Source organism: Paenibacillus sp. sgz302191 (assembly GCF_057749925.1).
Genome location: NZ_JBYLHY010000014.1, coordinates 57,672 through 115,342 on the forward strand (window position 1 = coordinate 57,672; position 57,671 = coordinate 115,342).

Consider the following 57,671-nt stretch of genomic DNA (forward strand, 5'->3'; position numbering starts at 1 on the left):
ATATGCCTAACTGCGCGAAGAAAGCCTGCAAAAGTGCAGGTTTTTTGCCCGTTGATACGCCGCAACGGAAAATTCCTGCAATTGTGCAGGCTTTTAGCCGGGCACACAGGCTCAGGTTCATTTTCTTCGAAAATTCCTGCACTTTCGCAGGCTTTTCGCCCAAATGAACCTTTTCCCCGGAAAAAACCTGCACTTTTGCAGGTTTTCCCTCGCCTCGCCTAGCCGGCCTGGCCCACCAAACCGCCTCATGATCCCCCGGCGGCATCGACGCAACGCGCCCCCCCCCGGAGGATGCGCGTCACATCGATGCACGCCGGGAGAGACGCGCGTCGGAAAAGTGCGGCCGCCACCGCCTTCGGAGCACCTCGCTCCACCTCCACCTCCACGGCAAGCGAGCGGGCGGATGCCTGCAGCGCTCCTCCCAAAGCTATTGGCGCCCGCCTCCGCCCGGTGCGACGAAGCGGAACAGGAACGCCTGCTCATAGGCGAACTGCAAATGATCAGCCGTATGCAGGTACCACTTTTTATCCGGCGATAAATCGACGAACCCCGCGGGAATCATGCGGCGGACGCCTACCTGGAAGCCTGCTCTGAAAAAGGCGTCGGCCACCGTATCGAGCGTATGCTCCTGCATCGGAATGGACGCATTGCCGTTGATTTTGTCCCGGATCGCCGGCAGGCTCGGATTTCCCGTATAGTCGGTAAAGGTCGCGTAATAGACGCCGCCGGGCTTTAGCGACTTGCGAATCTTTTGCGCGTGCTCATCCAAATCCGGAATCAAATAGAGAACGGCCAGGCTAAACGCATAATCGAAGCGGTGGGCGAACTGCTCCGGCTGCGAGGTTGCCAAATACCGGATGGGCAAATCCCCTTTGCGGCTGTTCGCCACCTCGATGGATTTTCGCGCCAGATCCGTGCCTATGGCTTCTTTGAAAGGTCGCAGCTCATAAAGCAGCCGCAAAAAACCGCCCTGATTGCAGCCAAAATCGAGAATGCTGCTTTCGCGCAAATCCTCCTCGGGGATAAAACCGAGCACCCGCCGCCAATGGGCCTGATGATCGTCCTCCATCCCCTGGTCCCCTTCGTTTTGATGACGCCACCACATGTCGTACAGCATTTCTTTTTCCAATGTCATGCCTCCTCATTAGTTACACATTCAATCGTCCTTGCTGCGGCTGCCCGGTTTGGATAAAACGGCACAGCCCGCCAAAATCATCACGCCGCCCGCCGCCGTTATCGGATCAGGCGCCAAGCCCCACAGCAGGAAATCAAACAACGCGCTGACCGCGATGCCCGAATAGCCGACGGCCTGGACGACAATCGCATTTTCATGCGTAAAGGCTTTCGTCAAGAAAACTTGTCCGAGCAAAATGGATTTCAATCCGTTCCCGTATCTGACGATGATTCGCGCATCGGGCTGGACGACAGACTTGAGCTCTTCGAGAATCTCCAGTTTGTTGCCGACAAGGGACGCAACCATGACATGAGTCGCCTCCTGCACAAAGGGCAAATTGCGCAGCCGGTCTCCCGAAAATCGAATCTTGGATTGCAGCCCTGCCGATTCGGCGACCCTTCCGCCCAGATAAACGGCCTCGTCGTCAATGTCCAGGCATACTACGTCTGCGCCAGTTTCCTTGACAATCGTTAAAGCCGATAGCGGAAAAGCGCCCGAACCGATAAACAGCACTTTGGAGCGATGGTCGATTGCAAAATACTTGACCTCCTCGCTAATGGAATTCGCAAGCGCAGCCATGTACTCGCTGATATTCAAATTCTTTTCCAGCGCGCAAAGCGACTGATATTTCTCGACATCGCACAGCGCTTGAATCGAAGTTTGACGCAATTGTTCGCCATGCAGCCTTATTTCTTCATAACGCTCCAACTGTCTCCAAAGCCGTTCGTTCTCGTCGCTGACCATAAACTGGCAGAGGTCATCCAATTTCGTCCGGAGAAGTTCAAAGCAATCCGAACACTCCTTTGAATAATCGTTCAACAGCCTGATTTCGTATTCAAGCGTTTGCAGGGATAACAAATATGCATATTTATTTACCACTTAACTCCCTTCTTCCTGGAAAAAAGTCCCGTTTCGGCTTCTATTATATATAATGGATCGCAAAGCAAAATGACCCATAAGAGTCATGAAGTCACAGAAATTATGAACTTTTTGTGGTAAATACTTGAAGTAATCCCTAAATGAAGGAAACCTCCCCTTTAAGCAGGCTGCTTATGAGCAAACCTTTAGAAGACCTGTGGAAGTCAGGTTACGCACTAATCTGCCCGACTTCACACTAATCGCCGACCACATACCAATCTGCCGACCGCACACTAATCTACCCGACCACACACTAATCTGCTCAACCGCACACTAATCTGCCAACCACACACTAATCTTCCGACCGCATACTAATCTACCCGACCACACACTAATCTACTCAACCGCACACTAATCTGCCGACTGCACACTAATCTACTCAACCACACACTAATCCACTCAACTACACACTAATCTGCCGACCACACACTGTTCTGCTCGACCGCACACCTAATCTACCCGACCACACACTAATCTGCTCAACTACACACTGATCTGCCAACCGCACACTAATCTGCCTGACTGTACATTGGCTGCACTCAAAAAACCCGCAAAAATGCAGGTTTTTGCTCCATCTTGCGCGTGCCTCGGACAATTCCTGCAATTGTGCAGGCTTTTTGCCAGAAACGTGGGCTCGGCTTCACTTTCAGCGGAAATTCCTGCACTTTCGCAGGCTTTTCACCAAAATGGGCCATTGTCGCGGAAAAAGCCTGCACTTTTGCAGGTTTTCTCCCGCTCGGCCTGCCAAGCCGCCTCGCACCCTCCGCCGTGCAGCCGTGCTGCCAAGCCGCCCCGCAGCCAGCGCTGCGCTGCGCGGGAGCATGCGGCGCGCGCCGGGTAGAGCGGCTGCGCCAAACCAAAGGGGAACCACTCGAACATGGTTCCCCCACTCATAACAAAACCGGGAAGACAAGCCCCCCGGTTTTGTTTGCTTCTATGAATTCGGCCGCACGAAGTCGGCCATCGAACGAACCGCGATGCGGCCGGGCGATGCCGGCACGAACGGCTTCCCGCCTGCATCGCGGGCATAAAACTCGACCGTGCGCGGCTCATTGGGCAGCAGGTCGAAGAAATTGTCGCTGAAGATGCCTTCGACTTCCGCAGAGATCCAGACCTGCTTCGCCAGCACATCCGTGCGCAGCACGTATTTGCCGTCGGCGGCTTCCGTCACTTCAATCGCCGGCATGCTCAGACGCAAATCCTTGACAGGCGTCAAGTAATGCTCTTTGCTGTCGATGACGCGCCCGTCCCGCCCGAGCAATCTGGCGTACACCAGCACCGCCGAGGCGTTGCGCCCTTCCAGAAGCGATTCGGCGTCCAGCGACGCCGTTTTCGTGCTGCCATTCGCCTCCACGCGGACAGGATACTGCGCCTGCTCCAGCACTTCGCCGTAAAAGGTCAGCAGTTGAATATCGACTTGCCCGGTAACCGGCTCCATAAGATCGGAAACGACATAAAAGTCGAGCCGCCCTCCGGCCGATCCGTCGATGGACAGCAGCACGTCCCGGAAGCTGCGCTTCGCGTAATATTGCAGCGCCTTCCAGCGGCCGTAGTAATCCATCCCTGCCCATGAAGCGACTGGCCAGCAATCGTTCATTTGCCAATACAGCGAGCCCATGCAAAACGGTTTTTGGCGGCGGTGCGCTTCGATCGCCGTTTTCATCGCTTCCGCCTGCAGCACCTGGCTTACATACAAAAACGACGGGAAATCGTTCGGCTCGCTGAAATACAGCTCCATATATTGCCGGATAAGCTGGTTGCCCCGGGCATTTTTCTGGTGGGCGAGCATCACTTCCGATTCCAGCGCCAGATCCGCTTCCGCCGCATAAGTCCTCACCGATTTCAGCTCGGGAAACGATTGGAACCCGTATTCGCTCATAAACCGGCCGACATGAACGTTATATTTGTCAAAAGGCTCCAGCTGATGCCATACGCCCCAATAATGGATATCGCCGCTCGTCGATTTGTTGAAAGCATGCTGGCTGCCGTCTCCGGTAAGCCCGCGCATCGGCGAAGAAGGCCAGTAGGACGCGCCGGGATGCCACGCATTTACAGCCTCGGGCAAAATACGGTGAAAAATATGCTCGTAATCTTCCCATATGCGCTCGCGCTGCTCGGCCGTATAATCCTTTTTCCAACCCCATCCCGCATGCTCGTCGTAATGCGACCACGCCGTATCGATTTCGTTGTTGCCGCACCACAGCGCAATACACGGATGATTGCGAAGCCGCTTGACGTTCTCTTCGGCCTCCTGCCTCACATTGTCCAAAAACGCCGCATCGCCCGGGTACATGCTGCAAGCGAACATAAAATCCTGCCAGACCAAAATACCGTACTCATCGCACAGCGAATAAAAAGCGTCCGCTTCATAAATGCCGCCGCCCCACACGCGCAGCATGTTCATGTTCGACTCGGCTGCGGTCGCAACCTCGTGCCGGTAATTGTCATAAGTGATTTCGCTCAAAAAGCTGTCGTTCGGAATATGGTTGGCACCTTTGGCAAATACAGCCACTCCGTTTAGTTGTATATAAAACGAAGTGCCTCCGCCCTGCGCGTCCCGCTCCGTAACCAGCTTCACCGTTCTGAGGCCGGTGACCGTTGTCCGTTCGCAAACCGCTTGACCTTGGCGAACAAGCTCCGTTCGGAACGTATACATGTCCTGGCTGCCAAGCCCTCTGCACCACCAAAGCCTCGGCTCGGCGATTTGCGCGTCAAGCTCGACCAACTGCCGGCCGGGCTGCAGCCTGACCTCCCTGCTCCAGGACATGGAGTCCGCCGAAAGCTTCAACACGCCTTCCCAGGCGGCGTCGCTTTCGATTTCGGCGACCGCCGTCAGCAGGGCCTCTTCTCCGGAAACCGCGCGCTGCCGGATGAACACGTCCGCCAGCCGGACGCCGGACCAACCCTCCAGGCGGGCTTCCCGCCAAATGCCGCTCGTCACAAAGCGCGGTCCCCAGTCCCAACCGTAATGATACGGCGCCTTGCGGGCGAACACGCTTATTTTGCGATCGCCCAATCCCCCGGCTTCGGATTGGTCGTTCGTGGCCGGCAGCGGATAGCCCAGTTGCTCAAGCTTGGGCAAATCTTCGCGAACCGGCGAACGAAACCGAATCCGCACCTTGTTGGCCCCCTCCCGCACGATGTGCCGAACGTCCGCTTTCCAGGTGCGGAACATGTTGTCCGCCGACAGAACGCGGCGTTCGTTCACATAAACGTCCGCATACGTATCCAGCCCATCGAATACAAGATGCAGATTCGTATGCCGGAGCGCTTCATCGGAAATATGCAGCTGTGTCTCATATTCCCAGTCCTGCTTGTCGATCCACTGCAGATCGCGTTCATTCGTCCCGTAGAACGGCTGCGCAATCATGCCATTCCGCAGCAAATCGGTATGCACGCAGCCCGGCACCTTGGCCGGAAGCCACCGCTCCCCGTCGCACGCTTTAAATACCCATTCGCTCAAAAGCAGGTTTACCGGTCTTGCCGGGTTTGCTCGGTTTACTTGGTTCATTTCCGCCTCCACTGTGACTCCATCCATTTGATTTTCTCTCTTCCGCGGACCGGCGTTTCCGGCCGAATGCGGCTAAGGCTCCTTCTCGAATTGCGAGCCACTCCGATCCGCGTAGGACTGAAGTGGCTCCGTTGCCTGCATGTATAGTAGTCGGATTTTTACTTGCTCAGCTTCGCTTCCGCCGCTTTGCCTTTTTCCACGAGTGTATTATAGGCTTGATCCAGCGTCGATTTGTTGAACATGACCGCTTCCATCTCGGATTTGTACGTTTTCACGAAATCTTCCGCGCCCGCAGGAGCCGGATAGAACGGCAGCGCCTTTTCCTTGGCGGCGCCCAGCAGCTCTTTGCCGAACAAATCGCTTTTGCTTAATGTAGGCTGCAGCTCTTTGAACACCGCTTCATCGATCGGAATACCGCGCGTCGTGCCCAAAATTTTGCCGTTCTCCTTATCGGAAATAAACCATTTGATGAATTGCTTCGCCTGCTCTTTGCTTTGGGAATTCGCCGATACGGAGAGGAAGATCGTCGACTGCGCCCAGCCGCCGCCTTTCACGCCTGTCGGGACGCTGGTAACGGCCAATTTGCCCGGAAGCATCGCTTCGACAACGCCTACGGAACCGACGGACGCCGATCTCAGCATAACGGTGCCGTTGCCGAGAGAGTCGAGCTTCGGATCGTTTTCTTTAAAGGATAATTGCTGGTCCGCGGAAGGCACAACGCCGTCTTTGCGGAATTGGGCGTAAATATTTTGGAACTCGTACCATGTGTCTTTATCCAGATTGAACTTGGAACCGTCCTGGAAAATCGGGCCTTTGCCTTTGGACGTTTGATAGTATTGATACCATTCCCAAATGTTCGTCATATCGTCGATCGGGTACTTGTCCTTGGGCAGCTTCGAACGGGACTCTTTGGCATAGGCGAAAAAGTCCTCCCACGTCCAGTTGCTCGCCGGCAGCTTGATGCCTGCTGCAGCCAGCGCCTCTTTGTTGTATACGACGCCTTGACCGTTAAGGCTGAGCGGGACGCCGTACATCTTGCCGTTGATTTTGACGTTTTCCAGCACTTTCGGATCGACGATGCCCGTCAAATCAATGTCCGACAGATCGGCCAGCAGCCCTCTTTTTACGTAGCCCTGAATGTAAGCCGCGTCCATTTGCAGCACATCGGGCATCGAATTCGACGCAGCCAAAGTTGGCATTTTTTCCCAATATCCGTCCCAAGCCGTATATTCCGGCGTGAAGGTGACCTGCGGAACGTTTTTCGTATATAAATCAAGAGCTTTCAGCGTGGCGTCATGGCGGGCCTGCGAGCCCCACCACATCATTTTCAGCTTGGCCGCCTTCCCCGGTTGGGACGTTTGTGCCGCCTTGCCCGCCGCCGGGCTTCCCTGGGCAGTATCCGCCTGTTTGGAGCCGCAGCCCGTCAAAGCTACCATCGAGGCGAGCATTGCAACGGAAACGCCTTTTACCCACGGTTGTTTCATTTTCATCTGAAAAACACTCCCTTTTTATTTAAATTTAAGTGTAACCGTCGTCAGAACTTGCTTTACCCTTTGATGCCCGTAGTCGCGATCCCTTCGACAAAATGCTTTTGAGCCGTGAAAAATACGATGGCCGAAGGCAAAACCGACAGCAGCGACATGGCGAGCAGTTGGCCCCATTGAATTTCGAACTGGTCGATAAACATGCGCAGCGCCAAGCCGACCGTAAATTTCTCAATGGAGCTTAAATACAACAGCTGTGCGAAAAAGTCGTCCCAGCTCCAGAGGAAGGTGAAGATGCCTACCGTAACCAGGGCCGGCTTGATCAATGGCGCGATGACCCGGAAAAAGATGCCGTACACGGAAGCCCCGTCGATTTGCGCCGCTTCGTCCAGCTCCTTCGGTATGCCGCGAATAAACTGCACGACGAGGAATACGAAGAACGCCCCGCCGCCGAAAAAATGCGGCAATATGAGCGGAATATAGCTGTTCACAAGGCCAAGCTTGTTGTACAAAATATATTGCGGCACGACCGTCACCTGCGTCGGAAGCATCATCGTCAGCAGCAGGATGGAAAACCAGAACCCGCGCAGCTTGAACTGCAGCCGGCCAAAGCCGTAGCCTACCAACGCCGCCGTTGTCACACCGCCCAGGACGTTCCAAAACTCCATAAGCAGCGTATTGGCAAAAAACTTGGCGAACGTGAACTCTTTCGAATAGGTCCAGCCTTTCGTGTAATTTTCCCATATAAACTGATGCGGCCAAATGGTCGGCAGCCCGAACTCCGTCGAATCCTTGAAAGAAGCCCCGATCCACCAAAACACGGGATACATCATCAGAATCGCGAAAGGGAGCAAAATCAGATGAACCTTGAGTCCTGAAAGACGTTCTCTGCTTGTCATTTCGATTTCCCCCCTTCAGCTTCGTAAAAGACCCAGTACTTCGAAGCCAGGAAGTTGATCGCCGTAAACAGCGCGATAATCAGCAGCAAAATCCAGGCCAGCGCCGAGGCGTAACCCATTTCATACTGTTTGAACGCTTTCTCGTACAGAAACAGCACGTACATATACGTTGAGTTGGCAGGTCCGCCGGGCCCGCCGGGCGGAATGACGAAAGCGGATGTAAACATCTGGAAGGAATTGATAATACCGAGCACGAGATTGAAAAACATGACGGGCGAAAGCATCGGCAGCGTAATATGGAAAAACTTGCGAATGCCGCCCGCTCCGTCCACGGAAGCGGATTCATAAAGATCTTTCGGAATTTGCTTCAAGCCGGCCAAAAAAATGACCATCGTGGAGCCGAACTGCCACGCATTCAAAATAATAAGCGTTCCCAGCGCAGTGGCAGGATTGGACACCCAGCCGATCCCCTCGATGCCGAACCAGCCAAGAACGTGATTGATGTAGCCGTCCAGGCCGAACATATTTCTCCACAATGCGGATACCGCGATACTTCCGCCGATCAGGGAAGGAAAGTAAATCGCCGTCCGGTACCAGCTCATGCCGCGAATGTTTTTGTTCAGCAAAATCGCCACCATCAAGGAAAAAAACAGCTTGACAGGAACCGCGATCAAGACGAATGTGAACGTCACGGAAAGCGATTTCAAAAATAACCGGTCCTTGAGGAAAATGTTGCTGTAGTTCTCCGTTCCGATCCATGACGGAGAATCGAGCAGCGAATACTCCGTAAACGATAAATAGAACGACTGTACCGTGGGCCAAAGCGTGAGCAGCAAAAACCCGAGCAGCCACGGAGCGATAAATACATAACCTGCAACATTATGCTCGCCCGAGTTGCGCAATTTGCGTTTTTTTGTCGTCATGGCATTACCTCTTTCAGTGTGGGATCCGAATAGCTCCTTTTAATCCTATGAAACTAATAGTAGTGCTTAATCAACTATTAGTCAACTAAAATTTTAGTTTTATTATGTTTACAAAATGAAATTTAAATTTACTTAAAGCGCTTTAATTAATAACTTTAAAAAATCTGAAGCGGCCGTTCACGACAAACAAAAAAACTTTTCGAAAACGATTCCTCTTAAATCGTCTGCGAAAAGTTTTTGCTCTGCGTTGCATGATGATAGCTGTCAGGCGCGCCCGCCGGGCGGCGTATCGACGCTTTCCCGGGCCATTAAACCGCTTTGCAGCAATATTTTTTCATAGGGCATAAGCGGATTGTCGAGCCTCCATTGCAGGATGTCCACGGCTTTCATGCCCAGCGCCTCTTTCTCGACGTCAATCGTAGTCAGCCCGGGAAAATCTCTCAGTATATCGCTGTTGTTATCAAAGCCTGCAAGAGAGCAGTCCTCCGGCACCCGCAGTCCCATCTTCGTTAAAGCCCGCAGCGCCAGCAGCGCGATCTGATCGTTGGCGCAAACGAAGGCAGTCGGAAAGCTTTTGCGCGGAATCGATTGTAAACCTAACAAAAGCCTATCGATATTTTCATCGTCAAACGTCGGCTTTACGCTCAGCAGTTCCTTGTTCGGCACATAGGGCAGCTCATTTTCGTCCATAACGGAACGAAACCCGCTCCAGCGGTCAAAAAAGCTTCTCGAATAGTGTATCTCGCCGATAAACTGAATATGGGCGTGCCCTTTGCCTAACATAAACTTCGTCATTTTGCGCATGAGATCGAAGTTGTTGACGAACACGCTGTCGGATTCGATCAAATCGTCTTCATGATCGATCAGAACGGTAGGAATCGCTTTGTTTCTCAGCTCCATCAGCATCGGGGTCGATATGTAGCCGACGCCGATCACGCCGAGCAGCCCTTCCGGCTTCATCACCAGATTGAAATTGCGCGGCGAATCGTCGGAAATCAAAATAGCGCCGATGCCTCGCGCTTCCAAAAATTTGTAAACGCCGTCAAGCACTTTGCCCCAATACCCGGATTCCCTGTTCTGGATTCGGATATTGGAGAACAGAACACCTGCAATTTTATGATCGTTTTCCTCCTGCACGCTGCTCTGAAGCTTCTTGATGCTCTTTTGGTTCAAGTAGCCCAAATTCGAGGCAAGCTCGAAAATTTTTTCCCTGGTGACCGCACTGATGCCCGGCTTGCCGGACAGCGCCTTGGACACCGCATATTTGGAAACTCCGATTCGGTCAGCGATTTCCTGCATGGTCACCTTCTTGTTTCTCACCAAATCGTATCACTCCAAGTCGTTAAAATCCGAACCGTTTGTCACCTTTGTAAACCAAACGTTATCCTGCTCATCATAACAAATTCGTTCAAAAATGTACACAACGTTATCGTCCGGTACCCCACGGGCGGCCAGATCCGCATACGAAAGCGCTGCCTCGAAAGGCAGCGCTTTGACTTTCAGCCGGTTGCTTTTCCTTGCGGGAATGTGCGGCTGCGGCAAAATGAGGTTGCTGCGTTTGTAAGCTACCTCGCGCAGCTCCTAGAGTCTGTCCGATGAACCACGTAGAAGGTATATATGCAAAAAATGACAGTCATTATGCAGCGTGAGCGGCAATATATACAGTCATGATTCACCCGGTATGCACAAAAGTAACTCCGTCGGACAGACTCCCATCGCGCGGCGTGTGCTGCATGACTGCGGCCGGTCGAACAGATAACGCGGTTCGCTGTACGCAAAACCTGCAAAAGTGCTCAAAAGTGAAAGTGCCGGGCTTTTTCGATGGAGGTGATTCGTTTTTGGGAAAAACCTGCAAAAGTGCAGGAATTTTCGACGGAAGCGGTTCATTTTTGGAAAAGCCTGCAATTGTGCAGGAATTTTCGGCCATTGAGGCTCCAAACGCGAGTTTAGGGGATAATTCCTGCAGTTTTGCAGGAATTTATCGAGGGACGCGTATCTGCGGGCAAAAAACTGTACTTTCGCAGGTTTTCCGCTCGCTCCCCAATGATGGGCCTGCCAACAATCTCCTATTCGCAGGTATTCTGCATGTGAGATGCTGCTGCAGTGAAGCGCCGGACGCCGGGAATCGAGCGTAAAAGAAAAAACAGACAGCCCCGTTGTGCCGAGTCTGTCTGTCGTTGTTCTCTACCAGCGGAACAAGACGCCGTGGTAATCGTCCTTTCGATTGCGGAGCCCTTCATAAGCGGCAGGCGCATCCTCCGGTACCAGTATATGGCTGATCAACGGCTGGATGTGCAGTTTGTTCGTCTGCATCAGGCGAAATACGATTTGCGAATTACGCACGAGCGAATGCTTGACGAACGGGTCGGGCCTCAGCGGGAACCGCCATTCGTGCGCCCCTTTGTACGTAATGCAGCCATGCCCGTTCAAATGGATGTGATTCAGCAAATCCGTCGCATTCGTCTGATATTCGCCGCGCGGACTGCCGAGCAAAACAACTTCGCCGTATTGCCCCACCCAGGAAGCGCTGTCGACAGCCACCTTCGGTACCCCTGTCGCTTCGATCAGCGTCGATACGCCTTTCCCGTCCGTCAGTTCCCTGATTCGCATCCCTGTGTCCGAACCTGACGGCAGGGCAAACTCCACCCGGCATTCGCGCGCAAGCTGCAGCCGGTTAGGGGAAAGGTCAACGCCGATCACCGACGCGCCCTGCAATCCGGCCAATTGCGAGGCCATATTTCCGATCAGGCCAAGCCCGGTCACGGCGACGTAATCGCCCAGTTCGATTTGCGAGACGCGAATGCTCGTCATGGCCACAGTCGCCATCCGGGTAAAAGGCACCCAGGACAGCTCCAAATCGGCCGGAACTTTCAGCATGACCCCGTCTGCGCTGTCCACTTCGTACAGGGCGTGCTTGCCGTAGTGAAACACGATATCCCCGACCTCGAACTCCGCTGCCTCCGGGCCTTTGTCCACAATTTCGCTGACGGCCGCATATCCCGGCACGGCGGGCATCGGGAACCAGCTCTCCCCGCCCGACAAGCAGGCGAGCTCCGTTCCGGGGCTGATCAGCGTGTACGCCTTCTTGAGCAAAACCTGCTTGCCCGTCAGCTTCGGGAAATTGTCCGTTTTTTGCTGAAGCTCAACCTTCCATGGCGCGGTAAAGACGATTTGTTTATTTTCCATGGCGCTTTCTTCTCCTCTGTTGTTCAAATTTTGTACCCGTCGTGCCCTGGATACGAGCGAATCCCGGGCGTGCATTGCAGCGCCGCCAGCCCTCTGCCGGGCTGCGCGAAGAAAACCTGCAAAAATACATCTTTTTTGCCGCTAATACACCGGCCGCGAAACAATTCCTGCAATTGTGCAGGTTTTTCGCCGGGCGCAAAGGCTCAGGTTCATTTCCATCGAAAATTCCTGCACAATCGCAGGCTTTTCGCCAAAATGAACCTTTTTCCCGGACAAAGCCTGCACTTTTGCAGGTTTTGTCCCCGGCCTGGCCTGCCAAGCCGCCTCACGGCCCTCCGTCGTGCAGCGCCCCGCTGCGTGCTATACCCTTCGCCGTGCATCACCCCGCTCCGCGCAGTGCAGTGCCCCCCGCCATGCAGCAGCCCGCTGCGCGCAGTACCCTCCGCCGTGCAGCGCCCCGCTCCGTGCTGTACCCCCGTCGTACGACGCCGCAACCCGCTCCGAGACTTGTTGGGAGAGGCAGGCGTTCTCTCCGGCCCTTCCACGCAGGCTGATTTTGCAAGTTTGCGCGTCTCTCTCAGCCCGCTAACGTACGGCTTGTCCGCCGGCGAAAAACGCTCCATCGAGCTCTTTTCGAAAATGAGCGTTCGCCAATCAGAATGCTGCCAGCCACGCGTTTTATCACTGTAATGTGGTAAAAAAGAGCAATTTCGCAGAACAACCCTGCAAAAATCGCTCTTTTCATAGCGGATCGTTTATAGGCCCGCTGCGGAAAACACCTTATCGAATCCCGCTTTGGATCGCTGGACAAGGCTTTCGGGCGTGCCCGCAGGCGGTTCCGCGGATAATATCTCCTGGGCGACGACGCCCCGGTATCCGATTTTGTGCAGCCCTTGCAAAAAGCCGGCCAAATCGATGACGCCCTCGCCGGGGTAAATGCGTCCGTTGTCGAGCGCTTCCTCAACCGGGACGTCCGGCGCGTCGTTGATGTGGACATGGACGATTTGCTCGGCGCGCAGACGCTCGATGTCACCGACCGTCGAACCGTTCGTATACCAGTGGAACGAATCGAACAGCAAGCCCACACTGCGCTCCCCGATCGCATCGATCCAATCAAGCGTTTCATCGATCGTCCAGATGAACGGGTTCGCCCAGCAGGTCCGCAAATGGTGCGGCCCGACGAATTCCAGCGCGAGGCGGATGCCGTACGCGCCGAGAATTTGCGCGCAGGTGCGCAGCCGCCGCGTTGCCAGCGCCATGAAGTGCGCCGCTTTCAGGTCGGTCGACGGCAATATGTAGGTGCAGCAGCTCGCGCACCCCAACGCGGCCGCGGCGGCAGCCGACTGCGCCAGCTTGCCGACGCCGTCAAGGAACGCTTCCTCGCTCGTCCGCCATTCGACCGGAAGTCCGAATGCGCCGACGACGACGCCATGCTTTTGCAGCAACGCCTTCGCTCCTTCAACACCGTGACGCTCCACAAGCGCCAGGGCATCCAAATCGACCGATTGAAAACCGTATTCGGCCGCCAATTCGATGAACCGCTCGTCGCTCTCTATTTGTCCCAGCCCAGACCGGGTTAATCCTCTCAGCATTTGCTATGCCCCCTCCGATTCGTCCAAATTCCAGTTCAGCTTCACTTCATTGCCGGTACGGGACGATTCGTAAATCGCATCCAGCACCAGATTGTTCGTGAGTCCGCTCAAAGCCGAAGCAATCGGCTCCTTGCCTTCACGGATGCACGCCAAAAAATGGCGGCTCAGGCGCAGACGCTCACCCTCGTCGTTCTCCGGCCTGCGCAGCTCGGTTTCGATCGCCCGGTCGAACTTTTCGGTCAGCAGCTTGCCCTGCGCACCGCGATAGCTGGCTCCGCCTTCCGAGCCCATCAAATGCACGAACGGTGTGTTGTCGGTATCCATGTGCACGGCCCAGCTTACTTCCAGCGACAGCGTGCTGCCGTTGTCCATTTTGATCAGCGCCGTCGCCAAATCTTCCACATCGTAGATGCCGTTCCAATCCGGTTTCCCCCAGGTGCCGATCCCTTTGCGGCGGGGGCCGAACTCCGCGTAAGTCGCGCCGTAGACGGAGACGGGCTTCGGATTGCCCATCAGGTACAGCGCGAGATCCAGCATATGCACGCCGATGTCGATCAGCGGACCGCCGCCGGATTGGTCCATCCGCGTGAACCATGTCCCCCAGCCGGGAATCCCCTTGCGCCGGAACCAGCCGGCTTTGGCCGTATAAATATGGCCGAGCTCACCCCGCTGCGCCTGCTCCTTGATTTGCATCGGAACGGCTTCCCAGCGCATTTGGTGGCCGATCATGACGACCTTGTCGGCAGCCCGGCTAGCCTTCCAAATTTGCCGCGCCGCAGCTGAATTGATGCCCATCGGCTTTTCCAGCAGCACATGCTTGCCGGCTTCGATCGCCTGCACCGCAAGCGGCGCATGGAACTGGTTCGGCACGCCGATAATGACCGCATCCACATCGGGGCTTTGAATCAGCGCCTCGGGGGACGCCGCAACGTTGGCGATGCCGTGTTCTTTCGCCCTGGCTTCCGCAAGCGGCAAATAGGCATCGGTTATCGCAGTAATTTCGCACTCATCGGCCAGTTTGGAAAATTGCTCGATATGTACGCCCCCGATATTCCCGGCGCCTATAATTCCGATCCTCACTTTATTGCTCACTGCCATTTCTGTTCCTCCTTAACGCATAAGCTGAGTATGTATCCTGTTCCTCTGCCATTTATGGTAAGATAAAAACAAAAAGAAAGCGTACCGTATTTTTCGAAAAACGTCCCAATTTTTCGGAGGACCACAAACATGACTTACTTTCCCGCTTATTTGAAAACGTATCCAAATATGCATTCGGCGTTCCCGTTTCATCTCAGCCTGCACCGACTTGAGCACGGCTTTCGCGCTCACCGCCACGATTTTCTGGAGTTTTCCTACGTTGTGGAAGGCGGCGGGTCCGAGGCGATCAACGGAATGCGCCATCCGATGCTGCCCGGAACATTCACGTTCGTCTTGCCGTACCAGGTACACGAGCTGTTCACCGATCCCGGAAGCACTCTGGTGCTGTACAACTGCGAGTTCAGCATGGATCTGCTGATGGAAGCAAGCGCCGAGGAAGGATTGTCCGGCCTCATCAACGACGCCGACCCGCTTCCCGCCTACGTACAGCTGGGCGAGCAAGAGCAGGCGCGGATGCGGCTCTTATTGGAAGACATGTTCCGGGAATACCAAGGGGATGAGCGCTGGCGGCGCACGCTTTTGCAGGCGAAGCTTAAGGAAATTTTGATCCGCTTCGACCGCTGCCGAAGGTCAGACGGCCAGCCCTCATCGGCGGCAGCGCCCGCATCCAAAGCCAGCCTGTCGGTATGGCCGATCATTCACTACATCCACAGCAGCTACCAGGAGGAGCTGTCGCTGTCCGATCTGTCCGCGCGGTTCTCGATGAGCGTGTCCCGAATCAGCGAAGTCATCAAGCAAACGACCGGGCAAACGTTCGTTCATTTTTTGCACGATTTGCGCCTCCGCCACGCCTGCAGCCTGCTTGTGTCCACCGACATGAGCGTTGCGGAAATCGCCCACGAAGTCGGGTACGGCTCGTACAAGACGTTCTCCCGCATTTTCCGGGAAAGCAAAGGCGTCGTGCCGAAAGATTACCGCAAATTGAAAATGGCCGGAGGCGCCAAAACGCTTTAGGCGGTCAGTCCGCCACCGCCACCGAATGCCGGACAGTCAGTGCCGCGGGGACGCCCCACTTCAAAAACGGCTGCTCCTTCGGCTCCATCAGCAGCCACGCCACGGCGGCATCGCACATGCCGGCTTTATCCACTTGCATCGTCGTCAGCGGCGGGTCCGACGTCTCCGAAAGAGCCAGCCCGTCAAATCCGATGACGGACATGTCCTCGGGAACCCGGATGCCGCGCTCGCGCAGCGCCGTGATCAGCAGCAGCGCGATCCTGTCATTCCCGCAAAAGAACGCCGTCGGCCGCTCGGCCAGCCCGTCCAAAAAAGCGTCCAGTTCCTCCGCAGTAAAGGAAAAACCCGCAGACTCCAGCAAACAAAAATCCGCGCGCTCCGCGGCTCCGCTCTCCCGCATCGCCTTCCAATAACCGAACCACCGCTCCTCATGGCTCGTCGTCAAGTTCGTCGGGCCGATAAACCCGATGCGCGTATGGCCGCAGCCGAGCAAATAGCGGACCGCTTCATATGCCCCCTCGATATTGGCCGAAGTCACGACCGGACCGGGGAGGCCGCGATGATAGGAATCGAACATCAGAACCGGACCGCAGCGCTGCCGGACCATCTCGGCGTATTCCCGATCCACAATCCCGAACAAAATCATTCCCCGCGAAGGAAGCGTAAGCACCAGCTCGGGCAGCTTCAGCCGCTTTTCCATCTCATCGCTGATTCTCAAAATAACGGCGTTGAACCCTTTTTCCCCGAGCCGTTTTTCCAGCCCCCAGATCAGATCGTGGTAAAACAAAAAATGATCGTTATCCTCATAGCTCATAATTCGATCCGGGACAAGCACCGGCACAGCCGCATGCTCCTGCCGCTGCGGACCTCCGGCTTCCGCCACCATGCCGTAGCCCAGATCCCGGGCGGCCTGCAGCACCTCCTGCCTGAGCTGCTCGCTGACGCCCTTTTTGCCGGACAGCGCCAAAGAAACGGCATTTTTGGAGACGGCAAGCTTATCCGCAATATCCTGCATCGAAACTTTTTTCGGCCTTGGCATGATGTTCATTTCCTCCCGCTTATGATACAATCAACATAGCTTGACAATAATCAATTTCGTCAAGTTTTGTCAAGTTAAAAGCCCATATTTTTGGAGGGAAGACCTTTGAGTTTAGCTATTGGAATCGACATAGGCGGAACGAAAACCGCCATCGGCATCGTGGATGCCCACGGCAGCATCATTGCCAAAAACGCATTGAAAACCGACCTCGCCGTTCCACCGGCGCAAATGGTGGAGCGAATCGCGGCCGACGTGCAAAAGCTGATCGCGGACAGCGGTGCAGACGCCGCCGCCATTCGCGGGATCGGCATCGGCGCTCCCGGACCGCTGGACCCTGCCGGCGGTAAAATTACTTGCCCGCCCAACTTGCCGGGCTGGCAGGATTTCCCGCTGGTGCAAGAGCTGGAGCGCTATCTTCGCTACCCGATCCGCATGGAGAACGATGCGACCGCCGCTACGCTCGCGGAAAAATGGGTCGGCGCCGCCAAGGACAGCGACCATTTCGTTTTCATCACGATCAGCACCGGAATCGGCTCCGGCATTTATTTGCACGGCAAGCTTTTGACCGGTTCCAGCGGCAATGCCGGCGATGCCGGGCATATGGTCGTTGACCCGTCCGCCGGGCGCTGCGTCTGCGGGCAGTACGGCTGCTGGGAATGGGTCGCTTCCGGAACCGCGATAGCGAGACAAGCCTCGGAACGGTTAGGAAGAACGGTTACTTCCAAAGAAGTATTCGAGCTTGCCGCCGGCGGAAACGCGGAAATGACCGAGCTGACGGCCAAAATGTACCATAACATCGGCGTCGGCTGCGTATCGCTCATCAACATTTTGGACCCGGACAAAATCGTCATCGGCGGCGGCGTGTCCCAAGTCGGCGAGCCGCTTTTTCAGGCTGTCAAAGCCTATGTATCCGCTCATGCATTGAACCCGACCGGACGCAGGGCGGACATCGTCCCGGCCTCGCTGCACACCGATGCAGGGCTGGTCGGCGCCGCGGCGCTCGTCCATCTTGCTTATTAAGCGTTCAAAAACTGAGAGGAGCTTGACAAACATGGAACCGATTTTTCTCGAACCGGTATTCAAAGACCGCATCTGGGGAGGCACGAAGCTGAAGGAGCTGTTCGGCTACGACATTCCTTCCGCGCTGACGGGGGAATGCTGGGCGGTCTCCGCCCATCCGAACGGCCAAAGCACGGCCAAAGGCGGGGCATTCTCCGACACGACGCTCGGCGAGCTTTGGGAGAAGCGGCCCGAGCTGTTCGGATCGAAGGCGGGCAAATTTCCGCTGCTTACAAAAATTCTCGACGCGTCGGACGATCTCTCCGTACAGGTTCATCCGGATGACGCTTACGCCATGGAGCACGAAAACGGCGAGCTCGGCAAAACCGAGTGCTGGTACATCGTCGACTGCGAGCCTGGGGCGGAAATCATTTTCGGCCACAGAGCGCAGTCCAAAACGCAGCTTGCAGCCATGATCCAGGCCGGCGAGTGGGACGAGCTGCTGTGCCGCGTCACCGTGAAGCCGGGAGACTTCTTTTACGTCCCCAGCGGAACGATTCACGCTCTCGGCAAAGGGATCGTCGTGCTGGAAACCCAGCAAAGCTCCGACACCACGTACCGGGTGTACGATTACGACCGCAAAGACGCGGCAGGCAACCTGCGCGAGCTTCATTTGGAAAAAGCGGTCGAGGTCACGACCGTCCCTCATCAATCGAGCGCAGCGGAATACCGCGTGGAGACCAGCGGCGGCGCCCGGATTACGACGTTCGTCTCCAATTCCTTTTTTACCGTGCAAAAATGGGACGTAAACGGCTCCTCCTCCTTCGCGGCTCCGGCCAAATACACGATCTTCAGCGTATTGTCCGGCGAAGGCGCGCTGCAAACGGAAACCGGCAGCTTCAGCCTGCGAAAAGGCGACCATTTCATTCTGCCGCTAGGATTCGGCAGCTACCGGTTGGACGGGCAGCTGGAACTCATCGTTTCCAGCGAGTAAGGCCAGCGGCCGGGCAGCAGCGCTCGGCAGTGCCGCGTGCTTGGGCGCTCGGCAGCGCCGCAGAGCTGGGGTCAAAAGCCTGCAATTGTGCAGGCTTTTTTGGCGAAAACGGCCCGTTTGGAGGAAAAGCCTGCGATTGTGCAGGCTTTTTCCTGTTCTGACGGGGCGGAGCCCCAAATGTTAGCGAAAAACCTGCAGTTTTGCAGGAATTTCGCCAAGGCGGCACATCCTGCGGTAAAAAGATGCACTTTTGCAGTTTTTTTGCTCAGCGCCACACCAAATGCAGATCACAGCGCGCGGTGTGCGTGGTGCGTTTGTGAAATGTGTGGTATGTTTTTTTTTGGGCTTGTGTGGTGTATGTCGTGTATCATGCGTGGTACGTTTGGGATATGCTGGTATGCGTGTTTTTGGTTTGTGTGGTGTGTACCGTATGACGTGTATCGTGGGTGGGTGTGCGCATGCATGGTAGGTGGCGTGTTGTATGTACGTGTGGTATGTACGTGTGGTATGTACGTGTGGTATGTACGTGTATCGTTTGTGGTGTGTACGCGTGGTTTATGTACCGTGTATCGTGTTATGTGTACGTGTGGTATGTGTCATGTATCGTTTGTGGTGTGTGCGTGTGGTATGTTCGCGTATCGTTTGTGGTGTATGCATATGGTATGTGTGCCGTGCATCGTGTTGTATGTGCGTGTGGTCTGTGCGTATAGTATGTCGTGTATCGTCTGTGATGTGTTGTGTTGTGTGCGTGTGAGGCGGGTGGTATATGGCACTGCATAGACGGCGGCCGACATGCGGCGGCCTGTTTCGCAGCAGTCCGGAGCGCCGCGCGGCACCGGCGGACTGCTGCTGCGCGGTTTCGCCCGCGGCGGCGGGGACGCGCATCAAAAAAAGGAGGGCCGGCGGCCCCCCTTTTTAAATTACACCTTGAATTTCCCGACAAGTGTTTGTAAATCTTCCGCCATGGATGCCAGCGAAGCTGCCGAGGAAGAGATTTCTTCCATGGAAGCCAACTGCTCTTCCGAGGCTGCGGACACGCTCTCCGTTCCTGCCGCCGCTTCTTCCGACAATGCCGCCACGACCTTGATCGAGCCCACGACCATATCTGCGCTTGCGGCCATTTGCTGGACGGCGGCGGACACTTCTTGAACTTGTCCGGCAACGTCGCCGACGGATTGCTGAATGTTTTCGAACGAGTGGCCGGCTTGCCGGATAATCTCGGTTCCTTCCTGCACTTCTTTGGTGCTCGCTTCCATAAATTGCACGGCTTTGACCGTATCGCTTTGAATATGGCGAATCAATGCGGTAATTTCGCTCGCGGACGAGCCGGATTGCGCGGCAAGCTTTTTCACTTCGCCTGCGACGACGGCAAAGCCCCGGCCGTGTTCACCCGCCCGCGCCGCTTCGATCGCGGCATTCAGGGCAAGCAAATTCGTTTGCGCGGCAATTTCCGTAATGGCCGAAACGATTTGCTCGACCTCTTGCGAACGGGTCGCAAAGCCTTTGATAACTTCCGATAACGATTGAATCGAGCGTTCGATGGACGCCATCTGTCCGACAGCGGTTTGCAGCGACCGGTTTCCTTCAATTGATGCTTCCGATGAATGGGCCGACGATTGCGAAATTTCTTGAATGCTGGAAGCGATTTGCCCGATTCCCATAGATATTTCATCGATGACGACTACGTTATGCCGCAAATCGGCAACCTGCTTTTGCGAACCGGAGGTGACGTCCTGCATCGTCAGAGCGATATGTTCCGTCGCTTGGCTCGTTTGTTGCGCGCTGGCCGTCAACTGCTCCGACGAGGATGCGACCTGGACGGAAGCGAATCCGACCTGCTGCATGATCGAACGCAAATTGCCGAGCATTTGGTTAAAATAACGCGCCAGATCGCCGATTTCATCTTTGGAGGCAACGGAAAGCTGCTTCGTTAAATCGCCTTCGCCCTCGGCTATTTCTTTAATTTGCAATGTTACCTGGCGCACAGGCTTCGTAATTTTATTGGCCAAAAAAAGCGCGATAAGCATCCCCGCTACGATGGCGGTAACCGTTACCGCTACATTGACCTGAAAAGACAGCTTTTGCCTGGAGTCGACCTCCCGTCTTTGCTCCACCACTTCTTTGGCAAGCTTGTCTTTGTAGGCGATCAGCGTATTGATGACAGGTTCAAAAGTAACTTCCGTATAGGCTTGCTGCGCCTTTTGAACGGCATTTTGTTGAAAAAGTATAAATGTAGCTTCGTTTCCTTTTTGGTACTTTTCCCACTCGGTGCTAAAAGATTTAAGCGCCTGCATCTCCGTTTCGTCATGCTGCTCAGCCATAACCTCCTGAAACTTGCTTGTGGCATCCTGCACATATTGCCGGTATTGGGCCAAAAACTTCTTTTTGTTCTCATCCGTAGCGCTCATCAGATACGATGCCCCGCTGTCGTCAGCAGTGCGGCCCAAATAAGTCAGATTTTGCAGCTCGGTCAATTCGGATGAAGCTTTGTTCATATCTCTCACAAGCAGATCGACTTGATACTGGGTCACGATGTTGCCTACGATCGCCGCCGTGAATAATACCATCACTACAATAAACCCCAAAATTAATTTGACACGAATGGACATCCGTAATCCTCCTCTAGTTGAACTTACTGATTTAGATTATCGGCATATTGAAGCTTTTCTTTTAGGCTATATGAATTCTCATGTTGATTTTAGATAAAAATAAACCACCTTCTTCCTAAAAGGCGGTTTATTGGAACAAAATCCCCGACACATACACGGCGGCAGCGACGGTTACGCTGCTGAGCAGCGTGGACAGCAGCACGGCCTGTGCGGCAAAATCGGGCTCGTTCCCGTATTCCAGGGCAAACACGGCGCTGTTTCGCGAGGTCGGGTATGAGCTTGCGATGAATAAAGCTTGCGCGGTCGTGCCTTCCAGCTGCAGGGCCGCAATGAGGCCAAACGCAATGGCCGGCGACAGCAGCAGCCTTGAGATCACGCTTGCCGCAAGAGGGAAGCTCAAGTGATTGAAGCGCAAATATGCGCTTTGCGCGCCAAGCGTGACCAGCGCGATCGCCAGAAAAGCGCCGGAAACATTTTGCACGGGATTCCACAAAAAAGACGGGATCGGAATGTCCGACAATTTGAGCAAAAAGCCGAGCGCAAACGCGTACATCATCGGATTTTTCAAAAGCTCCTTAACCAGCTTGCTTCCCTGGCTGCGAACGGAAACGGCGTTCATAAACCCGAACGTGTTGGTCAGGAAGTTCTGATAAATCATGACGATCACCTGCACGGAAAGCCCGACGGGATTATGTTGAAACACAAGCTGGCTAACCGGCAAGCCGAAATTGCCCGAATTGCTGAGGACGATGCTGTTGGTAAAGCTGGAAGCGAGCCCCCTGCCAAACTTTGATGCCTTTGCGACGGCTTTGCCGACCGCGATCAAGACCGCCGTTTGCAGCAGCAGAAAACCGGCAATTTGCAAAAGCGTGCCGCCGGCAAGGTTGCTCTGGTAAATATTCGTGAAGCTCACGCACGGCAGCAGGAAATACGCATTGATTTTGGAAAGCGTGTTCATATCGAAACGGAATATGCGATGCATCAGCGCACCGGCGGCGATCAGCAAAAATACAGGGAAAATCACATTCAGCAAAATCAGCGAAAATACGCTCATAACCCTTTCTCCTCGTCATCATGCATTTCTGCGCCATCGTTATCCTTCCTCGTTCACCAGCACGTTTCTGCCTCTCATTTTCAGAAACAGCGGAACCGTGATCCATAGCAGCCCGACGAACAGGAACGCGAGAGAAACCGGCTTTTGCACAAAGATCATGAAATCGCCGTTGGAAATCGTCAGCGCCCGGCGCATGTTGTTTTCCATCATCGGACCGAGAATGAGCCCGAGCACGAGCGGAGCAAGCGGGTAATCGTTTTTCGCCAAAAAATAGCCGACAATGCCGCAGCCCATAATGAGCAGCAAATCGAAGGTCGAATATTGCACCGCGTACACGCCGAATACGGAGAACACAATGATCAGCGGAATCAAATATTGGGTCGGAGTTTCGATCACTTTGGCAAACACTTTGACCAGCGGCATATTGAGAATGAGCAGCATCAGGTTGCCGACGAACATGCTCGCAATCACTCCCCAGGCAAGCTGCGGGTGGTCCTGGAACAGCAGCGGGCCCGGCTGGACATTGTACATAATGAAGGCCCCCATCAAAATGGCCGTCGTGCCCGAAGAAGGAATGCCCAAGCTGAGCAGCGGAATCATGGCGCCGCCCGAAGCCGCGTTGTTGGCCGACTCGGGCGAAGCTACGCCTTCGATTGCGCCCTTGCCGAAGCGCTCCGGGGTTTTGCTCAGCTTTTTCTCCACGATATAGGCGAAAAATGAAGCGAGAATCGCTCCCGCGCCGGGCAGCAAGCCGATAAAAAAGCCGAGAATGGAACCGCGGGCGATAGGAGCGGCGCTGTCTTTCAAATCTTTTTTGGTCGGGAGAATCCGGTTGATTTTGGCCAGTTCTCCGTCATTACTTTCCCGCTGCAAAATCGTTTTAAACACTTCGCCTACGGCAAAGGTGCCGACCGCCACGGTCAAAAATTCCAGTCCCTGATACAGCTCGGGAATGTTGAACGTAAACCGCTCGACGCCGGATACGCTGTCGATGCCGATCGTGGCCAGCAACAGGCCGAGCGCTGTCATCATCAGCGCCTTGACCATCGATTTGCCGGCCAGCCCGCTGATCGCGAGCAGACCGAGCACCATCAGCGAAAAATATTCGGCAGGGCCGAATTTGATGGCGACCTCGGACAGAGGCCGCGCCATGAAAATCAGGCCGATCAGCGAGATGATGCCTGCGGCGAAAGAGCCGATGGCCGAGATGGCCAGCGCCGCGCCCGCCCTGCCCTGTTTGGCCATCTGGTAGCCGTCCAGCGTCGTCACGACGGAGGAAGACTCGCCGGGGGTGTTCAGCAGAATCGAAGTCGTCGAACCCCCATACATGGCGCCGTAGTACACCCCGGCTAACAAAATGATCGAGCTTGTCGCCGCTTCCTCGGGGCTCAATCCGTTCGTCATCGTCGCCGTAATCGGAATCAGCAGCGCGACTCCGCTCATCGGGCCGATTCCGGGCAAGACGCCGACTACGGTCCCGATCAGCACGCCCATGAAAACAAACGCCAGATTGTGCCACTGCATCGCTGTACCCAGACCGTGAAGCAAGTATTCAACCGTGCTCACAACTATAACCTCCTAAAAGTTTTCCGCAAAAAACTTGGCTTCTGGCAGGAATATGCTAGGAAAAACCTAACCAAGCCGGGAAACCGGGCAGGGAACCGTCCAGCACATGGACGTAAAGATAATAAACGCCATAGGAAAAAGCTATGGAGATGAGCAGAGAAATCCATATCCTGCCCTTTTCCATCGTCTGGAAGCCGATCATCAAAAAGAGAAACGTCGAAATGACAAACCCGACATCCTCCAGAAAATAGGCGTACAAGACAGCCGACGCAAAAATGATGCCGAACCGCTTGTAGTCCAAATTTTCCTTGCGCTTCTCCGCCTGCTGATGGCGAAATGTTTCATAAACGAGCCTGACGCTCAGCAGCGCCAGGATAATGCCCAGCACCATCGGGAATATGTTCGCCCCGACATTGCTGCCGTAGGCGCTGGCCGAAATGCTGTTGCTGCCGACGACAAACAGCGTGCCTACGGCAAAAAATACGATTCCGGCATAACGGTCGAACGTTTTGTTCATTTTCAGCCATCTCCTGTTTAAAGACGCTCTTATTTTTGCATGCCCAGCGCCGTTAAAATATCTTTGACCTGCGTTTCCTGCTGCGCCAGATAAGCTTTGAAATCATCCGCTTTCTTGTACTCGGTCTGCCAGTTGTTGGCCTGTACCTCTTTTTTCCATGCGTCCGACTCCACCATTTTGCCCAGCGTGTCCTCCCAAAACTTTTTCGCGCTCTCGCTCATCTCTTTCGGTCCGAAAATACCGCGCCAAATCAAAAATTCCGCATCGATGCCCTGCTCTTTCATCGTCGGCACATCTTTCATGCTGCCGCCCAGCCGCTCGGGCGCCGCTAACGCCAGCACTTTGATTTTGCCGGCTTTCAAATACTGGTCCAGGGAGGAAGCGTCCGTCCCAAGAATGTCGGCATTGCCGCCGAGCAGCGCCGTTATCGCTTCGCCGCCGCCGTCATAGGAGACGTACTTCACTTTTTTCGGATCGATGCCGAATTTGAACGCCGGAAGAATCGAAACTACATGATCCATCGAGCCCGGAGCCGATCCGCCCGCTACCGTGAATTTGGCCGGGTCCGCTTTCAAATCGGTCAGCAGCGACTTCAGGTCGTTATATTTGGAGCTTGCGGATACCGCAACCGCGCCGTAGTCCTTGGTCAACTGCGCCAGCGGGGTCGTGTCCTTGTAGCCGTAAGGAGAGTTGCCCTCCTTTTTCAAATTGTTAATAAGGATCGGCGGCGAGTTGACGAATAGTTTATAGTTGTCCTTCACATCTTTGGTAGCGTATTCCGCCATGAAAACAGCGCCGCCTCCGCCCGGTTTGTTTTCCACTGTAATCGGTTTGTTCAGCGTTTTGGTGTCCGCCAATACTTTGACGATCGTGCGCGCGGTCATATCCCAGCCGCCGCCGGCGCCCGACGGAGCGATCAGGCTGAGCGCCTTTTCCGGATACTTGGAGGCCCCTGCTTGAGCAGTTGCGGCTGTCGTCGCCGCCGGAGCCTTCGCTGCCTCCTTGCCCGAGCCGCCGCTCGTTGAAGCCTGCTGGGCACCGCCGCCGCACGCAGCCAAGCTGAGCGCCAGCAAGCCGGCCGAAGCCGCTTTCCATGAAGCCGCAAAAATTCGTGTCATTCCAATACCCCTCCATGATAAATTGTATGTGTAAATGAATGCGCTTTCTTATAAACGTTTTCAGAATAACATGAGGCTTATGAATTGAATAGTTTAACGCGATTAACGATAAAAAAAGCGTTTTGCGCATTTTGTTCATATTGTTCACGGCGGGCTGCGGACTATTTTTAACTGAAATGATAGCGCTTTATGTTACAATAACAGCAAAAAAAGTGTGGTGCTTTGAGGACGATGCGTCTGCAAACGAAGCTTATTTTGATCATCTGTTCCCTGCTTGCATTTGTCATCCTTAGCCTTGGAGGCACTCTATATTATGTCATTTCCTCCGTACTGGAGGATCAGATCGGCACGCGTGCGCTGAAGGTAGCGGAAACTTTGGCTTCCATGCCCGATATCCGGGAAGCCTTCCATCAGCAAAACCCTTCCGCGATCATTCAGCCGATCGCCGAAAACATCAGGTTGAAAACCGATGCGGAATATATCGTGATCGGAAACCGGGAAGGCATCCGCTATTCGCATCCTCTGCCGGAGCGGATCGGCCTGGAAATGGTCGGCGGAGACAACGGCCCCGTCCTGGAAGGCCGGTCGATCATCTCGAAGGCGGTCGGCTCGATGGGCCCTTCCCTGCGCGGCAAAGCGCCTGTGCTGGATGCGGACGGCTCGGTTATCGGCATCGTGTCCGTCGGCTTTTTGACTGAGGATGTCGATCATATTACCGATGTTTATCAGGATCAAGTGTACCTGATTTCTTTTATCGTACTGACCGTCGGCCTCAGCGGCGCGGTGCTGATCGCCCGCAGTGTCCGCCGCTCCATCCACGGGCTGGAACCGCAAGAAATCGGCGCGCTTTATACCCAGAAGCAGGCCATTCTGGAATCGATCCGCGAAGGAATCATCGCCGTCGACCGGAAAGGCACCATTACGATGGCGAACCGCTACGCGCTGCAACTCCTGCGCATGCCGGAACATGCCGACATCGTGGGCCGGCAGGTGGAAGAAATGATACCGAACACCCGGCTTCATGAGGTCGTTCGGACAGGCGTCGCCGAATTCGACCGGGAAATGCTGATGGGCGATCATGAAGTTATCGTCAACAGGGTGCCGATGACCGATTTGCAGCACCGCGTGATCGGCGCCGTATCGAGCTTTCGCAGCAAATCCGAGCTGTACCGGTTAGCGGAGGAATTGTCCCAGGTAAAGCGGTTTGCCGACGCGCTGCGGGCGCAAACCCACGAGTTTTCCAACAAATTGTATGTCATCTCCGGCCTGATCCAGCTTGAATCGTACCAGGAAGCCGTCGAGCTGATTTCCCGGGAATCGAATGTGCATCAAAATCTGGTGCAATTTATTATGAAGGAAGTGCCTGATCCCATGATCGGAGGGCTCCTCATCGGCAAGTACAATCATGCGACAGAGCTTAAGCTGACGTTCGAGATCGACCCGGAAAGCACGTTCAAAGACATCCCTGATCAAGTCGACCGCAACTTGCTTGTTACGATCATCGGCAATCTGGTGGACAATGCGATGGAAGCTGTGCTTGCCGGGGCCAACAGGCATAACGGCCATGTCAAACTATTTTTGACCGATCTGGGAGAAGATTTGATTATCGAATGCGAAGACAACGGAATCGGCATTCCGGGCGAAACGGGCAGCGCCGTTTTTGAAAAAGGATTTTCGACAAAAGCGGGAGAAAACCGCGGCATCGGGCTTTCGCTCGTCCAGCATGCGGCAAGCAAGTTGAACGGATACGTCACCTACGGTAAAAATCCGGCAGGGGGCACGAACTTCACCGCCGCCATTCCCAAAAATAGCGAAGTCGCCGCAAGGAGGAATTTCAATGGACATTCGGCTCCATAAACCAAGCGTTGAAGTGCTGATTGTCGAAGATGACGTGAAAATCGCCGAAATCAACCGGAGATTCATCGAAAAAGTGCCCGGCTTTAAAGTCGTCGGCATCGCCACCGATGACATTCAGGCAAAAGAACAGCTGGAAGTTCTCGTTCCCCATCTGGTGTTCCTCGACATCTACCTGCCGAATGCGAGCGGCCTGGATATTTTGCAGTACATCCGGCAGCATTACCGCGAGACCGATGCCATTATGATTACCGCCGCCAAAGAAGTCGACGCGGTGCGCGAAGCCGTCCGCAGCGGGGCGTTCGATTACATCATAAAGCCGCTCGTCTTTAACCGGCTCCAGGAAACGCTCGTCCGTTACCTCGATTTTCGCCGCGAACTGAGCCGGTTGAACGAGAGCGCCAGCATCAGCCAAAGCGATGTCGACCGGCTGCTCTCGGGAACGGCCAAAAAAGAACCCGGCCCCGACGCAGCGCCATTGCCCAAAGGCATCGACAAATTGACGCTGGTCAAAGTTGTCCAGGCCATATCAGGCGCGCCGGCGGGATTGACGGCCGACCAGATCGCCAAGCTGATCGGCGTGAGCCGTTCGACAGGCCGGCGCTACCTGGAGCATCTGGTCGGGTCCGGCGACCTTTACGCCGATCTGTCCTACGGCGTCGTCGGCCGCCCCGAACGGGTATACCGCAGCAGGAAGTAGCCAACCAAGCGGCGGGGCGTGCGGGGGCGGCCCATTGCCCGGGCGACGAACTTCTGCGCCACCCCGACACGAGACGATGCAAAACATCGTCCGAGCATCAGGGGGGGGTTGGCGGGGCGACGTTTGGATGAAGACGCGTATACCTGTTTGTGAAGCAGCACAGAAGGCCGCAAACCTGCTAATGTGCAGGCTGTTGAGAAAAATGCACATTGACGAGGTGTGGTGCATCTCTATTAACGTGTTGAAAACCTGCGAAAGTCAGATTGTTGATAAAGTCTTGGGTTAGAGGAACCAGAGGGGCCACAGTCGTTCTTCCCCAACCTCCCCGAGTTGCGGTGCTGAAGTAAGCCGCACCTCTCCTGCATGGGTGGCAGAGCTGAAATAAGCCACTCCGCTCCTCCACGGGTAGCAGAGTTGAAGTATCCCATGCCTCTCCTCCGCGGGTTGCAGAATTGAAGTAAGCCATGCCTCTCCTCCACGGGTTGCGGGGCTGGATAAGCCACGCCTCCCCTCCGCGGGTTGCGGGGCTGGAATAAGCCACGCCTCCCCTCCGCGGGTTGCGGGGCTGGAATAAGCCACGCCTCCCCTCCGCGGGTTGCGGGGCTGGAATAAGCCACGCCTCCCCTCCGCGGGTTGCGGGGCTGAAGTGGGAGAGCAAAGCGGTCTGACAGGGAAAAAGCCTGCGAAAGTGCAGGTTTTTTTCACAAAAATGGCCCATTTTGGCGAAAAGCCTGCAATTGTGCAGGAATTTTCGGTTAAAACGGGGCTGAGGCCATGTTCGCGGCAAAAAGCCTGCACATTTGCAGGAATTTTTCACGGCCGGCGTATCTACCGAGCAAAAACTGTACTTTTGCAGGTTTTCTTTACGCAATCGGGCGGATAGTGCGACCGACTCTGGCTTGTGGGCGTGTGGGTTTCTGGGCAGCCTGGACGTAAAAGGATGTACTTTCTCCACAGCAAGTTTTCTGCGCATGACGACCAGGGGGTGCTGCCAACACGTCGCCGTCTAAAGAAAAAACGCCTCCCCGCGTACATAGGGGGAAGCGTTTGAGACACACCGGTTATTGCGATAAAACTTTTCTGGCTACGATCGTGAGGTCCATGATGTCGACTTTGCCGTCGTGATTGACATCCGCAGCCGGCAGCCAGTTCGGGCTTGCCGAAGTTTCGCCGTAGTGCGCCGCCACCATTGCCAAATCGCCGATGCTGAAGCGGTCGTCCCCGTTCACATCCCCTGGAGCGGCTACGTTCACCGAGGCCAGGAACGTCTGAATCGCGGCGTTCAGCTGAGTGACCGCCTGATTGATTTGCGCCTGCGTCGATGACGGGTTGTCGGCAACCGCCTTGGCCTGATCAATGGCAGCTTGCAGGGCGTCGATTGCAGCCCGCGGATATTGACCGGCTTTCGTGCCTTCCACTGCCGTATCATGCTTCGACTGTGCGTCTGCGATCAGCGAACGCAGCGCAGCCGTATCCGTAACGATCAATTGCAGGCTGTGGGAAGCCCCGGCTAATTGCCGTTCTTCGCCGTTTCTGTCGGCCACCACGACATCCGACATATACACGGTACTTGTCACCGACTGCGCCAGCGGGTTCACCTTGAAGTTCAGCTTCAATATTTGCCCGCTGTTCGCTGCAGTTATCGCATGCTCCGCGCCCTGGCTGGCCGCAATGATACGAATATGTCCCGGCGTCTCGGTCTGGCCTACGACCGCTACGCCGTCGAGCAGCGGTTCGGCGGAAACAAATTGCAGCTGGCCCGGATGATAAGTGACGGTCAAATCCTGGGCGTAAATGCTGCCATACACCGAATCGGTGACGGCGTTTCTAAGGCCGTAGGTCAAATCGAAAGACTGGCCGGCCTGAACGCTGTCCGTTCCCGTTAAAGTGGCTGACGCATTTTCGTCGACGATGATGATCCAACTGATCTGCGGGTCGGAGTTGGTTGCAGGCGCAGAAGCGGACCTGTGAACCGTTACCTCCAGGTGCCCGTCGGTTACTTTCACTTTGTCGTATCCGAGCGAATCGTAAGCATCGGTAAACACGTATCCGCTCGTTTTCGTTTCTCCGTTGATGCGGATATCCGCTTTACGGTTCCCTTTGGAATATTGGTACCAAGGATCGTAAAGACCGACGTACACCGTATAGGCGCCATTGCCGAGATCGAACTTATACGTCAGATCGTCCCCGGCATTGCTGGCGAGATAGCGCAGAGATGCGTACAGATTGCCCGAAGCGTCGCCGGAAGTTTTGGTGCTGTTGCCGACGTAGCCCCATGTTTTGCCGTTCACCGGATCGTACTGCTGGTCGATGACGGACTTGTTGATCAGCGTATTTTGCATGTATGAGCTCCAGATGCCGTAATCGCTCGTCGCCGCCCCGCCTGCATGCACAAAATACAGCACGTGGTCGGGCACAACGACAATCTGGATCTTGATGACCCGGCCGGCCAAAGCGGTCAGCGTGCCGTTCACGGAAACCGTACCCGGCTTGGCGAAATCGGCTGCGTTCAGCGACCAGACGACCGGCGTATCCTTGATCGTACCGTCCGTGTCGGTCACATTCAACACAGCGGGCAAAACGGGAGGCTGGCCGACAGCGGCTTTTTGCGGCAGTGCAGTATTCACCGCAATTTTTCCCATGCTGTCAAGCAGGCTCAAATTCCACTGATCGTACCATTTCAGCGCAATTTCGTCGTTTTGCCCGAATTCGACCGGCAGCCAAATGTATCTCGAATCTTTCAAATTGCTTTCATTCCAACGGTCGGCCATGAAAATGAACTTCCCTTTGGCAGGGTCGACGGGCAGCACATACGTGCTTTGCGAATCGAACGTCGTCGAAGCTTTCGCTCCCACGGAAGGATCGCGCATCGCTTTCCACTCACCGAAAATCCGGTCGGCCACCGTATACATCGCGCGGTTCGGCGCCCATCCTGTAGCGCCTGAAGTGATCAAGTAGTATTTGCCGCCATATTTGAACATTGCGGGCGCCTCGCGCTGCGCGCCGGGAAAGACGCGGATGTAATCGACGCCGTACTGGGCTTTGTAGGTCGTATCGCGGGTTTCCAGACCATCCTTATGCCAGCCGACGATATCCGTATACGAGTCATTGAGCTTTGAAATATAAATCGTCATATTTTCTTCGCTGGAATAAATCAGATAGGCCGTGCCGTCATCATCCTTGAACAAGTTCATATCGCGCGCCATGCCGGGCTGGTTCGGCTGGCCGTCATACGTGGCCCCGGGCGGCACGCGATCCATGCGGTTGCTCACCTGATAGACGAAAGGCCCCGTCGGCGAATCGCTAAGCGCATAACCGGCTTCGGCTTTTGCATAATTCGCGGTGGAAGTGGCGCTTGGCCCGTCCGTATGCATCCACATAACATATTTATGCGTTTTTTCGTTATAAATCACCTTCGGCCTTTCGATGATCCGCTGGGTACCGATGTCGTTGAAAATATCCGCACGGTCCGTTCGGCCGGCATAAATCCGGGAAATAAGCGGATCGGTGTCAAATTGCTCCAACGACCCGATTGCGGTTAAGGCAAGACCTTTGTCTTCCCAATTATAAAGATCCTTGGAAGCATACACTCGCACTCCTCTGGCGGGAAGGTAGCCGTTCGTTTTGTCTTCGCCGTACCAATAATACGTTTGGCTCGGCTCATCGTAGAGCATGCCGCCGCCATGCGCCTGAATGGGCGCCCCGTTCGTGTCTCTCCAGACAGCTCCCGGCGTAAAAGAGTTATAGACCATGTCCGGCGCCAATCCGGCTACCGCCTGGGCCAGATTTTCCATGGCTGCGCGAATTTCATTTTGCTTCGCAGCCACGTCCGCAGCGCCGCCGGCAATGCTCGTTGCCAGAGCGTTGGCGTCAGCGATCACGGCATTCAGCAGCTGCACCGTGTATTTGCTGTAGCCCGGCTTTGCGGCTTCCGCCTGTGCCGCCGCGATTTTGGCCTGCAAGTCGGAGAGCGGGATGAGCGTATTTTTGCGAACAATAATGTAGTTGACCAAGGGGTCATTGTAATTGCTCAAAGCCGCCGTAGACGGCCCTTGAATATCGACGTTCAGTTCGCCGTCGCCGACGTGCGTCTTCGTATAAGTCACTTCCTTCTCGGCGCCGTAGCTGCCGATATCGTAATCGCCGCCCGACACATTAGTGCCTTCGAGCACAATGTTGACGCTTCGGCCGCTCCACGGATTTTTAAAACCCAAAGTTACATCGTAATCGCCTTCCGGCAGCTCGAACTTGTAGCTCAACGCTTTGCTTCGCACTTGCGTTCCATTATAATAGCGGAGCGATCCGTATTTATTGGCGGCATTGGTGACGTTTGTTGCGCTCGTTGTGGTGGTCAGCCCCCATTTTTTTCCGGTGACCGGATCTTTGCCGTAGATCTGCTCCGTGCTGCTGGCGTACAAGCCCATTTTATCCGTACCTTCGACCGTAGCGGGCATAGGGTCTCCGGCGTTGACGAAGTAAAGAATATAATCGTTATCTTTCAACTGCTGCTCCGTTAGACCCGTATCCGCCGCTGCGGCAGGCGCCGCGTAAGCGAACGACAAACTGCCGAATAAGGTCAAAGCGAGCGATAACGCCTGAATTCTGCTTTTGCGCAATGAAGATCCCTCCTATAAATGTTTGTTTAAAATCTTTTCCGATACATTTTGTATCAAGACGAGCACGACAATGCCTTTCAAGACAAGCCGTCGCATTCGGCCAAAACCTTTCCCTAAGCTCCTTTCGCCAAATTTGTATTCGCTTTCATTTTGCCGGTGCAATTCAACATTATAAACGCCTTCCTTCCGGAGCGTCACTTCATATTGCCGGTTTTTATGCACTTTTTATTAAAAAACGGGTGGACATTTCCAACTTTTATGAACTTTTCGGCGGTAAAATGAAAAAAACATGCATCCTGCAAGCATTGCAGCATACATGTTTGATACCCGATGCGCCCCTAACACAGAGAAAGCCCGTGGGCAAAACAAGCAGCAGCCCATCCGGGAGCCTAGTCAAGCCGCTCCATTTCGTCAAGACAACAGCAGCGAGATGGCAATGATCGCCAGCGGAAGCAGCAATGTAGCGCCGAGCACCACCCAACTTAACGGCTGCGCCATATTCAGCGTCCACCCCACGCCAATACGTTTGTCAACAAACAACGACGGATCCTCGGGATTGTAATACCACATACCTCCCCCACGCCAATGACGGTCATCGGAGGAAGGGCCGTATTGCGACTGGTCGATACCTTTGCTGCTGAGATACACCATAAATCCGGCGACGCCGAAAACAATAACGATCGGCAGCGCCAATGCCGCCCCTATCACTGCATTCATGGACCAGCCATACAGCATAGACGCCTGAATATAGCTAAAAAAAGCGATAACAAACAAAGACAGGACGAACAAAAAAATCGAGTTGGCCCAGCGAAACCGCAGTTGCTTCTCCATCGATTCCCCGGGGCTGTTCGGATCCAACTGCTGTTTGGCCAATCGGATGATGACGTTGATGGACGCAAAGAGGGCGGTCATCAGCAATTGAATGATATTGAGCGTAAAGACGGAACCGAAGCCTTTCGCGGAATATTTGTCCGGTCGGCCGTTGGCGCCGTAATGGGTTGCCAGCGTATCGGGAATCCGGTCCCAAAAGGCGATAGCGCAAATGACCGATACGGCGATCAGAACCAGATGGATGGCATACCATCCGTTGCCGAGCGCCAGCCGCTGTCTACGGAAGTGCAGATTTGCCACTCGCCGGCGGAAGTCCGCAGGCTGTTCCCAGCCTCTCTCCTCCTTGATCCGGCGCGCGGCGCGATACCCCGCCATAACGGCAATCGCAAAGCCCGCGGTTTGCAGCACGGTTGCCGTCAAAAACGCCGCCGCGGGATTCCATCCGAACAACCATCCCGCCACAGCGCCCAGGGCGGCTCCGCATACGAAATTAACCCATCCGTGAACGATATAACGGCGTCTGATTGCGATGACACCGGAATCGCGGCGCATTTCAGCCGGCACGAACACGCCGAACAAAACGGCCCGGCTCCCCAAATACGGCAGCATCAGCAATAAAATGCCGACCGAAACATACATAGCGCCTACAAAAGCCCAAATCCACCATTCGTCGATCATTGTTCATGCCCCCCTTCTTTAGCACTGCCTCCGCGATAAACTTCCGCGCACACGCGCAAAAATTCCTCCTCCGGCATCCCTCTGACGATCGCCTCCGCCGCTAACGTGCGAAGCTGCCTCCGCAGCTTGCTTTTGAACGCTTCGGTCACGCCCGGCATGCCTTCCGGCTGTACGATGACACCCTGCTTGCGGTGAACCTGCAAAAACCCTTCCTGCTTCAAGCTCTGGTACGCCTTGTTCACAGTGTGCAAATTAATGCCCAGATCCGCTGCCAAACTGCGTACGGAAGGAAGCGGTTCTCCCGGTTTCAATTCGCCAGAGGCGATGCCTTCCACAAGCTGCTCGGCAATTTGCGCGTAGATCGGCACCTCCGACTGCAAATCCAGTTCGATGAACATGGCAAACATCCTTTCTCTCTCAGACGGGAAAAATCAATTAGACATAACGTGTATTTCGTATATCTGTTATATCTTATATATAACATATATGCAGGATAATATCAAGGCGGCATTTAATGACAAGCCAAATAAGCACCCTGCGGGTGATATATCCATTTTGGCAGCAAAATCGGGGAAGCAAGCTTCTTGCAACTAAGCACTTTTTGCGCCCAAGCCCTGCTTGCATTTAGTAAGAAGGTGGTAAGGGAAAACGCAGCTGCAAAGGCCGCTGTTGCAAAACCCTCGCGTCAGAGGCGATGACCACAATCTGTCTGGCTGTACGAAGAAAACCTGCAAAAATACATGAATTTGCACCCTTGACCGCTGGCCACCGAAAATTCCTGCACTTTTGCAGGCTTTTTGCCAAAACAAGCCATTTCCTGAGGAAAAGCCTGCACTTTCGCAGGTTTTTTTCCTTGCCTCGATGTCTCCTGCCCATTTTGTTCAGTCTTGCGGTCTCATAAGGAAACAGGACTCGAAATTAAACACCCATTTTGCCTGATACGGCAATGAAAAAAGCAGCTGATCATTTTGATTAGCTGCTGTCGTAACTTATTCAACTATTTTATTTCTTTTCCGATACAGCAAAGTAATTTTCTTCATTATCTGCGAAGTTAAAAACTCTGCCGGAGGGAAGTTCCACTATTTGTCCAACTTTGATATTTTTGTTTTTCAGATCGCTATACAACTCATCAAAATTGTCTGTGAAATACATGATAGATGGCGTTCCAAGATTCATTTCAGGGTTCATTTTGGCAACGAACTCTTTACTATGAAGAACAATGCTCGTTGCTGCACCCTTAGGAGCGACTTCGATCCATCTCATCGGACCATTGGTTACTTCCGCGATGACCTCGAAGCCAAGCTTTTTTGTCCAAAAATCTCTGGATGCGTCTTGGTTATTCACATACAACATAACTTGCCCAATTTTGTTAATCACAATTTATACACTCCTCATATGGAATAATTTACGGCTCAAGCCCGCATTTTCTTTCTAGCTAACTTTACTTAAGCGACTCCAAAAGCTCGCTCAATCATTCCAGGTTTCGGCAATTCCTTGCAGCATGCCCATGTCCATAACGGTTTTAAGGGCCTCTGCCGACGCATATTCAGACCGGTTTACCAATTAGGTCTTGCCGCGCTCGAGACCATTTCGTTTTTTGACATGGTATTGCACCTCCTAAATGAATGATGTTATGGTTTTTCCTTATTCTGCAGTTCAAGCAAGTAATTGCCCAAGTTATCAAAACGGTCTTCCATAATAGGCTGGAAGGACTGCAGTATTTAACAGTTTCTTGTTTAATCTTCTCCGTTATTCAGGATAACTTTCATCCTACGATTCAAAAATTCCCAATCAGGAATATTCCTGTAAAGGAATATTCCAAATGAACTTCCCTTACAAATTTAAAGGTGACATTGTATCGGCTCATGATTCAACATCAAGCGTTTCATCGAGGGGCAAAATTCAATGAAAAAAATTATGATTCCCTACTTGTCCCAGGCTTTCCACGAATCAAGGAATGGGCATATGCCGGATTGGTCTTCGATTTGACCGGCGGCGCTATGTATGCAACCATCGCTGTGGGCGGCCTTTCGGGCGATCAAAAATGAACTACTGAATCTATACGTTTTTAAAATGAATTGCGCATACTAAGAGATGAGTTTAAGTCCGACAGCAGCAGCTAGTACCATGGCAATGAAGAGAATACGTCGCCATTCTTTGGATTCACCGAAGAAAAACATACCAACTAAAGCGCCACCGACAGTACCAATACCTGTCCATATTGCATAAGCCGTACCCATCGGAAGACTTCTCAATGAATAACTCAAACATATGAAACTAAGAATGATCCCCCCGGCAAAGAGCAGATAAGCCTTTACGTTATTGTCACGTTTGATCCTATTCATTCCGAGCACACCTACTACTTCAAATAGGCCAGCGAAAATTAATGATAACCATGCCATCAACCCGATACCTCCTTAGTTTTTGGTGAGGCACCGACTAATTTCAATCCCAGTACACCCGCCAAAAGTAATGCAATGAGTAATAGTTTGGTCAATTTAACCGGTTCATCGAATAAAATCATCTCAGAAAGTACGGTCCCGGCAGTCCCAAGGCCTGTGAATACCGCATAAACCGTACCCACAGGTAACCTGGTAGATGCAATAATGATTAAGCCAAACGATATGACGACGGCAGCAGCAGTCCCCACCCAAGTAAATAAATCATCTGCATGCTTAAAGCCAATGACCCACATAACCTCAAATAACGCACCTATAATGATTAAAATCCAACTACGATTCATGTCTGATCCTCCCCTAGATGTTTCTTACACCCCGCCAAAAAACATGCCATGTAGCCTCAAGTCGTTTCATTAGGTGGTCGTGATCACCATAAAGCATTTCAACAAATAAACTGTCCAGAACCGCCATATAAGCGCCCGTCGCCTGATCAATAGTAACGTCTACATGGATCAATCCTTCTTGCTGCGCGGATTGAAAAAGCACTTTGGCTTGGTCAGCCATTTGATCGATATAAGACAAGCTAAGCTTCATCGATTGCTCCTGCAAATGGACGGGAGAAAAAAAAGACATCCGCAAAAAAAACTTCGTATCCTCCTCTTTCTCGTACCGCTCTTTATATCCGGATAAGAAGCCAAAAAGCTGTTGTTCCAGCTGCTCATGACGTTCAGGCTTCAGATACGTTTCAACAAATTGAAGCTCTCTTTTCGCTGCATCTTGATATACCGCCATGAATAGATCGTCTTTGCCCTTAAAGTGATTATAAATAGACGGTTTCTTGATCCCTACTTCTGTAGCAATATCTGCAAGCGAGGCGCCCTCATATCCATTTTGCGCAAAATGGCGAAGCGCGACATTCATAATTTTTTGAGCTGTCATATACATCCCTCCACTAACTACCGGTCGTTAGTAATTGACTAACAGTTGTTAGTTTACCATAGAGATTTTAGAAATTCAAATTATTTTTTGTGCAGTTTTTAGTTTGAGCCATAAAGCACTAAGAAAACTTTATTTTCCTTAGACACCACAAGCCAAGCCTCACTCACATAAAAAACCGCGCATCGCGCGGCTTTTTAGACACGTATGTACTTATCGGCGTGGTAAACATTTCCACCATATCTTCAATAACGATTTACGGTTATTTATGATGGTATATCACACCCGCTTATTAGCTTCCCGGCGTAGACCTGCTTTGCCGGAACATGGGTGCTATTTGGCATCAGACTGCGCATGCGCAAACTGCCTTCACCTTATTTTAACATACGCCAAAGTGCGGGCATCCTGAATGACACCGCTCCAGTTCAGGCCGAAGCCGAAATCGTAGCGGCTGCCTGCCGCATCGACATGAACGTCCATATCATGCGGCACGTCCTCAAGCTGCTCCTCGACGGTCCGCATATTGGCGGGCATCTGCATCGGCAGCAGTGCGGAAGGCTCCGCCGCGCCGGTCAAAATATCCAGAAGCGCCTGATCCTGCGCGCCGAAATGAGCGATAATTGCGCTGGCCTCGCGTTCGAATTCCTCTACCACCGTCGGATTGGACAGCATGAGCGAGACGATGACGGGCTTGCCCTGCATCCGCTCCCTTGTCGTCAAAACCATGTCAAGGTCCGAAGCGTTCAAAACCTCGACGGTTTTGCCCTTGTAGCTGCGGTTCAGCACATCGCGCGGATCGCCGGCAAGGCTCGTTTCGCGGGCGTATTCGGCCGTATACGGCCGATACTGCAGGCTGATCGGCACGTATCCGTTGCCTCCCGCTTCCGTATCGGCCGTGCTGTAGCCGCTTGTCGTAATCGGGCTCTCGATGAACACCAGCCCGTAATCGGCTTCCCCGGGATCGTCCGTCACTTCAAAATACCGCCGGATGACTTCCAAATTAACCGGACTGCCCTTCACCTCCTGCACCGGCTGGCCGAACCAGTTCACGGACGCCGGACGGTACCGCTCGGGAATGTACACTTTTTTATGCTTTTGCAAAGGAAGCGCGCCGATTTCGTTTTTCAGCATCACGACCGATTTCAGCTGCGCTTCGTACCCGGCTGCCATAAATTCGGCGCTGCCCACGGTTGCAGCCGTCTCCGCAGCCTGAAGGTAAGGGTTCTCGAACAATCCGAGGCGGAACATGTTTTTGAGCAGCCGCACCGCGGATTGCTCGAACCGCTTGCGCATCCACACTTCGCCGTGCTCAAGGGCGCCGATCCGATACGCTTCGAGAATCGGCCCGGCCTCGTTGTTGCCACCGAATTGGTCCACGCCCGCCATGAGCAGCTTGTAGTGGCGCTGCGCCACCGTATAGTTCTCTTCTACGCCCCAGCACCGCCCGCCGGGGAACAGCTTGGAGATATCCTCACCTTCGTCGTCGGTAATGGCCCAATCGGTACAAACGACCCCGTCATAGCCGTACTGCGAGCGCAGCAAATCGTTAATGATATAAGAATTGTAGGAATTGCCGACGTTTTCCCCGTTCACGGTATCCTGACCGTACGAGATCGTATAATACGGCATGACGGCGGAAGCCTGGCCCGTCGGGCCGTTCAGCCGGAATGCCCCTTCCGTAAACGGAATCAGATGCTGGTCAAAATGGTTCCCCGGATATACGGCGAATTTGCCGTAGCCGAAATGGGCGTCCCGCCCGCCTTCGCCCGAACCGCCGCCAGGCCAATGCTTCACCATCGCATTGACGCTGTCGTAGCCCCAGCCGCCGGCGATTTCCGCCGCACCGGCGGAAGTCTGGAAGCCGTCCACGTAGGCGCGGGCCATATCCGCCGACAGAAGCGGATCTTCCCCGAACGTCATCCCGAAGCGGTTCCATCGCGGCTCGGTCGCGATGTCGATCTGCGGAGACAGCGCCGTCGCGATGCCGAGCGCGCGGTACTCCTTGGCCGCGACTTCGCCGAACCGCTTCGCCGCTTCCGGGTCGAAGGTCGCGGCGAGGCCCAGAGCTTCGGGCCACATCGAAATCGCGCCGCCCGCTCCGGCGTTGAACTCTTTGGAAGCGTCCGCGCTGTGCCGCGGGTCCGAGCTGATGTTCACCGGAATGCCGAGTCCGACGCTTTCCGCATAAGCCTGGATGTTGTTGTTCCACCGGGCGGCCGTCTCCGGGCTCTCCAGCATCGTCACGAGCACATGCCTGACGTGGTCGCGGGACAAAAATTCAACCTGCTGATCCGAAAGATCGTGCGGCCGGGCGCCGCTTTCCTCATACGGCTTATCCCCGTATGTAGCCGAAAACCAGCCGAGAGACGCCGGGACCGCCTGGTGGCTGCTGTACAGCATCAGTCCGGCGATCTGCTCGACGGACATGCGGGAAGCCAGATCCGCCGCGCGTTCTTCCGGCGATAAGCGCCAATCTTTATATTTGTGCAGCTTGCCGTCCTGATTCAAATCTTTGAAAGCGCATCCATCCTGTTCGATAATTCGAACCCCGGATGCAGCCGAGTACCCCAACGTCGGACCGTTCGGGTTCGTGATGTAATGAATGACCGCCTCTTCTTTGCCTTTGTTCATTCGCTCTTCTCTCCTCGCGCTTCATAATCGTCCTGTGTTCGCCAACTGCCGCGCGGCATATTCAACAACAAATTCGTTGGAAGACCGCACGTATCCTGCTTTAACAAACACGCGTACCCCTCGAAAAGAAGCGTACGCGCGTCTGACTGTTATTTGCCGTTTGCCTTCGCCCAAGCGTCCAGTTGCTTTTGCTTTTCTGCGATAATTTTGTCGAGACCGGCCGATTTCAGCTTTGCGTTGAATTCCTGCAGCATCGCCGTATCGAGCGTTCCCGTTTCGAGGCCGACGCGGTATTGGCTGAGCACGTTCGTCGCTGCGGCTACTTCCGTTTTGACCGGATCAACGTTAAATGTGAAGCCCAGCGCTTTGGAGCGGATCGAAGATTTGTTGAACTGCTGCATGTTATCCCAGTTTTTCGGATCTTCGCCTTCCCAGATGTAGGATAAATAGTTGTTGCCGACTTCCCACTCGTTCAGCATATAGCCGGATTCCCCTGCGCCCGCGGGCTTGGCGATCAGAATGTCGGATTTTTTGACGTAATGCTTGTTCTCAATTCCGTTATCGATCAGGTTCACGATGTCTTTATCCGTATACATCAAATTCATGAACTCCATCGCCTTTTCCGGGTTATCACTGTTTTTCGTAATCGACATCATGAAGGACGTGATGTTGGACGTTGCGGTGAACGGCTTGGTCAGCCTGACGCCGACCAGCTCAGCAGCGGAGTTGCGCGACTCCTGCACTTCAAAGCCCGGCTTCATGTTGGCTACGTAGCCGAACGCTTTGCCGGCTTTCACCAGGCTCGGACCGGTTTCCTGCGAAGTGGCGATGTCTTTCATGACGTATCCGGCTTGATACCATTTGCGGACGAGCGCCAAGGTGTCGGCATATTCCTTCGTCTCGAACAAGTTGACGACTTTCAGGTTGCCGCCGGAATCGGTCAGACCGCCCAGCCAGTCCCCTAGCGGGTCGAACGTCGCGCCGGTCAGCACCTGCGAAATCGTTTGTCCCGACTGCCCTTGACTTTGCTGGACGAGCGGGGCGATACCGGGCTCGTTGTCCTTGATCGTTTTTAAAACCGGCTCCAGGTCGCTGAACGTCTTCACTTTGCTCAGATCGATGTGATATTTGTCGACGAGATCTTTTCGCATCACCATGCCGTAATCCGCGGCCAAATCCCTCATGCTCGGAACCCCGTAAATTTTGCCGTCCACCTTCGTCGCGTTCAAAATGTCCGGCTCCACGACCTTCTTGATGCCCTGGCCGTATTTTTCCAGAAGGTCGTCAAGCGGAATCAGCTGCCCTTTGGCAACCTGACTGCCGTAATTGAAAACCGCCGAGCTGACCATCAGGTCCAGCTTCTCATTGCCGGCCAGCATCAGGTTCGTCTGCTGCGTCCAGGCGGAAATGCCGATCGGAATCAGCTTCACCGTTGCGTTGATTTTTTGCTTCGTGATTTTGCTGATCTCCTCCGAAACCGCCGCTGCATCCGGCATGTTCTGGAAATTGATGAACGCCACCGATATTTCATAAGGCTTGCCGTCGTCTTTCGCCTTGCCGCCCTGACCCGCATCGGCCTGCGAGCCGGATGAACTGCCGCAAGCCGCAAGCAAAGTCGTCGCCGTCAGCGTGACAGCCATCGTTCCCGCTACTGTTTTCCATTTTTTCAACATCGGATTTCCCCCTAAGATAGTATGATTTATACGAACCGGACTGGTGGTCCGGCAGTATTCAGCCTTTTACCGCACCGATGGTAAGCCCTTTGACGAAATACTTTTGAAAGAACGGGTAGGCGCAGATGATCGGGACGACGCCGATGACAGCCATCGCCATGCGCACCGTAGCGAGCGGAATTTTGGCCGTAGCCGTAGATTGATTGCTCCCCAGACTCGTCTGCTGCAAAAACTGAATGTCCGTCAGCATCCGGTTGAGCATATTCTGCAAGCTGAACAGCTTGCTGTCGGTGACGAAGATCAACCCGTTAAACCAGTCGTTCCAGTAGGCGATCATCAGCATCAGTCCGATGGTAGCGAGAATCGGCAGGGACAACGGCAAAATGATGCGGTAAAATATTTTGAATTCCGAAGCGCCGTCCATGTAGGCGGATTCAATAATCGGTACCGGAATCGACGTGCTGAAGAACGTCCGCATGAGCATGATGTAGAAGCCGTTCGTCAGCAGGCCCGGAATGATCAAAGCCCAGATCGTATTTTTGATATGGAACACTTCGGTGTAGATCAAATAGGTGGAAACGAGCCCTCCGTTGAACAGCATCGTGAAAAAAACGAGGAAGGACATGATGTTCCGCAGCGGCATATCTTCCCTTGAAAGCGGATACGCAAGCAAGGACGAAATGAGCAGCCCCCCGAACGTCCCGACGACCGTAATAAAGACGGTGATGCCGTATCCTCTGAGCATGGAGCTGGAATCGTTCAGCAAAAACTTGTAGGCATCAAGGCTGAACTTGCTGGGCCACAGCGAATAGCCGTGCTGAATGATCGCTTTTTCGTCGGATATCGACGCCATAAAGAGCAGGATAAACGGAAACAGGCTGGCACAGGTCAAGAGTAGAAAAAAGACGTTGACGGCAAATTGGTTCATGTGATTCGATTTCATTCGTTCCGACTCCTCTCTGTTAAAATAAGGCTCGTTCCCGGTTGCGCCGGCTGACGACATAGTTGGAAATAAGCACCAGGATAAATCCGACGAGCGATTGATACAGCCCCGCGGCGGAGGACATGCCGATATCGCCCAGGTTCATCAAGCCACGGTACACATACGTATCGATGACGTCCGTCGTCGATTGAAGCGGCCCCGAATTGAGCGGAACTTGATAAAAGAGGCCGAAATCGGAATAAAAGATGCGCCCGATCCCGAGCAGGCTCATGATCGTAATGGTAGGCATCAGCAGCGGCACCGTAATCGTACGGATCTGCATCCATTTGCCCGCGCCGTCGATCGTGGCGGCTTCATAGTATTCGTGATCGATGCCGACGATTGCGGCCAGGAAGATGATGCACAAGTACCCGACATTTTTCCAAATATTCACGATCGTCAAAATGTAAGGCCAATACTTGGCTTCGCCGTACCAGGAAATCGGATCGATGCCGAACAGAGGCAAAATATGGTGATTGACAAAGCCGTTGTCCACGTTGAGCATCGAGAGAACGAGATAGCCTACGATGACCATGGAAATCAAATAAGGCAGCAGCACAACGCTTTGGTAAAACCGCGACAACAACTTGTTTTTGATCTCGTTCAGCAAAATCGCGACCGCAATCGCCAGCACGAGATTCAGGATGATGAACAGGCCGTTATACAAAATCGTGTTTCTCGTAATGATGTAAGCATCGGACGTTTTGAACAAGTACTCGAAGTTTTTGAGCCCGATCCAGTCGCTGCCCAGAATCCCTTTCCGGTAGTTAATATTTTTGAAGGCGATAATGACTCCGAACATGGGCATGTAATTGTTGATGAACAAATAAATGAACCCCGGCACCACCATCAAAAATAAGGCCCGATATCGTTTAAACGTTTTCAAAGCTGTTCTCGCTGCGCTCTGTTTCACGGTGAGTTCCTCTCTTTCTTCTCTGTATGGTCCTATTGTAGAAGATTGGATAGGCAGCCGCTCACCAATAAAACGACCTTTTACTTTCATTATTCCGACTTTTCAGCAAAAAAAGACATCCCCTGCGCGCATGTAAGGGATGCCTTGTACGGCTGCGTTTGAAAGCGCTTAATGATTCCGGATTTGCTTGCGGTAATCAGCCGGAGTCATGCCTGTAGCTTTCTTGAAAATCGTCGAAAAATACGAAAGATTGGAATATCCCGCCGTCAGCGCGATGTCGCTGACCGGACGGTCGCCGGCCGCGAGCCATTTTTGGGCCAGAACGATGCGCTGCTGCTGCAAATATTCCGAGATCGCAAGCCCCGTCTCTTTCTTGAACACCCGCGTCAAGTAATCCGGGTTCAGGAACACGGCGCTGGCAATATCCTCGCGGCTGAGCGTCTGCTGGCCGATATGCTCAGCAATGAACTGCTTGACCTTCTCGACGACGGACAAATTTTCGTGAGTCGACTGAATGTGATTCATCGCGACCTCGATCACATAAGGTACCCACTCCTGCAGCGCGGTCAGCGAACGGACGACCCGTTCCGGCTTTTCCGTCAGCAGGCTGCCGGCGAACACTTTATGCGCAGGCAGCCCTTTCAACTGCAGAACGAAGAACACCATCTGCATAAAATCCTGGTAAAAAGCGTGCAACCAGCCGGCGTCGATCCCGCTCGCGTTCCGGCTTAACGAACCGAGACACAGCTTCACTTCGTCCAGCAGCTTCTCCCGCGCCCCCTGCTTCATCAGCTCAGCCCATTCGTCCATCTGAGGCGTCTGCGGCTGGCCGGCGGTTTTGTTCTGTTTGCGGAGAACGAGCGTTTGATTGACGAGCGTCACATTGTCGGCGTCCAGCTTTTTCAGCGTGCCGAACATCGCGACCATCTCGGGCGGCGCCGTCCGTTCGCCGATGTAGCAGCACAGATCGCAGTAAAAGTACTTATTGCACGCCTCGATGAAGCGGTCGCATTCCGGCACGATATAAGCGGGCGAAGCTTCCGTATCGTCCGGAATAACCGCCAGCAAAGATCCGTCCTGCATGGAAATGACCATGGAATTGCGGGCATGCCGCAAAATTTGCTCCTCGGCGACGTTTCTCAGGGCATATTCCATAATCCGCTGCTCCCGCTGCGTAAGCGGCTTGTGCCAGCGCTGAACATGAATGTAGATGGGCAAAAACCGCTGATCGACCGGAAGCGCGATGTTTTGCTTCGCCAAATGCTCGCGGATTTTTTCCGGCGTCGAAGGGATCGTCTGGCCGATCAAATCGTGCCAGAAGCGCTCCATCAGCAGCGGCTGATGGGCTTCCCACAGCTGAAGGTAATGCTTGTAGGTAGCTTCAAAAGCGCGCAGCTCCTCCTCCTTTTCCACCTTATCCAGCGCCCTGCCGATCACATCTTCCAGTTCTGAGTAGTCGACCGGCTTGAGCAAATAGTCGAAGCTGTTCAACTGGAGCGCCTGCTTGGCATAGGAAAAATCCGCATGGCACGTCAAAAATACCGTCTCCGTGTTCGGAAAATGCCGCCGAACCCAGCCGAGCAGCTCAAGCCCCGTGCCCTGCGGCATTTCGATATCGCAAAGCAAAATATGAATAGGCTGCTCCTCGAAAATTTCCTTCGCCTGGCGAATATTGAACGCCCTATGCACGGCCGAAATGTTCAGCTTGTCCCATTTTACGCCGGCCTGAAGACCTCTGACGGCATGCGCTTCGTCGTCGACAATAAGGGCATGATACACGCTTGCCACTCCTCTCGATGTTCAATTCAGGAAGTTATCGGAATTCTCAGCTCCACTTGAGCGCCCTGCGGCTGCCTGTTGGCAAAATCAATCTGCGCCTGCGCCCGATACAGAAGCCGCAGCCGCCGCTTCACGTTCCACAGGCCGATCTGCCCGCCTTCCGCGTCAAGCAGTTCTTCGCTGGTCCGCAAGGTATGCAGCATGTCCGCCGGAAAGCCCTGCCCTGAATCCTGAATGCGGATTTGCAGGCAGGGGACCGATTGATCGGCAGGCTTGTCCACGCTGATGCGGATAAAAATCGGCTCATCCAGCGTCATTCCGTGCTTGATGCAGTTCTCGACGATCGTCTGGATGACCAGCGGCGGAATGCCATAAGCCAGCAGCTCATCCTCGGCTTCTATCCCGTAGGACAAATTGTCCGGGAACCTGAGCTGCTGAATGCGCAAATAGTTTTCCGTATGCTTCAACTCATCCCTGAGCGACACGTAATTGGAGCCGCTGCGGAACATAAAGCGGAAATAGGCGACCAGGCATTTGCTCATCTCCTGAATCAGGGCGTAATCTTTCACTGTGGCCAGATTGTAAATAATGTTCAGCGAATTCAGAAAAAAATGCGGATTGATTTGCAGCTGCAAATGTTTCAGCTCTTCCCGCTGGGCATTCAGCTTTTCTTCGTACACGTGAATTTTCAAATCCTGAATTTCCTCCGTCATCCGATTGAACGTATCGTACATCATTTCAAACTCGGTAGAGGTCGCCTCCCGCTGCAGCCTCCATTCCAGATTGCCGTCCCGCAGCTTTCTCATGGCGACGACGATGCGGTTGATCGGCAGCAGAAACACTTTTCGCATAAAAAACAGAAAACCAACCAGGAAGCAGCTCGCCACCACGGAAATGACCGAAGCGATGCGCTGCACGAAAGGAAGCTTCTCCAAAATGACCTCGTCGGGAATTAAGGCAACCATGGAAAAATCGCCTAACGAGGAAGGCTGGCTCATGACCAAATATTGATTTTTGTCGCCCGATAAATAGTAAGGCTGGTTCGCATTCGGTTTCAATAAGATGTTTTTTTCCCTGACCAGATCGGCGTGATTCATCGGCTCAAGCCCATTCGTCGCGAGCAGCACCGCCCCGGATTTGCCGAAATCGATCATGCTCAACGGCGATAGCAATTTCTCCGCGTTCACCCACGCCCCGACGTAAACGTTGCCCGTTTTAATCAGATGAAATAAGTAATACGCCTGGCCGGACCGCCAATAGTACCAGCGCGTATTGTCATACTGCGACGTATCTCCCTGAAGCATCTGCAAAATCGCCGACTTGACGTCCGCGCGCCCCTGGTAGCTCGATCCGAAGTTTTGATTCCAGATCAGCTCCTGATTGACCTCGGAATAGATGAAAAACAGGTCGATCGATTTATAATAGCTGATTTCGTTGGAAATCGAGTTGTACAAGCGCAGCTTGGCTTTCAGGTAATCGTTTTCATAAGCGGACGACGAAACTTCGAGATCGAGCAGATCCGTATTCAACTGAGACAAATTGTATAAATAATTGTCCACTTGCTGCAAATTTTGGTCGGTTTGCCCGACATACAGGCTGAGCGTATTTTTGTTCGATTGAGCCACTTCACTGCGGACAACGCGGACCGAATAAATGTTCAGCACAATCAAAACAACGACAAGCGGGACGATAATAAAAATAACGCCAAGCAGCTTAAAACGCAGCGAATTGAAAAAAGGTCTGAAAGCTTTCATCGCAGATCAGCTCTTTCATCGGTGATTTGTCTCTCTATAGTATCATTTTCATGCAAGCGCTGTCTCTGCTCAAATTCATGAAAAAACCCGGCTTCCCGGCGTGCGCAAATCCCAGGCGCGTGTGCCGACGCACGGCGGCGGGCATGCCCCGGAGAAGGGCCCGGGGCGGCGGGCGGGCGCGTGTGCCGACGCATAGCGGCGGGCATGCCCCGGAGATGGACCCGGGGCTGCGGGCGGGCGCGTGTGCCGACGCACGGCGGCGGACATGCCCCGGAGAAGGACCCGGGGCACCCGCCAGGGCTGGCGGAGCCACTTCGCCGGACGGAAGCCCGCGATTGCTCGGCCGCTTGCGCCAGCGCAACCACTTCGCCGGACGGAGACACGCGATTGCTCGGCCGCTTGCGCCGGCGCAGCCACTTCGCCGGGCGGAAGCCCGCGAATGCTCGGCCGCTTGCGCCGGCGCAGCCACTTCGCCGGACGGAAGCCCGCGATTGCTCGGCCGCTTGCGCCGGCGCAGCCACTTCGCCAGGCGGAGACACGCGATTGCTCGGCCACTGGTCTGGCGCAGCTTCTTCGCCGGGGTAGAATATCTGCAAAAGCGAGTTTGTTGAATAGTTTTGCCGCTACCGGCAGCTCAGCCACTTGACCGTGCCAAGAAAACCTGCAAAAGTACATCTTTTTGCTCGTTGGCACGCCTGTAGCAGAAAATTCCTGCAAATCTGCAGGCTTTTTCGCTCATTCCTGAGCTTTGGCTCATTATGAGAGGGAATTCCTGCACTTTTGCAGGCTTTTCACCAAAACTGGCCGATTCGGCTCCAAAAGCCTGCACTTTCGCAGGTTTTTTGCTCTTGCGGTCGGCTACCAGTCGCCGGCTCCCGGTTTCCCGGGTTCTCGGTTCCCGAGCCCGGGCTACTGGGCTACCGGCCTCCCAGGCTGCTGCTGGCGCAGATGAGAAACCCCACGAAATCCGCCCGCTGGTGCTGAAGTAGCTGCTTCACTGGGAGCAGGAAATCCACGAAAACCGCCCGGTTCCCGGGCTACTGGCTCTCGGACCCCAGACCCGCGGGCTCTCGGACCCCAGACCCGCGGGCTCCCGGACCCCAGATCCTCGGGGTGCTCCCCTAAGGTACCGGCCCCCAGGACCCTCGGGCTCCCGCCCCCTCGGCCGCCCTCGGCCGCCACCCCCTCAGCTGCCGCCATCCCGGCCTCCCGGAGGCCGCACCCCAAAAAACCTCCCGCGCAAACCGCGGCGGGTTTGAGCGGGAGGCGGGTCGGGCGCGATCAGGCTCGGCTTCACGAGGATTGCTTAACGATTTCCCGCAGCTCATGCCAGGATACGATCCGCGGTATGTCCAAATGCTTGTTGTACGGGTTATCTTTGGCATACACGCGCGCGGTCGAATCCGCCAAAGTGTCAAGCACGGCAGGCTTGTCGTCAAAATAATAATCCAAGCCCAATTCGTGGATTATGTGCACTTTTTCCGTATCGTTCATACCGCAAAAAAAGCGGCCTTCACCGACGGGAAAACGGTTTCGAACGAGCCACGCCTTCGTCCGCTCGCAGTGCTCCGCGGGTCTTGCCGTGATGTAGTACACTTCGTGGCCCTGGGCGTCCAGCTCCTGCAGCACCTCGACAGCATGCGGAAATGGCGGGCAATCGGTATAATAAATTTCGTCGCGGGAGCTCGACCACATTTGCCGGCCTTCCTCCAGCGTTAATCCGAATGCGTCATGGATCGCCAGCGTAGGCAAAGCGTTAAAAACGTCCAATCCGACATTTCGGCCGAGCTTCCGGTTGTATATATGAAAGGCGTGTTCTCTCAAGTTAATCAGCGTGTCATCGATGTCGAATCCCAGTTTCATACGCGCACCCCCGTTTCTTTAAAACATGCTCCAGTCAAACCGCTGCGAGAGCGTCTCGAGCAAATGCACCCCGGCCACGCTGTTGCCTTTGCCGTTCAGCGCGGGCCCGACAACCCCGATGCCGTAGCGGCCCGGCACCAACGTCAGGATGCCTCCCGACACGCCGCTCTTGGCCGGAAGACCGACGCCGATCGCAAATTCGCCCGAGGCGTTGTACATGCCGCATGTGATCATGAACGTTTTGGCAATCTGCACGTAGCGCCGCGGAATGACTTCGCGGCCTGTCGCCGGGTCCGTCCCGCCGCAGGCGAGCAGAAGCGCCATCTGCGCAACGTCCCTGCACGTCGCTTCAATCGAGCAATGGCGGAAGTAGACGTCCAGCACTTCCTCGACGTCGCCGTCCAGCACGCCATTGTCTTTGAGAAAATACGCCAAGGACCGGTTCCGGTGCGCCGAGGCGGCTTCCGAGCGGTACACCTCGCGGTTCACATCGATGTCAGGGTTTTGCGTCAACCGGCGGAAAAATTGCAAAATGCGTGCCGATTTTTCCTCCGGATCGCTTCCCTTGATCAGCGAAGAAATCGCAATCGCCCCGGCGTTGATCAGCGGATTGAACGGAATGCCCGGCTCCACAAGCTCCAGCTTGAGCATCGAATTGAAATCGTCGCCGGTCGGCTCTTTGCCCACCTTGGCGAACACTTCCTCCTCACCGCAATCCATCAGCGCCAAAATGAGCGTAAACACCTTGGAAATGCTTTGCAGAGTGAACGCAAGCTCCGCATCACCCTCCGAGACAGACTGCCCCGTCCGGTCCAAAATGCAAATGCCGAGCGCATCCTCCGGCGCCTTCGCAAGCTCAGGGATGTAAGCCGCCGCCGAACCTTCCGCGGAACGGGCACGGCTCCTTTTTACGGCTTCGGGCAAAAAAGCTTTGATCAAGTTCAACTCATCCATCACTTATCCGTCCTTTCGACACGGTCCAATCCTTATGCTGCACGGCCTATGATGCAGGCTCATAACGCCCTTCCTTCATCGAAGAGCGCCTGTACCATAATAACACGGCCAGAGAGCAAATGCTGACAAAAAATAAAATCAAATATACGTGCCTGTAAGCCGTACTTACCGTTACCCCGGTTTGAACCGCCAGCAGAAGGCCGCAGACCGCCACGGAAAAAGAGCCCCCGAAAAATTGGATCAGCTGCATCAGACCCATGCCGGAGCCGATCATTTGCTGCGGCAATATGCGCGACGTTTCGTTGTTGAGCGAAGCGATCGTTGCCGAAAAAGCCGGCGAGAAGCACAGATAGCCGCATAGAACGACAGCCGGAGAGGCAGCCAGATCGGCGGCGAAAAAAAGCAGCACGGCGGCCAAAATGCCGTGTCCGAGCAGCAAAAACAGCTGATTGCCGTACCGGTCGATCCAGTGGCCGACAAAGCGGGTCAAAAAAGCCGACAAAATCGCCCCGGGCGCAATCAGCAGGCCGATCGTCAGCGCCGACTTGCCGAACAGGTTGGCGAGCGCGAGCGGCATGAGGAACAGATTGCCGAGGTTGAGCACCAGGATGCAGAAGCCGACCGCAGACAGCTTCAAATACGCAGGTTTCTTAAGCAGCGCGGCGTTGATGAACGATGCCTTCGCCCGGCGAAGGTGCCAGCCGTGTGCGGCCAGCGACAACAAGCTGGCCCCGAGCCAGACCCATGAGCGCTGCGTAACGGCCGTCAGCAGCGTCGCGGCGTTGACTACGGTCAACGCCGCACCGAGGAAGTCGAAGCGCAGCTCCTTCGGCGCTTCTTTCGGCAGCAGGCGCAGCAGCACCGGAAGCACCGCGAGGATGAGGCAGGTGACGGCGAACAGGCCGTTCCATCCGAAGTACTCGCTGATCAGGCCGCCGACGATCGGCCCGAGTCCGAACGCCATCGCGCTTCCCGCCGAGATCATCGCGATCGCTTTGCCGCGTCTTTCGTACGGGATGTAGCGGCTGGCCAGCACCAGCCCGAGCCCCGCCATGACGCCGGCTCCCGCGGACTGCAAAATGCGCGCCGCCAGCAGCACGTGGTAATTCGCCGCAAAAATCCCGATCACCGACGATAATCCGAGCACGGTTAGTCCCACCGCGAGCAATTTGCGCAGCGGTATCGCATCCGTAAGCCTGCTGTAGATGACGGTCGACAGCGCATACCCGATGGAGTAGCTGGAGATCACCCATGACCCGAGATCCTCCGAAATGCCCAGATCGCGAATAATACTCGGCAGCGAAACGTTGAACATCGTCGTATTCATCACAACGATGAACAGGCCGAATGTCCATACCGGCATAACGATTTTGTCGTTCATCTGCTCTCATCCTATCTATATCCGAATCGGTGTGTCAGTTCTATTATTATACTTTGCGCCCGGTTTGACAAATACATCTCTTCACGCACAGCCGCGGCGGCGGGGGTCAATCGTACTCCTTTTTGTGCCATTCGTCTTCCGGAATCGGTATCGGCTCGCCGGAAAACCGCTGTTCCGCAAACGGGTCGGCGATATTGTGAAAGCCGTTCCGCTCCCAGAAGCCTTCCCGATCCTCCTTCATAAATTCAATCCCGCGAATCCACTTGGGGCTTTTCCAAAAATAAAGATGCGGCACGATCAGCCGCAGCGGCCAACCGTGCTTGGGTGTAAGCGGTTCGCCTTCATAGGTGTGCGCAAGCAAAATTTGATCGCCCATCAAGTCGTCAAGCGGGACATTCGTCTCGTAATCGTTATCGGCATGCAGCATGACATAGCGCCCCTCGGGCCTAATATCCAGCAAGCGCATGAAATCGCGGAAAAGCACCCCTTCCCACACCGTATCCAGCTTGGACCAGCGGGTGACGCAGTGAATGTCGCAGACGACCTGCGTTTGCGGAAGCGCCAGCAGCTCATCGTAGCGGAGCCGTTTTTCCTCTGCGACTTCGCCGAATACGCGCAACGACCAATCCGCCAGCTCGTAGTCCGGCACCTCGCCTTCATGCAAAATCGGGAACCGTTCCGTGACGACCTGTCCGGGCGGTACCCGGTGCGCAAGCGCGGCGTCAACGACGGGAACTTTCATTTTTTTGATGCGGTCTGCTTTGCTTTGTGAACTCATTTTTTTCATCCTTTCTTTCCGCGCAAAAAATCCCCGCTTACCGGGGAAAGTGACTATTGCTTTTCAAATTTAACGGCATCGGCCCCGACATAAGAACCGTCGGCTTTATTGGTGAGCTCTACATTTCCGCCGGTGCCTGCGCTGAAAGCGAACGTTCCGAGCGGAGTCCACCGGCCCCCGTTCGCCGCCTGATTGACGGCAACCGTTTGACTGCCGCTATTGTAATTTACCGTATATGAGCAGTTTGTGCAACGGTTGCTGTGGGCCGGATACCATACGGACACCTTGTAGTCGCCCGGAAGCGTTATATTCGGCGTCCATCTTGCCTTGGCTGTTGCCGTCGCAACACTGACCGCGTAGCGGTAATCCGCGCCGTATTTGTCAGCCATGCCGCTCGCCGTGTACCAGACGCCCGAGACGGCGGCAAATCCCGGGTCGGCGTTATCGACGATGATTTCCTGCTTCATGAATTTGACCGCATCGGCGTCCACGAACGATCCGTTCGCTTGATTCGTCAATTCCACGTTGCCCGTCGCTCCCGCAAGAAAAGGGAAATTTCCGAGGCGGACCCACCCGCCCCCGTTGACCGTTTCATTTATTTGCACTTCCTGGCTGCCTCCGTAGTAATTGACTTTGAATTTGCAGTTCGTGCAGCGGCTTGAATGGCCGGGATACCATACAAACACGTCATAGCTGCCGGATTCGGTCAAGTTCGGCGACCATCTGACCTTGGCCGATGCCGAAGCGCTGCTGATGGCGTATCTGTAATCGGCTCCGTACTTGTAAGGCAGTCCCGAGCTTAATGTCCATGTCCCGGATATGACGTTAAAGCCGCTATCGGCGTTATCCACGATCACCGGTCCGGTATTTTGCGGCCCTTTCAAATATTTGTAGGCGGGCTCAAGACCGGCATTGTTCATGATCGCCTGGGCTTGCGCCGACCAGTTGCCGCTCGTGACGATGGCGTTATCGCTGACCGTGTTCACTGTCGGGTCATTTCTGGAATAGCTGCTGTCCGTAAAATTCCACTGTGCGGCATTGTTCGTCGCCGGATTGGAAAACTGCTGGATGAAAAGCCATTCAGGCACGAGCGAAATCACGTTGCTGTTGACCGTGTAATATCGGGTGTTTTCATCCAAATATATCGCCGCATACTGATTGAGCTGGTTTCGCACGTAATTGTTCGCGATGCTGGAGCTCGGCTGTGAGCAGAGCGTATAAATGCCGCCCCCGTCGATCATGCGTTTCATAAAGTTGCTTATAAGATTGTATTGAATTTTGTTATTTTTCGACTCCTGGGCGCAATCCGACCAGCCCCACCCTACGCTGATTCCGGTGTAAGGAATATCCTCGATTTCGTTGTGCTCCACCAGCAAGCTGTCGTTATAATAGCCGAGTATGCCGACAGAGCCGAAATAGTCCGTACCGATTCGCGCAATGTAGTTGTTGCTTACCGTATTCCGTCTCGGCCACATTCTTGAATCGCTCAAATTGGCGGTATCGTTCGGTCTGATGGCATCGTTGCCAATCTCGACCGCTCCGGCGGACAAGTCCGTGAACGCGTTCCCTTTGATCACATTATCGTTGCCGCCCATGTCGAACAAAATCCCGGTGCCTCCCAGATTGGCAAACCGGTTGCCGATAATCTGAATCCGGTCGGAAGTCAGCGCCGTGATGGCTCCGGGAATCCGGTCCTTCCGGAGATTGTGCCTGTACTGCGTATCCCTGCTCGCATCCGGTGAGGCCGGAATGAGCGAATTGGCCTGAATATCGACAAAGCCGGCCCGATTCGGACGCGTCCAGTTCGTATGCCGGAACTCCAACCCCTGAAACACAAGATCGGTTACGGGTGCGGTGAAATCGCCTTTGAGCAAAATGAGCGTTTCCACCTTCGGAACGATCACTTCCGCCGTATTCATGTTTTCCCCGGCCCTCGGCCAGTAGTATAAATCGCCGGTATCCCGGTTAAAGTACCACTCGCCGGGACTGTCCAGAAACTCCTTGGCATTCTCAAGCCAATACGGCTTGTTGCAATAATTTCTTTTCGCCTGCGGCAGCGCCGGGTTGGTTGCGGCGTTCCACTCGATTCCGTTGATCACGGCCCGTGCTGCATTGTCGTTGCCGGGCACGGGATCGGTCTGATGAATCCGCAGCCTTTTGTGCATCCAATCGAGCAGGATCGACACTTCTATTTTATCGGAACTATCGGCCGCCCCACGGAGCGTATAATTCGGAATATTGAAGCCGTCCGTTTCCCGGCAATCTTTTTCCGCCGTACCCGTCATCGTAAAATAAGACCCTTCGTTCGGATTTCTAGCTCTTATCCCTTTCGATTCGTCTACATAGATTTGTCTAAAATCAATAGGATCATAGACGGAGCCGTACACGGAGCTATATACGGAACTGTATGCGGAGCTGTAGACCGATCCGTAAACGGAATTGTACACGTTTGTTTTGTAAACGTTTACATTTTCCGGAACCCAGTTTTTTATCGCCTCTCCCCCGCTAAAGACCGGTTTTTCGTCCGGCATATTCCGGTAAACGACGTCAAAGCCGTCCTTGCCCGAATCGGCCGCGTCAAATACGACGGTGGCGGTTTGCCGGTAAGTGCCGCCTCTGAAATATACGACCACATCGCCCGTCAGCGTGTGGCCGGCCAAATAGGAGCGCACGGCAAGCCGGGCTCTGTCCATGCTGGCAAACGGCGAAGCCAACGTGCCGTCCCCTGCCGTGTCGCTGCCCTCCGGGGAAACATAAAACTCTTGCTGCGCGGCCGCATGAGCTTTGCCGGCTCCATGCGCCAAAAAAGCGATGCCGACAAACAGCATCACCGACAGCCCGAACAACATCCATCGTTTTTTCATCGTGAAGCCTCCTATGACGATTCGAACTTGCAAACTAGTTAAAAACTATCGGGCATGAGTCGAACTCCACCTCCTTGTGCCGAAACAATGAGATAAACCTCTATCGAGGTCTTTTCGAAGATGTGAGGGCCGCGTTCAGAGGCAGGTTTATTCGCCAATAAGAAAGCTGTTCTTTGCGCTTTAGCGCTGTAAAGAACTTAAACATTCTTATGTGGTAAAATGAAGCCCTTTCGATCAATGGGACCGGAAGGGCGAACTGTTCATTCGCACACCATCGATGTAAGCGCTGTCATTTTTCGCTATATTATATTCACGGATCGTGCAATCGGTGCAGCATGCAATGCCAAAAAGCTGCCTGACCCGCGCCGCGGCAATCGCGGACTCGAATCGGCAGCTCTCTGTTCGGGCAAAGCTTTTATACGTTCAAAGCGGCGGACGCCCGGCGATTTTTGAGCGCGCGGTACGCCAACGAGCAGACGATCGCCAGCATCCCGACCGCCGCCATTCCCCAGAAAATTTCGGCGTACACTTGCGGCAGCGGCATTTTTTGCTGCGCGGTCATGACCGTCCCGCTGACGGCGACACTGAACGCTCCGCTGAAAAATTGCAGCAGTTGGAACAGCCCCATGCCTGCGCCGATATGCTCCGCCGGAAGGACGCGGGACATTTCGTTGGAGACGCTCGCGTTGAGCGTGGAAAATCCTACGATCAAAAGCACGTACACGAGCATAATGATATAAAACGAATGCGACGCGAACAAGGCGAACAAAACGCCTGACGCAAAAATCGGCCAAGGCGCGTAGCGCAGCAGAACGGCGTTGCCGAAACGGTCGATCATTTTGCCGATGCTGTTCGAAGCGAGCATTGACACCAGCGCTCCCGGGAAAAGAATCAGCCCCGATTGTCCGGGCGTTAATCCGTAGAGGTGGGCCAGCACTTGCGGAAGCAAAAACAGCGCCGCGAAGTTGTTGATGTAGGAAACGACGCCCATCGAGCCGAGCAGCAGGTACGGTTTGTTCGCGAACAGCTTCGGCTGAACGAACGGGTTGGCGGCGCGGTGAATGCGAATCCAGAGCAGCACCAGGGCAACGACGCCGACGATGAGTGCGATGACGAACCGGTTCGTCATAAACAGCAGCAGCCCCGTCGAGCCGATGCCGATCAGCGCCGCGCCCAGCCAGTCGAACGAGCCGTGCACCGTTTCTTCCTGCGGCAGGAGGCGGTACAATACCGGAATGAGAAAAAGCGAGAGACCCGTAACGATGAACAAGTCGTTCCAGCCCAAATATTGGGTAATCGCGCCGCCCGCGACCGGTCCCAGCCCCAGGCCGAGCGAAGCTGCGGATGTGATCAGCGACATCGCCTTGCCTCTACGCGACAAAGGAACGAAACGGGTGATCAGGACGATCGCCAGACTCATCACCGAGCCTGCTCCGGAGGCTTGAATCAAGCGGGCGCTCAGCAGCAGGGCAAAATTATGGCTGAAAAAACCGATAATCGACGCTCCTCCCATACAGAGCAGCCCGATCGTGAGCAGTTGGCGTATCGGAATAAAATCCGACAGCCTGCTGTAGGTGATCGAAGCGATCGCGAACAGGATGGAATAGCCGGTCACGATCCATGATGCGGATGTCGAGGATAAATGAAATTCCTGGGCTACTTTCGGCAAAGCCAAATTGAACATCATCGTGTTCATAATGACCAGAATGAGGACGAAACCGAGCAGCGGAATGATCAGCTTTTCCCTGAAAACTACGCTGCTGCCTTCAGCGCCGGCGAGAACAGGAATGGATTTGGTAGTCATAAAACCTCCTTAAAAATAAACAATAATATCCAAAAAAGATACTATTGTACTATAATCATCGAACTATTAAAATATAACATGGGGTATGTTATAATGCAATTATGTTTTCTATATTAACATTTTCTACACAAGGGGGGGGAGCAGCGATGAAAATTTTATACCATCCGAACCGGGACGATATCCACCTGACTTCCGTGCTTGCTGCGTTAAGCGACCCGATCCGTCTTGAGATCGTGTGCAATATCGCCCGCTCCGGCGAACAGATGTGCAGCAGTTTTCATTATCCCGTGGCCAAATCGACACTGACTCATCATATCCGTACGCTGAGGGAAGCAGGCGTGTTAAACGTCCGCGTCCAGGGGACGCAGCATATGCTCACCTTGCGCGCGGAAGATCTCGATGAGCGCTTTCCCGGCATCATGGACGCTGTACTGCGGTCGGCCGCATTATCTCGGCCAAGCAACTAATAACGGGGCTGCCCTCCCCCCGTTCTGACACTGAATCGCTCCTATACGTAAACGCCTCCATCGCCTAACGGTTTTGGGGGCGTTTTTATGTCATTTTATTAGACATGAAAAAGAGATTC

General features: G+C 54.3%; 48 protein-coding genes and 1 pseudogene. 10 read left to right on the plus strand and 39 right to left on the minus strand.

The window, feature by feature from the left end; translation table 11 throughout:
• Positions 1–427: 427 nt before the first annotated feature.
• The 9 genes from AC3G2T_RS20645 to AC3G2T_RS20685 form a co-directional block, all read right to left on the minus strand.
• A complete protein-coding gene (locus AC3G2T_RS20645) occupies positions 428–1,129 on the minus strand; it encodes a class I SAM-dependent methyltransferase (RefSeq protein WP_488436713.1) in 702 nt (233 codons plus the stop codon).
• Positions 1,130–1,156: 27 nt separating this feature from the next.
• The gene (locus AC3G2T_RS20650) at positions 1,157–2,053 is read right to left on the minus strand and encodes a nicotianamine synthase family protein (protein WP_488436714.1); all 897 of its coding nucleotides are present in this window, start codon (positions 2,051–2,053) and stop codon (positions 1,157–1,159) included.
• Between the two features lie 578 nt (positions 2,054–2,631).
• A complete protein-coding gene (locus AC3G2T_RS20655; RefSeq protein ID WP_488436715.1) occupies positions 2,632–2,808 on the minus strand; it encodes a hypothetical protein in 177 nt (58 codons plus the stop codon).
• 218 nt (positions 2,809–3,026) lie between these two features.
• Complete coding sequence (locus AC3G2T_RS20660; protein WP_488436801.1) at positions 3,027–5,603, minus strand: beta-mannosidase; 2,577 nt, start codon at positions 5,601–5,603, stop codon at positions 3,027–3,029.
• A gap of 158 nt (positions 5,604–5,761) precedes the next feature.
• The gene (locus AC3G2T_RS20665) at positions 5,762–7,093 is read right to left on the minus strand and encodes an ABC transporter substrate-binding protein (RefSeq protein ID WP_474684678.1); all 1,332 of its coding nucleotides are present in this window, start codon (positions 7,091–7,093) and stop codon (positions 5,762–5,764) included.
• Positions 7,094–7,149: 56 nt separating this feature from the next.
• Positions 7,150–7,986, minus strand: coding sequence for a carbohydrate ABC transporter permease (locus tag AC3G2T_RS20670; protein WP_488436716.1), 837 nt, complete (start codon positions 7,984–7,986; stop codon positions 7,150–7,152).
• Entirely contained in the window at positions 7,983–8,909 is a 927-nt protein-coding gene (locus AC3G2T_RS20675; protein ID WP_488436717.1) for a carbohydrate ABC transporter permease, read from the minus strand. Before AC3G2T_RS20675 ends, AC3G2T_RS20670 begins: the two co-directional genes overlap by 4 nt.
• Before the next feature lie 264 nt (positions 8,910–9,173).
• Positions 9,174–10,229, minus strand: coding sequence for a LacI family DNA-binding transcriptional regulator (locus tag AC3G2T_RS20680; RefSeq protein ID WP_488436802.1), 1,056 nt, complete (start codon positions 10,227–10,229; stop codon positions 9,174–9,176).
• Positions 10,230–10,238: 9 nt separating this feature from the next.
• On the minus strand, positions 10,239–10,451 hold the full coding sequence (locus AC3G2T_RS20685; RefSeq protein WP_488436718.1) for a hypothetical protein: 213 nt from the start codon (positions 10,449–10,451) through the stop codon (positions 10,239–10,241).
• Positions 10,452–10,642: 191 nt separating this feature from the next.
• Between AC3G2T_RS20685 and AC3G2T_RS20690 the strand changes: the two genes are divergently transcribed.
• Positions 10,643–11,044 (plus strand): hypothetical protein, encoded by a 402-nt coding sequence (locus AC3G2T_RS20690; protein WP_488436719.1) that lies wholly within the window; start codon positions 10,643–10,645, stop codon positions 11,042–11,044.
• 49 nt (positions 11,045–11,093) lie between these two features.
• Here AC3G2T_RS20690 and AC3G2T_RS20695 read toward each other — a convergent pair whose 3' ends face one another.
• The 4 genes from AC3G2T_RS20695 to AC3G2T_RS20710 form a co-directional block, all read right to left on the minus strand.
• Positions 11,094–12,095 carry a zinc-dependent alcohol dehydrogenase gene (locus tag AC3G2T_RS20695; protein WP_488436720.1) on the minus strand — a complete coding sequence of 334 codons (1,002 nt, stop codon included), beginning with the start codon at positions 12,093–12,095 and terminating at the stop codon, positions 11,094–11,096.
• The gene (locus AC3G2T_RS20700) at positions 12,085–12,414 is read right to left on the minus strand and encodes a hypothetical protein (protein WP_474684671.1); all 330 of its coding nucleotides are present in this window, start codon (positions 12,412–12,414) and stop codon (positions 12,085–12,087) included. The genes AC3G2T_RS20695 and AC3G2T_RS20700 overlap by 11 nt, the downstream gene beginning before the upstream one ends.
• Positions 12,415–12,850: 436 nt before the next feature.
• Positions 12,851–13,687 carry a sugar phosphate isomerase/epimerase family protein gene (locus AC3G2T_RS20705; protein ID WP_488436721.1) on the minus strand — a complete coding sequence of 279 codons (837 nt, stop codon included), beginning with the start codon at positions 13,685–13,687 and terminating at the stop codon, positions 12,851–12,853.
• A 3-nt stretch (positions 13,688–13,690) separates the two neighbouring features.
• Positions 13,691–14,785 (minus strand): Gfo/Idh/MocA family protein, encoded by a 1,095-nt coding sequence (locus AC3G2T_RS20710; protein ID WP_488436722.1) that lies wholly within the window; start codon positions 14,783–14,785, stop codon positions 13,691–13,693.
• 129 nt (positions 14,786–14,914) lie between these two features.
• Here AC3G2T_RS20710 and AC3G2T_RS20715 point away from each other — a divergent pair, with 129 nt between their 5' ends.
• Positions 14,915–15,799, plus strand: coding sequence for a helix-turn-helix domain-containing protein (locus AC3G2T_RS20715; RefSeq protein WP_474684668.1), 885 nt, complete (start codon positions 14,915–14,917; stop codon positions 15,797–15,799).
• 4 nt (positions 15,800–15,803) lie between these two features.
• Here AC3G2T_RS20715 and AC3G2T_RS20720 read toward each other — a convergent pair whose 3' ends face one another.
• Complete coding sequence (locus AC3G2T_RS20720; RefSeq protein WP_488436723.1) at positions 15,804–16,838, minus strand: LacI family DNA-binding transcriptional regulator; 1,035 nt, start codon at positions 16,836–16,838, stop codon at positions 15,804–15,806.
• Between the two features lie 105 nt (positions 16,839–16,943).
• Here AC3G2T_RS20720 and AC3G2T_RS20725 point away from each other — a divergent pair, with 105 nt between their 5' ends.
• Together AC3G2T_RS20725 and manA are read left to right on the plus strand one after the other, a co-directional pair.
• Complete coding sequence (locus AC3G2T_RS20725; RefSeq protein ID WP_488436724.1) at positions 16,944–17,858, plus strand: ROK family protein; 915 nt, start codon at positions 16,944–16,946, stop codon at positions 17,856–17,858.
• 31 nt (positions 17,859–17,889) lie between these two features.
• Positions 17,890–18,831, plus strand: coding sequence for a mannose-6-phosphate isomerase, class I (gene manA, locus AC3G2T_RS20730; protein WP_488436725.1), 942 nt, complete (start codon positions 17,890–17,892; stop codon positions 18,829–18,831).
• A 920-nt stretch (positions 18,832–19,751) separates the two neighbouring features.
• On the opposite strand, the gene AC3G2T_RS20735 is transcribed toward manA, so the two are convergent.
• The 5 genes from AC3G2T_RS20735 to AC3G2T_RS20755 all read right to left on the minus strand — a co-directional run bounded on the left by AC3G2T_RS20735 (position 19,752) and on the right by AC3G2T_RS20755 (position 25,695).
• Positions 19,752–21,440, minus strand: a complete 1,689-nt coding sequence (locus tag AC3G2T_RS20735; protein WP_488436726.1) for a methyl-accepting chemotaxis protein — start codon at positions 21,438–21,440, stop codon at positions 19,752–19,754.
• A gap of 127 nt (positions 21,441–21,567) precedes the next feature.
• Complete coding sequence (locus tag AC3G2T_RS20740; RefSeq protein ID WP_488436727.1) at positions 21,568–22,494, minus strand: AEC family transporter; 927 nt, start codon at positions 22,492–22,494, stop codon at positions 21,568–21,570.
• Positions 22,495–22,533: 39 nt separating this feature from the next.
• Positions 22,534–24,060: a tripartite tricarboxylate transporter permease gene (locus tag AC3G2T_RS20745; RefSeq protein ID WP_488436728.1), complete on the minus strand. Its 1,527-nt coding sequence runs from the start codon at positions 24,058–24,060 to the stop codon at positions 22,534–22,536.
• A gap of 55 nt (positions 24,061–24,115) precedes the next feature.
• Positions 24,116–24,577, minus strand: a complete 462-nt coding sequence (locus tag AC3G2T_RS20750) for a tripartite tricarboxylate transporter TctB family protein (protein WP_488436729.1) — start codon at positions 24,575–24,577, stop codon at positions 24,116–24,118.
• A 29-nt stretch (positions 24,578–24,606) separates the two neighbouring features.
• Complete coding sequence (locus tag AC3G2T_RS20755) at positions 24,607–25,695, minus strand: tripartite tricarboxylate transporter substrate binding protein (RefSeq protein WP_488436730.1); 1,089 nt, start codon at positions 25,693–25,695, stop codon at positions 24,607–24,609.
• A gap of 231 nt (positions 25,696–25,926) precedes the next feature.
• Between AC3G2T_RS20755 and AC3G2T_RS20760 the strand changes: the two genes are divergently transcribed.
• From AC3G2T_RS20760 to AC3G2T_RS20770, 3 genes are all read left to right on the plus strand, one after another.
• Positions 25,927–27,552 (plus strand): ATP-binding protein, encoded by a 1,626-nt coding sequence (locus AC3G2T_RS20760; RefSeq protein WP_488436803.1) that lies wholly within the window; start codon positions 25,927–25,929, stop codon positions 27,550–27,552.
• Entirely contained in the window at positions 27,533–28,249 is a 717-nt protein-coding gene (locus AC3G2T_RS20765) for a response regulator (RefSeq protein WP_488436731.1), read from the plus strand. The genes AC3G2T_RS20760 and AC3G2T_RS20765 overlap by 20 nt, the downstream gene beginning before the upstream one ends.
• 646 nt (positions 28,250–28,895) lie before the next feature.
• Positions 28,896–29,132 (plus strand): hypothetical protein, encoded by a 237-nt coding sequence (locus AC3G2T_RS20770; RefSeq protein WP_474684658.1) that lies wholly within the window; start codon positions 28,896–28,898, stop codon positions 29,130–29,132.
• Between the two features lie 178 nt (positions 29,133–29,310).
• Here the strand turns inward: AC3G2T_RS20770 and AC3G2T_RS20775 are convergent, their stop codons facing one another.
• The 5 genes and pseudogenes from AC3G2T_RS20775 to AC3G2T_RS20795 form a co-directional block, all read right to left on the minus strand.
• Positions 29,311–32,865 carry a cohesin domain-containing protein gene (locus AC3G2T_RS20775; protein WP_488436732.1) on the minus strand — a complete coding sequence of 1,185 codons (3,555 nt, stop codon included), beginning with the start codon at positions 32,863–32,865 and terminating at the stop codon, positions 29,311–29,313.
• A 411-nt stretch (positions 32,866–33,276) separates the two neighbouring features.
• Positions 33,277–34,374: a DUF1648 domain-containing protein gene (locus AC3G2T_RS20780; protein WP_474684656.1), complete on the minus strand. Its 1,098-nt coding sequence runs from the start codon at positions 34,372–34,374 to the stop codon at positions 33,277–33,279.
• A complete protein-coding gene (locus AC3G2T_RS20785) occupies positions 34,371–34,772 on the minus strand; it encodes a GntR family transcriptional regulator (RefSeq protein ID WP_488436733.1) in 402 nt (133 codons plus the stop codon). The genes AC3G2T_RS20780 and AC3G2T_RS20785 overlap by 4 nt, the downstream gene beginning before the upstream one ends.
• Before the next feature lie 604 nt (positions 34,773–35,376).
• Positions 35,377–35,751, minus strand: a complete 375-nt coding sequence (locus AC3G2T_RS20790) for a VOC family protein (protein ID WP_488436734.1) — start codon at positions 35,749–35,751, stop codon at positions 35,377–35,379.
• 64 nt (positions 35,752–35,815) lie between these two features.
• Positions 35,816–35,937, minus strand: a pseudogene (locus tag AC3G2T_RS20795) (SRPBCC domain-containing protein); the annotation flags it as partial.
• Between the two features lie 302 nt (positions 35,938–36,239).
• Between AC3G2T_RS20795 and AC3G2T_RS20800 the strand changes: the two are divergent.
• Entirely contained in the window at positions 36,240–36,422 is a 183-nt protein-coding gene (locus AC3G2T_RS20800; protein WP_488436735.1) for a hypothetical protein, read from the plus strand.
• Between the two features lie 39 nt (positions 36,423–36,461).
• On the opposite strand, the gene AC3G2T_RS20805 is transcribed toward AC3G2T_RS20800, so the two are convergent.
• From AC3G2T_RS20805 to AC3G2T_RS20845, 9 genes are all read right to left on the minus strand, one after another.
• Positions 36,462–36,776: a DMT family transporter gene (locus tag AC3G2T_RS20805; RefSeq protein ID WP_488436804.1), complete on the minus strand. Its 315-nt coding sequence runs from the start codon at positions 36,774–36,776 to the stop codon at positions 36,462–36,464.
• On the minus strand, positions 36,776–37,117 hold the full coding sequence (locus tag AC3G2T_RS20810) for a DMT family transporter (protein ID WP_474684652.1): 342 nt from the start codon (positions 37,115–37,117) through the stop codon (positions 36,776–36,778). The genes AC3G2T_RS20805 and AC3G2T_RS20810 overlap by 1 nt, the downstream gene beginning before the upstream one ends.
• Before the next feature lie 13 nt (positions 37,118–37,130).
• The gene (locus AC3G2T_RS20815; protein WP_488436736.1) at positions 37,131–37,712 is read right to left on the minus strand and encodes a TetR/AcrR family transcriptional regulator; all 582 of its coding nucleotides are present in this window, start codon (positions 37,710–37,712) and stop codon (positions 37,131–37,133) included.
• A 366-nt stretch (positions 37,713–38,078) separates the two neighbouring features.
• Entirely contained in the window at positions 38,079–40,340 is a 2,262-nt protein-coding gene (locus AC3G2T_RS20820) for a glycoside hydrolase family 3 protein (protein ID WP_488436737.1), read from the minus strand.
• Between the two features lie 149 nt (positions 40,341–40,489).
• Positions 40,490–42,013: an ABC transporter substrate-binding protein gene (locus AC3G2T_RS20825; protein ID WP_488436738.1), complete on the minus strand. Its 1,524-nt coding sequence runs from the start codon at positions 42,011–42,013 to the stop codon at positions 40,490–40,492.
• Positions 42,014–42,071: 58 nt separating this feature from the next.
• Positions 42,072–42,956, minus strand: a complete 885-nt coding sequence (locus tag AC3G2T_RS20830) for a carbohydrate ABC transporter permease (protein WP_488436739.1) — start codon at positions 42,954–42,956, stop codon at positions 42,072–42,074.
• A 19-nt stretch (positions 42,957–42,975) separates the two neighbouring features.
• Entirely contained in the window at positions 42,976–43,845 is an 870-nt protein-coding gene (locus AC3G2T_RS20835) for an ABC transporter permease (protein WP_474684759.1), read from the minus strand.
• A 231-nt stretch (positions 43,846–44,076) separates the two neighbouring features.
• The gene (locus AC3G2T_RS20840; RefSeq protein ID WP_488436740.1) at positions 44,077–45,687 is read right to left on the minus strand and encodes a response regulator transcription factor; all 1,611 of its coding nucleotides are present in this window, start codon (positions 45,685–45,687) and stop codon (positions 44,077–44,079) included.
• A 26-nt stretch (positions 45,688–45,713) separates the two neighbouring features.
• Complete coding sequence (locus AC3G2T_RS20845; protein WP_488436741.1) at positions 45,714–47,441, minus strand: sensor histidine kinase; 1,728 nt, start codon at positions 47,439–47,441, stop codon at positions 45,714–45,716.
• Between the two features lie 180 nt (positions 47,442–47,621).
• Here AC3G2T_RS20845 and AC3G2T_RS20850 point away from each other — a divergent pair, with 180 nt between their 5' ends.
• Entirely contained in the window at positions 47,622–48,026 is a 405-nt protein-coding gene (locus AC3G2T_RS20850) for a hypothetical protein (protein ID WP_488436742.1), read from the plus strand.
• 708 nt (positions 48,027–48,734) lie between these two features.
• Here AC3G2T_RS20850 and AC3G2T_RS20855 read toward each other — a convergent pair.
• From AC3G2T_RS20855 to AC3G2T_RS20880, 6 genes are all read right to left on the minus strand, one after another.
• Positions 48,735–49,304: a 5' nucleotidase, NT5C type gene (locus tag AC3G2T_RS20855; RefSeq protein ID WP_488436743.1), complete on the minus strand. Its 570-nt coding sequence runs from the start codon at positions 49,302–49,304 to the stop codon at positions 48,735–48,737.
• 18 nt (positions 49,305–49,322) lie between these two features.
• Complete coding sequence (glsA, locus tag AC3G2T_RS20860) at positions 49,323–50,258, minus strand: glutaminase A (RefSeq protein WP_488436744.1); 936 nt, start codon at positions 50,256–50,258, stop codon at positions 49,323–49,325.
• A gap of 46 nt (positions 50,259–50,304) precedes the next feature.
• Positions 50,305–51,639, minus strand: a complete 1,335-nt coding sequence (locus tag AC3G2T_RS20865; protein WP_488436745.1) for an MFS transporter — start codon at positions 51,637–51,639, stop codon at positions 50,305–50,307.
• 106 nt (positions 51,640–51,745) lie between these two features.
• The gene (locus AC3G2T_RS20870) at positions 51,746–52,417 is read right to left on the minus strand and encodes a sulfite oxidase-like oxidoreductase (protein ID WP_488436746.1); all 672 of its coding nucleotides are present in this window, start codon (positions 52,415–52,417) and stop codon (positions 51,746–51,748) included.
• 53 nt (positions 52,418–52,470) lie between these two features.
• A complete protein-coding gene (locus tag AC3G2T_RS20875) occupies positions 52,471–55,281 on the minus strand; it encodes a golvesin C-terminal-like domain-containing protein (RefSeq protein WP_488436747.1) in 2,811 nt (936 codons plus the stop codon).
• Between the two features lie 415 nt (positions 55,282–55,696).
• Positions 55,697–57,085 carry an MFS transporter gene (locus AC3G2T_RS20880; protein ID WP_488436748.1) on the minus strand — a complete coding sequence of 463 codons (1,389 nt, stop codon included), beginning with the start codon at positions 57,083–57,085 and terminating at the stop codon, positions 55,697–55,699.
• Positions 57,086–57,231: 146 nt separating this feature from the next.
• Here AC3G2T_RS20880 and AC3G2T_RS20885 point away from each other — a divergent pair, with 146 nt between their 5' ends.
• The gene (locus tag AC3G2T_RS20885; protein ID WP_474681060.1) at positions 57,232–57,552 is read left to right on the plus strand and encodes an ArsR/SmtB family transcription factor; all 321 of its coding nucleotides are present in this window, start codon (positions 57,232–57,234) and stop codon (positions 57,550–57,552) included.
• Positions 57,553–57,671 lie beyond the last annotated feature (119 nt).

Excerpts from the sequence above, each read along its gene's own strand:
- AC3G2T_RS20735 (WP_488436726.1), bottom strand. The coding sequence starts at position 21,440 with ATGTCCATTCGTGTCAAATTAATTTTGGGGTTTATTGTAGTGATGGTA.
- AC3G2T_RS20870 (WP_488436746.1), bottom strand. The coding sequence starts at position 52,417 with ATGAGTTCACAAAGCAAAGCAGACCGCATCAAAAAAATGAAAGTTCCC.
- glsA (WP_488436744.1), bottom strand. The coding sequence starts at position 50,258 with ATGGATGAGTTGAACTTGATCAAAGCTTTTTTGCCCGAAGCCGTAAAA.
- AC3G2T_RS20665 (WP_474684678.1), bottom strand. The coding sequence starts at position 7,093 with ATGAAAATGAAACAACCGTGGGTAAAAGGCGTTTCCGTTGCAATGCTC.
- AC3G2T_RS20785 (WP_488436733.1), bottom strand. The coding sequence starts at position 34,772 with ATGTTCATCGAACTGGATTTGCAGTCGGAGGTGCCGATCTACGCGCAA.
- AC3G2T_RS20750 (WP_488436729.1), bottom strand. The coding sequence starts at position 24,577 with ATGAACAAAACGTTCGACCGTTATGCCGGAATCGTATTTTTTGCCGTA.
- AC3G2T_RS20755 (WP_488436730.1), bottom strand. The coding sequence starts at position 25,695 with ATGACACGAATTTTTGCGGCTTCATGGAAAGCGGCTTCGGCCGGCTTG.
- AC3G2T_RS20865 (WP_488436745.1), bottom strand. The coding sequence starts at position 51,639 with ATGAACGACAAAATCGTTATGCCGGTATGGACATTCGGCCTGTTCATC.
- AC3G2T_RS20805 (WP_488436804.1), bottom strand. The coding sequence starts at position 36,776 with ATGGCATGGTTATCATTAATTTTCGCTGGCCTATTTGAAGTAGTAGGT.
- manA (WP_488436725.1), top strand. The coding sequence starts at position 17,890 with ATGGAACCGATTTTTCTCGAACCGGTATTCAAAGACCGCATCTGGGGA.
- AC3G2T_RS20880 (WP_488436748.1), bottom strand. The coding sequence starts at position 57,085 with ATGACTACCAAATCCATTCCTGTTCTCGCCGGCGCTGAAGGCAGCAGC.
- AC3G2T_RS20835 (WP_474684759.1), bottom strand. The coding sequence starts at position 43,845 with ATGGTGGTGCCGGGGTTCATTTATTTGTTCATCAACAATTACATGCCC.
- AC3G2T_RS20765 (WP_488436731.1), top strand. The coding sequence starts at position 27,533 with ATGGACATTCGGCTCCATAAACCAAGCGTTGAAGTGCTGATTGTCGAA.
- AC3G2T_RS20675 (WP_488436717.1), bottom strand. The coding sequence starts at position 8,909 with ATGACGACAAAAAAACGCAAATTGCGCAACTCGGGCGAGCATAATGTT.
- AC3G2T_RS20845 (WP_488436741.1), bottom strand. The coding sequence starts at position 47,441 with ATGAAAGCTTTCAGACCTTTTTTCAATTCGCTGCGTTTTAAGCTGCTT.
- AC3G2T_RS20715 (WP_474684668.1), top strand. The coding sequence starts at position 14,915 with ATGACTTACTTTCCCGCTTATTTGAAAACGTATCCAAATATGCATTCG.
- AC3G2T_RS20740 (WP_488436727.1), bottom strand. The coding sequence starts at position 22,494 with ATGAGCGTATTTTCGCTGATTTTGCTGAATGTGATTTTCCCTGTATTT.
- AC3G2T_RS20830 (WP_488436739.1), bottom strand. The coding sequence starts at position 42,956 with ATGAAATCGAATCACATGAACCAATTTGCCGTCAACGTCTTTTTTCTA.
- AC3G2T_RS20855 (WP_488436743.1), bottom strand. The coding sequence starts at position 49,304 with ATGAAACTGGGATTCGACATCGATGACACGCTGATTAACTTGAGAGAA.
- AC3G2T_RS20820 (WP_488436737.1), bottom strand. The coding sequence starts at position 40,340 with ATGAACAAAGGCAAAGAAGAGGCGGTCATTCATTACATCACGAACCCG.
- AC3G2T_RS20705 (WP_488436721.1), bottom strand. The coding sequence starts at position 13,687 with ATGCTGAGAGGATTAACCCGGTCTGGGCTGGGACAAATAGAGAGCGAC.
- AC3G2T_RS20695 (WP_488436720.1), bottom strand. The coding sequence starts at position 12,095 with ATGGAAAATAAACAAATCGTCTTTACCGCGCCATGGAAGGTTGAGCTT.
- AC3G2T_RS20810 (WP_474684652.1), bottom strand. The coding sequence starts at position 37,117 with ATGAATCGTAGTTGGATTTTAATCATTATAGGTGCGTTATTTGAGGTT.
- AC3G2T_RS20885 (WP_474681060.1), top strand. The coding sequence starts at position 57,232 with ATGAAAATTTTATACCATCCGAACCGGGACGATATCCACCTGACTTCC.
- AC3G2T_RS20800 (WP_488436735.1), top strand. The coding sequence starts at position 36,240 with ATGATTCAACATCAAGCGTTTCATCGAGGGGCAAAATTCAATGAAAAA.
- AC3G2T_RS20780 (WP_474684656.1), bottom strand. The coding sequence starts at position 34,374 with ATGATCGACGAATGGTGGATTTGGGCTTTTGTAGGCGCTATGTATGTT.
- AC3G2T_RS20760 (WP_488436803.1), top strand. The coding sequence starts at position 25,927 with ATGCGTCTGCAAACGAAGCTTATTTTGATCATCTGTTCCCTGCTTGCA.
- AC3G2T_RS20660 (WP_488436801.1), bottom strand. The coding sequence starts at position 5,603 with ATGAACCAAGTAAACCGAGCAAACCCGGCAAGACCGGTAAACCTGCTT.
- AC3G2T_RS20720 (WP_488436723.1), bottom strand. The coding sequence starts at position 16,838 with ATGCCAAGGCCGAAAAAAGTTTCGATGCAGGATATTGCGGATAAGCTT.
- AC3G2T_RS20670 (WP_488436716.1), bottom strand. The coding sequence starts at position 7,986 with ATGACAAGCAGAGAACGTCTTTCAGGACTCAAGGTTCATCTGATTTTG.
- AC3G2T_RS20710 (WP_488436722.1), bottom strand. The coding sequence starts at position 14,785 with ATGGCAGTGAGCAATAAAGTGAGGATCGGAATTATAGGCGCCGGGAAT.
- AC3G2T_RS20815 (WP_488436736.1), bottom strand. The coding sequence starts at position 37,712 with ATGACAGCTCAAAAAATTATGAATGTCGCGCTTCGCCATTTTGCGCAA.
- AC3G2T_RS20690 (WP_488436719.1), top strand. The coding sequence starts at position 10,643 with ATGACTGCGGCCGGTCGAACAGATAACGCGGTTCGCTGTACGCAAAAC.
- AC3G2T_RS20825 (WP_488436738.1), bottom strand. The coding sequence starts at position 42,013 with ATGTTGAAAAAATGGAAAACAGTAGCGGGAACGATGGCTGTCACGCTG.
- AC3G2T_RS20875 (WP_488436747.1), bottom strand. The coding sequence starts at position 55,281 with ATGAAAAAACGATGGATGTTGTTCGGGCTGTCGGTGATGCTGTTTGTC.